Genomic DNA, 57,671 nt, shown 5'->3' with positions numbered 1-57,671 from the left:
TGGCTGAGATTGTGAATATCTTCCCGATCATGGCCAGGAGGATTGGCCTGGTCAAAGGCATGAGTCTGGTGATTATTTTTATGGCAGCCGGAAAAATATTAGGAAGCCTGCTGCATTTTTATATGCGGTGGTAATGGAGGTACTTATGGCAGATATTTTAAAAGAAAAGAAGAACCAACAGTATAATGAATACGTAAAGCAGGTGACACCCACGCACAGCCTGCCAATGAACATGCTCAAGGCATTTGTCACAGGCGGGATCATATGTGTGATCGGACAGTTCCTGCTGAATTACTGCGGCAGCCTGGGGCTGGACAAAGACACATCAGGAGGATGGACATCTATGATCCTTGTACTTCTGAGCGTTATCCTGACAGGATTTGGCATCTATCCCAAGCTGGCTAAGTTCGGCGGTGCAGGGACACTTGTGCCTATCACAGGGTTTGCCAATTCAGTGGCAGCGCCTGCAATTGAGTTCCAGAAAGAGGGACAGGTATTCGGGATAGGATGCAAGATATTCACTATCGCCGGTCCTGTGATCCTCTACGGAGTGTTCACAAGCTGGCTGGTGGGCCTTATCTACTGGCTGCTTAAAGCGGTCCATGTTTTATGATAACTAATTGAGAGGTGATAATAAATGAGCCAGATTTGTGGAATGTCGAGTATTCAGTTCGACAAGGCGCCGCATATTATAAGCGCGGCATCAGTTGTAGGAAAAAAGGAGGGGGAAGGCCCTCTTGGAAAGCTTTTTGATCTGGTGGGGGATGATCCCATGTTTGGAGAGGACAACTGGGAGAAGGCAGAGAGCACGCTGCAGAAAGAAGCAGCCCAGATGGCTCTGGGGAAGGCAGGACTGCTGCCCACACAGATCAGATACCTGTTTGCAGGCGATCTTCTGGGACAGCTTATAGCTACCTCCTTCGGGGTGGTGGATATGAACATTCCCATGTTCGGGCTCTATGGAGCCTGTTCAACCTGCGGGGAATCCCTGTCTCTGGGAGCTATGGCAGTGGCGGCAGGATACGGTGACTATGTGCTGGCCCTTACATCCAGCCACTTCGCCAGTGCGGAGAAACAGTTTCGGTTTCCCCTGGAATACGGAAACCAGCGTCCCCTTGCAGCTACCTGGACCGTCACGGGAAGCGGGGCCTTTGTACTTGCCCCCAAGGGAGGAAAAGCCAGGATTACTGGCGTGACCACCGGAAAGGTCGTGGATTTTGGCGTCAAAGATTCTATGAATATGGGTGCGTGTATGGCTCCGGCTGCCTGTGACACTATTTATCAGAACTTCATGGACTTTAACAGGCAGCCGGAGGATTATGATAAGATCATTACCGGGGACCTGGGATATGTGGGGCAGAAGATATTGATTGACCTGCTGAAGGAAAAGGGATTTGATATCAGTAAGGTGCATACAGACTGCGGCATAGAGATATATGACCAGCAGACCCAGGATACACATTCAGGCGGCAGCGGATGCGGATGTTCAGCAGTAACACTTGCTGCCATGATACTTCCTAAGATAGAGAAAGGGAGCTGGAAGCGGGTGCTTTTTGTTCCCACAGGCGCGCTGCTCTCTACTGTCAGCTTTAATGAAGGCCAGAGTGTGCCCGGGATAGCCCACGGTGTTGTCATAGAGCACTGCTGAAATGGAGGAAAAGGAATATGATGGACTATATTAATGCATTCTGGGTAGGGGGACTTATATGCGCCCTTGTACAGATATTGATGGAAAAGACAAAACTGATGCCAGGCAGGATCATGGTCATTCTTGTATGCTCAGGTGCAGTACTGGGCGCTGTGGGCATCTACCAGCCCTTTATGGACTTCGCCGGGGCGGGCGCCTCAGTGCCTCTTCTGGGATTTGGGAACCTGCTTTGGAAGGGAGTCAAAGAAGCAATAGAAACAGATGGATTTATAGGTATTTTTATGGGAGGATTTACATCAAGTGCGGTGGGAATATCCGCAGCACTTGTATTCTCCTATCTGGCCAGCCTTGTCTTTAAACCAAAGATGAAGGAATAGCGGAAGACCAACACGAAATCCCCTCTCAGGCTGCAATGGCGTACAGCCCGAGGGGGGATTTCTATATACATTTTAGGAATTAAGATATTGACAATTTTATAAATGGTAACGGAAAAATATTCCGTTATCTCTGCACACGGCCTGATCCGTCTCCGCCGGCCAGTTTCATGACTTCATCAACAGATACCTGGTTGAAGTCTCCTTCGATGCTGTGCTTCAGGCAGCTGGCAGCTACTGCAAATTCAATAGTCTGCTGAGGCTCAAATCCTGTCAGGCAGGAGTAGATAAGTCCGCCGCCGAAGGAATCGCCGCCGCCTACACGGTCTACGATGTGCATAGGATATTTCTTGCTGAAGTAGTAATCATTACCGTCATAGAGCATAGCAGCCCACATATTATCATTTGCTGAAATTGACTCACGGAGTGTGATTGCTACCTTCTGGAATCCAAAACGGTCAGCCAGCTGTTTTGCCACATCCTTGTAACCGTCATGGTTTAATTTACCGCTTGTGACATCTGTTCCGGCAGCTTTGATGCCGAATACATCACTTGCATCTTCTTCATTTGCGATGCATACATCTACATACTCGCAGAGCTGGCCCATGACCTGTCCTGCTTTTTCTTTGCTCCAGAGCTTGTTGCGGTAGTTCAGGTCACAGCTGACAGTGATGTTTTTAGCCTTGGCAGCCTTGCATGCTTCCAGGCAGACAGCTGCTACATTGTCACCAAGTGCCGGTGTGATGCCTGTGAAATGGAACCAGTCGGCTCCCTCGAAAATCTCGTCCCAGTTAAAATCAGCAGTAGTTGCTTCAGCCATAGAAGATCCTGCACGGTCATAGATGACCTTGGAAGGACGCTGGCTGGCGCCTTTTTCCAGGAAGTAGATGCCGAGACGGTTTCCGCCGCGCACCATATAAGAGGTGTCCACACCATAACGTCTTAAAGAATTTACAGCACACTGTCCAATCTCATGCTTCGGCACTTTTGTTACGAAAGCGGCATCCATGCCGTAGTTAGCTAATGATACAGCTACATTTGCTTCTCCGCCGCCGTAAGTTGCGCCTAAAGATTCAGCCTGAACGAAACGGTAATATCCTTCAGGAGCCAGTCTCAGCATGATTTCACCAAATGTAATAACTTTCTTTGCCATTTAAAAATCCTCCAATATTTATTAAATTATATTATAATTTATTTCTGTACAAGATGAAGTGCAAAGCCGCCGTATTCACCTTCCAGGTAAATAGCTTTGATATTGCCCTTTTCATCGCGTTTAGCTGATTCCATATCGAATTTGCATCCGCGCATCTCAAGATGGAAGATCGCTCTTTCCATATAGTTTGTAGATATTGCGATATGGCCCTTTGAGCCTTTTCCGGGAGTTTTCATGATCTCCATGCCTGTTCCGGCAAATACGGAAGAATTGCCTGTTTTCTTTGCAAAGCCGAACATCTTCTCCATAGCTGTAGCCAGGCTGTCTGCCTCAGATGCCTCGGCAGCGTTGATGCCCACATGAGCAACCTCTAAACCAAGCATAGTGGATACCGCCTCTTTAGTCAGGGCTGTGATCCCTTCGAAATCACCTGCAGCAACCATTTCCTTCTTTACCATCCAGCTGCCGCCGCATGCAATGATCTTGCCGAAATCCAGATAGGAATTCAGGTTCTTTGCGCTGATGCCGCCTGTCGGCATGAATTTCATGTTAGTGTAAGGAGCAGCCATGGACTTGATCATATTAAGACCGCCTGCAGCTTCTGCCGGGAAGAACTTTACAACCTCAAGGCCGCATTCAATAGCCTGCTCAATATCACTCGGGTTTGTACAGCCAGGTGTGATAGGGATCCCTTTTTCTACACAATAACGGACGATCTTAGGATTCAGTCCCGGGCTTACGATAAATTTAGCTCCGGCAGCTACTGCGCGGTCAACCTGCTCTGTTGTGAGTACTGTGCCTGCGCCAACAAGCATTTCCGGGTATTCTGTAGACATGATGCGGATAGATTCTTCAGCAGCAGCAGTACGGAATGTAACTTCTGCACATGGAAGCCCGCCTTCACAGAGAGCCTTTGCCAGAGGGGCAGCGTCCTTTGCATCATCCAGGGCTATTACAGGAACAATTCCCATTTTTGAGATTTTTTCTAAAACTTCAACCATCTTACATTTCTCCTTTAATAGATAGGTTCATAAAACTACAAGTTTCATCATATAAAACTACGTTTCAAAATATGGTATACTTAGAGTATAGAAGAATGAATCTGAATTGTCAATAGTATTTTTCCATTGTTTTTTATTTTTATCAGTGTTACAATAAATTCGCTTCATAGTTTCATAATATGGAATAACCGATGACCTTTTTATAGGAGAGTTTAAATATATGGCAGAAACAGAACAGACAGAAAAAATTAAAAATCCGGTCCAGTCAGCAGAAAGGATATTCAGTGTGATGGAGACACTGGCCCAGACAGGTCCCGTCGGCCTGGTAGAGCTGAGCGGCATGCTGGGGCTCCACAAGAGTACAGTGCACAGGCTTCTGCTTTCTCTTACATGTATGGGATACGTGCAGCAGGATGAGGAGACGAGCAAATATATGCTCACTTTTAAGCTGGTAGAGCTCTCAGAGAAGATACTTGCAAAGGTGGATATCCTGACAGTTGTCCATCCTTATATTACAAGGCTGGCAAATGACTGCAATGAGACAGTGCATTTTGTGCAGAGAAGAGGGACGGAAGTCTTTTATCTGGATAAGGTGGCTCCCTTAAAGCCGCAGGAGAGCGCGATCCGTATGGCTTCACAGGTGGGGCTGGCGAGGCCTCTCTACTGCTCAGGGGTGGGCAAGTCCATCCTGGCGGAGATGTCTGAGGAGGAGGTCAGATATATCTGGGACCACAGCGAAATTGAAAAAAAGACAGAGCATACGATCGTCACACTTGATGAGCTGTTAAAGGAGCTGCAGATAGTAAAAGAAAAGGGTTATGCCCTGGACAATGAGGAAAATGAACTGGGTGTCAGGTGCATAGCAGTATGTGTGCCTGACCACAGGGGACGGCCGATGAATGCATTCAGCATCTCCGCCCCTGTGGGAAGGATGACTGACGAGAGGATAAATGAGCTTGCTGTACAGATACTGAGGACAAAGGAAGAAATACAGTTAAGGCTGGGACAGGCATAAGGGCGGATATTGCAGGAGGCATACATGGAAGGAACATTAAAAGAAGCTTTGGAATGCTGCCCGGTGGTGGCGGCTGTGAAGGATACAGAGGGGCTGGAGAAAAGCCTGGGGTCAGAGTGTACGATCATCTTTGTGCTTTTTGGGGATGTATGCGGCATACCTTCTATTGTGGATAAGATAAAAGAGGGCGGCAAGCTGGCTCTTGTCCATATAGACCTTATAGTGGGGCTCTCCGGTAAAGAAGCAGCAGTGGATTATATCAGGCAGTTCACAAGGGCGGACGGGATCATAACTACGAAGCCGGCGCTTGTAAAACGGGCGAGAGAGCTGGGACTGTGCAGCATCCTTCGTTTTTTTGTCATAGACTCAATGGCCCTGGAAAATATTGAACGTCAGGTCCGCCAGGCCAGGCCTGACGTTGTAGAGATGCTGCCAGGCATCATAGCGCCTAAGATCATTTCCAGGATCTGCAGAAGCCTCAGAGTCCCTGTCATTGCGGGAGGGCTGATCAGCGAGAAAGAAGATATCATGGCTGCTCTTGAGGCCGGGGCGGTATCCATCTCCACGACGAATGAAAAGGTATGGTTTATGTAGCAGAAAATGTAAAAAAGGGGCTGTTCTATTTACCGGAAGTATGGTAAAATAAATATAACTGTGAAGGTACCAGGCAGTTACATTTAAATATTGAATTGCTGGAGAAAAGAGTCAGGCAAAGAACATGTGCATACGCATGTGTTATTTGTCTGGCTTTTTGTTTTGTTCCGGTGTTTTGTACGGCAGTCCGGGGAGAATGCGGTTCCGGCATATTACAGCAGGCAGCTGTATGGCGCCTGAAATTTGGGAGGTAAGGTTTATGTATGATGTAGTCGTAATAGGAGCAGGCGTGACAGGTTGCGCTGTTGCCAGAGAATTATCCAGGTATGATCTGAAGATCTGTGTTCTGGAGAGGGAGGAGGATGTCTGCTGCGGCACTTCAAAGGCAAACAGCGGCATCGTCCATGCAGGGCATGATGCCAGGCCGGGGAGCCTGAAGGCAAAATTTAATCTCATGGGAAATGAGATGATGGAGGATTTGTCAAAGGAGCTTGATTTTCCTTTCAGAAGGAACGGGTCAATGGTACTCTGTTTTAAGGAAGAGGAGAAGGGAAAGCTGGAAGAATTAAAGCGGCAGGGGGAGGAAAACGGCGTTAAAGGTCTCAGAATACTGGAGAGAGAAGAGATACGCAGGATGGAGCCCAACCTGACTGAGAATGCCGTGGCTGCTCTCTATGCGCCTTCAGGGGGGATCGTATGTCCCTTCGGCCTGACAATTGCCTTGGCGGAGAATGCATATGTCAACGGAGCTGAGTTCAGATTTAATACAGAGGTGGCTTCTATTGAAAGGGTAAGTGATACAGGCAGGGAAGGCTATCTTTTAAGGACGGATAAAGGGGAGATCAGAAGCAGGGCTGTAGTGAATGCTGCCGGAGTATATGCAGATACATTTAACAACATGGTTAGTGGGAGAAAGCTGTCTATTATTCCCAGAAAAGGTGAATACCGCCTGCTTGACAAGAGTACAGGAAAATTTGTGGATAAGACCATCTTTCAGATGCCCACTGAGCTGGGAAAGGGTGTGCTGATAACGCCGACTGTCCATGGAAATCTGATGGTGGGACCCACAGCGGCCGACATTGAAGATAAAGAGGGAGTGAATACCACAGCTGAAGGTCTGGAAGAAGTAGCGTTAAAAGCAGCCCTGAGCGCCGAACATGTACCAGGCGGCCAGGTCATCACATCATTTGCAGGCCTGCGTGCCCATGAAGCGGGAGATGATTTTGTGATCGGCGAGGCGGAGGATGCAGCCTTTTTCTTTAATGCGGCGGGGATCGAATCGCCGGGTCTGACAAGCGCGCCCGCCATAGGGGCGGTTTTGGCAGAAGAGATTGCAGGAAGGCTTGGCGCAGTCAGAAAAGAAAAATTTCAGGTGGAAAGAAAAGGCATCTTCTGCGTATCAACAGCCACGAAAGAGGAGCTGGCAGACAGGATCAAGGAAAATCCTGCTTACGGAAATGTTATCTGCCGCTGTGAGACAGTCACAGAAGGAGAGATCAGGGATGCCGTCAGAAGGCCGCTGGGTGCAAAGTCTCTGGACGGCGTGAAGCGCAGGACGAGGGCAGGAATGGGAAGGTGCCAGTCAGGCTTCTGTTCGCCAAAGGTCATGGAGATACTTGCAGAGGAGCTGGGATGTTCTAAACTGGAGCTGACAAAATCAGGACATGGCTCATACCTGCTGGCCGGACTTGACAAGGAAAATCTGTAGAGGGGGATAATTATGAGAAAGGATTATGATATTGTAGTGATCGGAGGAGGCCCGGCCGGCATGGCGGCGGCAGCTTCTGCCAGAGAGAGCGGGATCACAAACATACTGATACTTGAGCGTGACAGGGAACTGGGGGGGATACTGAACCAGTGCATCCACAATGGTTTTGGCCTGCATACCTTTAAGGAGGAGCTGACAGGTCCGGAATATGCGGCCAGATTCATCAGCAAGGTGAAAGAAGCCGGTATAGACTACATGCTGAATACTATGGTGCTGGATATCAGCCCGGACAAGGAAGTAACAGCCATGAACAGGGAAGAGGGGCTGTTTACTGTGCGTGCCGGGGCTGTCATCCTGGCTATGGGGTGCCGGGAGCGTCCGAGAGGAGCTCTGAATATTCCTGGGTACAGGCCGGCGGGCATCTATTCAGCAGGTACAGCCCAGAGGCTTGTAAATATAGAAGGTTTCCTGCCGGGCAGGGAGGTGGTTATCCTTGGATCAGGCGATATAGGGCTTATCATGGCCAGAAGGATGACACTGGAAGGGGCGAAGGTGAAGGTGGTTGCTGAACTGATGCCTTACTCCGGGGGGCTTAAAAGGAATATCGTACAGTGCCTGGATGACTTTGGGATACCGCTGAAGCTGAGCCATACAGTGATTGATATCGATGGCAAAGAGAGGGTTAAGGGAGTGACTCTGGCGAGGGTGGATGAGAACAGGAAACCCATCCCTGGAACAGAAGAGTATATACCCTGTGATACCCTGCTGCTCTCCGTGGGACTGGTGCCGGAGAATGAACTGACTAAAGGGATGGGGATAGATTTGATGAGAGCCACCTCAGGTCCGAAGGTGAACGAATCTATGGAAACAAGCAGGGAAGGAGTCTTTGCCTGCGGCAACGTGCTCCATGTGCATGATCTTGTTGATTATGTGACTCAGGAGTCTGAAGAGGCAGGAAAGGCAGCGGCGCGCTATATAAAAAGCGGCCTTAAACGGGGAGCGGCAGTGGAGGTGGAGGCAGCAGGCGGAGTGAGATATACAGTGCCCTCATCCATCCAGCCTGAAAATGCAGAAGATAAGATTGTTGTGAGATTCCGGGTGGGAGATGTTTACAAAGACAGCTGGATTAGTGTATATTATGATAAAGAGAGAATATTGCACCGGAAGAAGCGCATCATGGCGCCTGGCGAGATGGAGCAGGTTATCCTGAAAAAAGAGGAGCTTCAGAAGAGGATGGGACTTAAAAAGATAACTATAACGATTGAGGAGGCGTAGGGCGATGAGAAAAGAGCTTACATGTATCGGATGCCCCATGGGCTGCCAGCTGACAGCGGTGGTCGAGGGGAATGAAGTTGTTTCTGTAGAGGGGAATACCTGCGCAAAAGGGGCTTCTTATGCGAAAAAAGAATGTATAGCGCCCCAGAGGACAGTGACATCCTCAGTCAGGGTAGAGGGCGGTGTGCTGAAAATGGTTTCTGTAAAGACAGCAGAGGAGATTCCCAAGGAGAAAACAGGCAGCTGTATGAAAGCACTGAAGGATATCTGCGTGAAGGCGCCTGTCCATATTGGAGATATTATTCTTGCTGATGTGGCCGGAACAGGTGTGAATATTATCGCTACAAAGAATATAGACCCGGCAGAACGGGCTCTTGCGTGAATCAAAGACCCCGCTGCAAGCAGACGGGGTATCAAACTTGTAACGCTGCAGAGCAGCGGGGTATTTGACCCTCGCGGCATTCGCCAAATGCACATGCAAGCATGTTCACTTGGCTCATTGCTCGCGGGAATAAATCCAAGGAGGAAGATATAATGGGGAAATATGTAATGGCTCTGGATCAGGGGACAACAAGCTCCAGATGTATTTTATTTAATAAAGGCGGAGAGATCTGCAGCGTAGTGCAGAGAGAATTTGAACAGATATTTCCAAAGCCCGGCTGGGTAGAGCACGATCCGATGGAGATCTGGTCTTCCCAGATCAGTGTGGCGGCCGAGGCCATGAGCAGGATCGGGGCAGGGCCTGAGGATATTGCGGGGATAGGCATCACGAATCAGAGGGAGACTACTGTCGTATGGGACAGGAATACAGGAAAACCTGTCTATAATGCTATTGTGTGGCAGTGCAGAAGGACTTCAGACATAGTGGACCAGCTTGGCAGGGAAGGCTTTGACAAGATATTGCGGGAGAGGACAGGACTTGTTCCTGACGCTTATTTCTCAGCAACTAAGCTGAAATGGATACTGGATCATGTGGACGGCGCCAGGGAGAGGGCAAAGAAGGGCGAGCTGCTCTTCGGGACAGTAGACACATGGCTGATCTGGAACCTTACAAAGGGTGAGGTCCATGTTACAGATTACACAAATGCGTCCAGAACAATGCTTTTTGATATCCATAAGCTCGAATGGGATGACGAGATCCTTGCCAAGCTGGATATTCCCCGGGAAATGCTTCCGGAGGTGAAGCCCTCCAGTTATATATACGGATATACGAAGGATTGTGTGATAGGAGACAATATCCCTATAGCGGGCGCGGCAGGTGACCAGCAGGCGGCTCTGTTCGGCCAGTGCTGTTTCGAGCCGGGAGAGGTAAAAAATACATACGGCACAGGCTGTTTTCTGCTCATGAATACCGGGGAGAAGGCTGTGGAATCAAAGAACGGCCTGCTAACCACCATAGCAGTGGGAGTCGGCGGTAAAGTGGAGTATGCCCTGGAGGGCAGCGTCTTTGTGGCCGGGGCCGCCATACAGTGGCTGAGGGATGAGCTGCGCATGATAAAGAGCGCGGCCCAGTCTGAGCAGTACTGTGAAGCGGTGCCTGACACAAACGGCACTTATGTGGTGCCGGCCTTCACGGGACTGGGCGCGCCGTACTGGGACCAGTATGCCAGAGGGGCGATAGTAGGGCTCACGAGAGGAACCAGCAAGGAACATCTGATCCGCGCTACTGTAGAATCCCTGGCATACCAGGTGTATGATCTGATCGAGGCTATGGAGCAGGATTCAGGCATCCATCTGAAGACCCTGAAGGTAGACGGAGGAGCATGTGCGAACAACTTCCTGATGCAGTTCCAGTCTGACATTTTAAACACTCAGGTGGCAAGGCCAAAATGCATTGAGACTACAGCTCTCGGCGCCGCCTATCTGGCAGGCATCGCTACGGGCTATTGGAATGACAGGGAAGATGTGCGGAAAAACTGGGCTCTGGAATGGACCTTTGTTCCTAAAATGGAAGAGGAATCCCGCAGGAAATTGGTCAGGGGATGGAAAAAAGCAGTAAAATATTCTTTTGACTGGGCTAAAGATGAATAATAAACCTTGTATTGTGTGGGATTTTGTTGTATTATATTAATATCTGAATTAGTATATTACTGCGTGAAGCATTTTCTCATATAATGTAAAGGAGAGACTTTATGAAACTAGATGAGCTTGATTTTTCCGGAGATAAAAGGATGCGAATCGTCCAGGAACTGGTGCCGGGCAAGCAGGTTACGCTGGCACATGTGATCGCCAGCCCCGATCCTATTGTATATAAGAAGCTGGGCCTGGATCCTGAACTGGATTATAAGAGGGCCGCTATTGGCATACTCAGCATGAGCCCTGCGGAGATCTCAGTTATTGCGGGAGATATTGCAGTAAAGGCGGCTAATATTGATCTTGGATTTATTGACCGTTTCAGCGGGACTTTGATTTTCACCGGAAGGGTGGCGGAGGTGGAAGCGGCTATCCAGGCTATTACGGCATATCTGGAGGAGAAGCTGCATTTTACCATCTGTGAAGTCACAAGGACTTAAGGCGGCGTCATGAAAAAGATTATTCTGATGGGGCGCAGCGAGTGCGGGAAAACAACGCTGCAGCAGGCCCTGAAAGGTGATACCATCCATTATCACAAGACACAGTACATAAACCACTACGATGTAGTGATAGATACCCCGGGTGAATATGCGGAAACAAACAGGCTGGGCAGGGCGCTTGCCCTTTATTCCTATGAGGCTGACGTGGTAGGTCTGCTGATCAGTTCAGAAGAGCAGTATTCCCTCTTCCCCCCCTGTGTGACTGCATGCTCCACTCGGCCGGTAATAGGCATTATCACACAGATAGATTCCCCGAATGGAGACCCCGACAGGGCGGAGAGATGGCTCAGGCTGTCAGGCTGTGAGACGATTTTCCGGGTAAGCTCATATACAGGCGAGGGCATATGGCAGATTCTTGAGTATTTACGGGAGCCGGGAGATGTGCTCCCCTGGGACAATGAAAAAGAAGCCGGCAGGCCTAGAAAGGTACTGTCTACAAAGTCAAATACCCGCAGCCTGCCGCAAAAATCAAAGACACTGCTGCAATAAAATGCTGTAATAAGATACTGTAATATAACAGGTGCTGCCATCATACTTATTTGTGATGGGCAGCAGCTGTTTTATTATTGTTCACGGGAGGGTTTTTTATTACATATATTGGCTAAATTCGATTTTTTCTTTATTTGGACCTTCGATGGTAAAGAACCGCACTCCATTTTCCCAAAATGGGAGGAAGTGAATTGTGTCCTGCGTTGTATTCATATTGTGGCAGTTTATATACTGGTATACTTCTTCAATATCTGTCACATTGACAGCCACATGGTCGACTGCTCCGGATTCCATTTTAGCGGACTTATTTTCATAGGTTTCTATAACAAGTGTCCCCAGCTTTAAAAATACAACCTTTTCATTTGCTTCTTCATTTACAGTCTGAAATGCTGTCTCAAATCCTAACTTATGGTAAAAGTCCAGTGTTGCATCTATATCATTAGTTGGTATTCCTATATGCTGAATACCAGTCATATACTGATTTAAATTCATTTTATCTCTCCAGTCTTTTTTGTACCTTTTTTCTATTTTTCAGGTGAAATTATATATTTTCCGTTAGCACGGAGTTCTGGTTTACTTAATATATCTTTCAGATTGTCAAGACCGCATACATCATAGACCATACTGCTTACATCAAGACGTCCGGAGTCAATTAAGTCCAAAGCCCTTTTCTGGGTATAAGGATTGATATATGATGCTTTTAACTCCAGCTCTTTCTGGAATATCTGGAATGGCTTCACTGAAATGGTTTCATCCGGTTTTGTAAGTCCGAACATCATTACAACAGCCTTGTTTCCAGCAATGTCAATGGCCTGTTCAATAGTAGAAGGACGGCCTACACACTCGATTACTGTATTGACCCACGTCATGCCGTTCTCTTTTAAACGGGCCTTTACATCCTCATGGATCGGATCGATACACACATCCGCGCCTAATTTTTTTCCTACTTCCCGTTTGCTCTCAACCGGTTCAAGAAGAGCCACTTTTGCAGCTCCCGCCAGCTTTGCAAGCTGTAACATGAGAAGTCCTATCATACCTCCGCCAATCACGACAACCTGATGCCCTGGACGGACCCCGCACATATCCATGCCGTGCAGGCAGCAGGCAACGGGTTCAGTCATAGCGCCCTGTTCAAAAGATGTATTATCTCCCAGCTTATAAACTTGTCTTGCATTAACGGCACAGTATTCTGCAAATCCGCCATTTACTGTAGTTCCATAACCTATCATATTTTCGCAGTAATGGGCAACACCGTTTCTGCATGGTTCACAGGCCCCGCAGTAACAGTTTGGGTCAATGCACACCCTGTCACCTACTTTATAGTCTTTTACTTCCGAACCTGTTTCTGCAACTATACCAGAGAATTCATGCCCGAGAATTGTCGGAGGTGTGACTTCAGCAGCACCTTTGTCACCCTCGTAAATATGTACATCTGTTCCGCATACACCACAGGCCTTTACCTGGATCAAAATATCCTGTGGCCCCACTACAGGCATTTCGTGTTCCTCAACTCGTAAATCATGTTTTCCATAGAATACTGCACTTTTCATTTTGATTACCTCCGTTTTTAATGTTGCATCTTACGCTTATGACTAAACTGTAAGTTAAGTATATAATTGGAATGAGATATTGTCTATTGACGAAAAACACAATTTACAAATATGTTTTTTAGAGGTTCAGGCTTCCTTATCCCTGTCATCTTGAACATGATTCAAAAGCCGCGGCTTATCTGGAGTTATGGAATCATCCCCAGTTAAACAGCGCAATTGTATTTTTATTAAACAGGAATTTAGACGGTGCTGTTATCACAAACCACAGCGTCCATCAGGGCACTTATATGCACAGCAGACTTTTTGAACATATATGTATTCATCCTGAAGGACCTATGTGTTACTGTGGAAACCTATCGGGCCTAATATTAGGCCCGATATCGTGAATACTTCTTACTATGAAATTTTCTGGAGCTTTTCGCTATGCTCCGATAACCCCTTTTTCATTAACTTAATATCCTCTTGAATGTCTTCAATCGACATCCTTGCGGCTGTAAAGTCATCAGCCGCCGGCAGATAATGTTCCGCTAGTGTTTTTATCTGCGGTTTGATGTCATTTTCAATATCAAGCCGGATCTTTTGGATTTCCAGCTGGAGCTGATGGTACTCGTGTTACGGTTCACTCTGTGACCAGTAACATGCTCCGCAATGCACAGAAACGGCAAAAACGCCGTTTCACGCTGCAAAACCAGGAATTTTTTGGCTTAATTAATACTTCTTAAACAAAACTCTTACAATACGTAAATATTTGTAGTGCATATTAAGTACATCAAAACAAACAAGTTTACAGTAAAGGTAAAGAAAAGGAGTCAGAAATGAAAAACAGAATTTATTTAATAACAGGAGCTGCAGGATTTTTAGGAAGCCACGTATGTGAAGAACTTTTAGAAAGAGGAGAAAGGGTGCGTGCCTTAGTCCTCAACGGGGATAAATCTGTAAAATATGTTCCAAAGGCTGTAGAAATTGTGACAGGTGACCTTTGTGACGTGGAATCACTGGATAATTTTTTTACAGTAGATGGGGAGACGGAGACAATAGTCATCCATTGTGCAAGCATGGTGACAGTAGACCCTGCATACAATCAAAAATTAATGGATGTAAATGTGGGCGGGACAAAGAATATCATCGATCAGTGCCTGAAGCATAAAGAATGCAGAAAGCTGGTATATGTCAGCAGTACAGGGGCTATCCCGGAACTGCCGAAAGGACAGAAGATCAAGGAGGTGTACCAGTTTACGCCCATTGATAAGAAAAAACAGGTGGGCTGCTACAGCCAGTCAAAAGCTATAGCCACTCAGGCGGTACTGGATGCAGTGAATGAGAGAGGGCTGAATGCCTGCATCGTACATCCAAGCGGTATATTAGGCCCAAAGGATTACGCAGTGGGACAGACTACAGGAGTGATCATCCAGATCATGAACGGGGAGATGCCGATAGGCATGGCAGGTTCCTTTAATTTATGCGATGTCAGGGATCTGGCGCACGGATGCGTAGCCGCCGCCGATAAGGGAAGAAAGGGGCAGTGCTATATATTGGGAAATAAAGAAGTGACATTAAAGGAAGTATGCAGAATGCTGAAGGAGAACAGCCAGTGCAGCACACCTCTGTTTTATCTGCCTATAAAGCTTGCAATGAAGATTGCGGGAAGCATGGAGAAGAAGGCACAAAAAACCGGGAAAATGCCTATTATGACCACCTTCGCAGTATATAATCTGGACCGTAATAATACATTTGATTATTCTAAGGCAGAGCAGGAGCTGGGCTATACGACGCGCCCATATGAAGAGACTTTGCAGGATGAAGTGAACTGGCTTATAAAGGAAGGACTCATAAAGGAAAGAACGGTCAGCAGAAGGGTGGCAGCAGAATGAAAAATGTATGTGTGATCACAGGAGGAGGCAGCGGCATGGGGCTTGCCGCCGCACATATCATGGGGAAGGACCATTTTATTATTTTGGCTGGGCGAACAGCTTCCAGATTAGAGAGTGCAGTAAAGGAGTTAAGAGATGAGGGGATTGAGACAGAGGCATTTGCAGCGGATGTGAGCAGCAGACAGTCAGTTGAAAAGCTGGCGGAGTATGCAGCAGGCTGCGGAAGGGTAAGGGCGCTGATCCATTGCGCGGGGCTCTCACCCCACATGGGAGATGCCAGACTGATTATGCAGGGGAATGCGCTGGGAACGGTGAATATAGACGAGGTTTTTTATGAGATCATGGGGGAAGGATCCTGCATATTAAATGTTTCATCCATGTCAGCTTATCTGACGCCTCAGTTTATTATGCCGAAAAGATTATATAAACATGCTTTGACTGACATTGAAAAGTTTTTGAAAAAAATAATGGGATTTATCAGGCTTATGCCCAGATCCCAGCAGGCAAATGTAGCCTACGGCATATCTAAAAATTTCGTGATCTGGTACACAAAGAAGATGGCGGAGAAAATGGGCGGAAAGGGTATACGCATCCTGTCAGTTACGCCGGGAAATTTTGAGACCCCCATGGGCAGACTGGAGTCAAAAGAAGCGTCCGAATATATCAAATACTGTGCTATTAAACGGTTTGGCAGACCAGAAGAGATCGCGGAACTTATGGCATTTTGCGCCAGTGAAAAACCAGGGTTTCTTACTGGCGCTGATATTATTTGTGACGGGGGCTGTGTGGCAAGCGGAGTCAATCCCTTAAAAAATATATTATAATAAGTATTTCGTAAGAAGCTGGAAAAGCTTATCAATATCAATAGGCTTAGTCATGTATTCATTCATTCCAACAGACAAAGCAAGAGCCTTATCCTCTGTAAAGGCGTTTGCGGACATGGCAATGACCGGTATAGTATGGGCGTCCTCTCTGTCCATAGCGCGTATTTCTTTTGTAGCTGTCAGTCCGTCTTTTACAGGCATGCGGATGTCCATAAGGACTGCCATATAATAGCCGGACGGCTTTGAGGCAAAAGCCTGGATGGCAAGCTCACCATTGATGGCAGTATCCACTTCCAGACCCTGGAATTCCAGAAGAGATTTAGCGATTTCCATATTAAGGTCATTATCCTCCACAAGAAGAACTTTCTGACCGCCAAGATGGTAGGAGGGCAGTTTTTTCCTCTCTTTGGGTGAGATATCCAGATTCAGGAGCGTGTCATAGATGGTGGACTGCAGCAGCGGCTTGGAAATAAAGAAGTCTGCGCCGGCGTTCCTTGCCTCAGCTTCGATACTCTTCCAGTCATAGGCTGAAATAATGATGATCATTGTATCAGGACCAGTCAGCTGCCGGATCCGTTTTGTAGTCTCAAGGCCATCCATATCCGGCATTTTCCAGTCGATCATGGCCAGATCATATAATTCCCCTTTTTCTGAGGCGGCCCGGACTTCATCTATAGCCTTGAAGCCTGAATCCACCCATGTGGAACGGGCTCCTATATTTACCAGAATGGCACAGGCCTGTTCTCCCACGACCGCATCGTCGTCCACAATAAGTACATTCAGGTCATGCAGAAGTTCACGGGACTTGCGGTGCTGTTCATCCATATATCTGTCCTGGGTCAGTTCTAACGGAATGGAGACTTTAAAGGATGTCCCTTCATCCGGTATACTGTTTACTTGAATAGTTCCATTCATCAGCTGTACCAGGCTGTATACGATTGAAAGTCCAAGGCCGCTTCCAGCTTTGTTCCGGGCCAGGTCATTCGCTTCCTGTTCAAATGGCTGGTAGAGCTTACCCATAAATTCGCTGCTCATGCCGATGCCTGTATCTTTGACAGTGATATCAAGATAAGCATAGCCGTTTGTCCGGCGGGATTCTCTGAGATCCAGGATGATCCTGCCGCCTGCCGGTGTGAATTTGACAGCATTTGAGAGAAGATTCATGAGGATCTGATTGATCCTTAGGGAATCTCCGATATAGTAATGCTCCAGCGGCTCTGTATGGTAGATTTCAAAATCAACATTTTGGGAACTGGCCTGGGGATAGATGATGGATGTGACGGAATTGACCAGTTCTGTAAAGTCAAACCTGCTGTTGGTAATAGTCATTTTCCCCTGCTCAATCTTTGACATGTCCAGTATGTCATTGATCAGTGTGAGCAGATATCTGGAGGAGGCATCGATCTTATTGAAACAGTCCAGTACCCTGCTCCTGTCATCTATTTTCAGCTGTCCTATAGTGCTCATTCCGATGATGGCATTTAAAGGAGTCCTGATATCATGGCTCATGCGGGAGAGAAAATCAGACTTTGCATTATTTGCCGCCTTGGCCAGAGCCAGGGCATCCCTCAGAAGCTGCTCCTGACGGGCCTGCTGGGAACGCTGGTCGTCCAGAACCCGCAGCAGTATGACAGCCAGAGGAGCGTCACCATAAGGGTTCTCTACCTGGACAATGTGGGCGGAGACCCAGTGATATTCATTGTCACGTCCTTTTTCCTGTAGTTCGGTATAAATCTCAGGATTCTGGTTATTAAATTGTTCCAGAATATTATCCTTCGAGAAGGTCTTAAGGAATACTTCTTTGTATGAAGGATGGATGTTGGAAAGTGTCTCCTGTATCATATCTTCATAATTTCCGGAAGGCTCATGAGTAACAATATAATTTCCGGAAGAAATACACTTATAGGAATTATCTGACAGATTTACATTCATTATGAGAGGGTAGGCAGTAAATATGGCAGCGCGCAGCAGCTGATTCTCAAGCAGCTGTTCCTGTTCATGCTCCAGCTGTAGAAGCTTTGTCTGAGTAATATCATTAAATACTGCCTGTATGACTTCTTCCCCGTTGGCATTGATGACGCGCTCCATGTAGACATTGATAAAACAGTGTGAGCCGTCTTTCCGGGTCCCTTCACGTTCATATGATACATGTCCGCCGTTTTTGGAGAGATCTGTTACCAGGTCTGTATATTTAGAGCGCTCATCCTCCAAAACACAGAGGAAGGGGTCAGTTACTTCCGCCCAGTACTCATCCTGAGTATATCCATAGATCTCCCAGGCCATCCTGTTGGCATGGATGATTTTATGTGAGCTGTCAGTGGTAAACTGGATGATTCCGCACGGAACTGTATTATAAAGCTGTGTCAGAAATTTTGCCTGGCGGGATATCTCTTCGTTGGCCTGCTGAAGAAGCAGATCCTGATTCTTCTTCTGCGTGATATCCGTGATAAAGCAGGAGAGGGCTATTCCGCCTTCCTCTGTGGTAATGTATTTGCCCACGTCCATCATCCAGGCCACAGTGCCGTCTTTTCGCTTCACCCGGTATTCAACAGTATAAGCCCCCTTGGCAGACAAGGACTCCTCTGTGGACTTCTGCATGGGACAAAAGTCTTCAGGGAGTATAAAGTCCCGGCAGGAATAATTATTATGTATCCTGAAATCAGAGGCATTTTCATAGCCCAGTATCCGGCAGAGGCCTTCGCTGATCCAGTTGATCGTAAAGTCCTGATCGAAATTACAGATCAGCATACCGCCCGGAAGCTGCGGCTGCATGAGCTCAATCTGTGCGTTCTGCTCTGACAGCAGAGCCTGCATCTTTTTATAAGATTCCCTGGCGGCACGCACAGGGAACAGCTCATCATTTTCTATAGCGCTGAAAGGAACGGAGTTGTGTATATGTACAGTCTGAAACCTGTCCTGTATGCGCCTGAAGATAAAGGTGACCCTCTGGCGGGTATTTAAACTGGCATTACTTGTCTCTATAGCTTCCAGATAGCTGTCGCCCTCACAGAGGTAATAGTTCTCTCCAAGGCCCCGGACAACATAATGCTCATCTGTCATACGAAAAGGGATGCTTTCAGCGCCTTCGGCCAGGAAACATTCACTGACGGCTTTACGTCCCTCTGCTTTTTGAGCCTCGCCTGCACCCAGCCATACGATATCTTCCGCAAAGGTGGAGACAAGAAAATCCACATCATTGTCACAAAAATACCGCGTCAGAATCTCGCGGGAAAAATCAATTATTTCTTTTTCTTCTTCAAATGTCATATAGATAAAACTCCTTTGCAGCTGTAAAATACAGGTTATCTACTTATTTTATCATATTGAGGGGCATTTGCAAGTTGAAAGTAACAGTTCAGCCTTTCACTGTTCCGCGAGGTGTTTTCATGCATTATGCACGAAAATCCCGAGAATTGCAGCGCCAAAATGCTGTAAACAGCATTTTGTGTGCATCGCGGAGCGTTGTTATAGGTCAGACGGCTGCCGAATGGCAGACGGCTGAACTGTAACAGTTTAAACACCTGTCTTTTCTCAAATCCCAGTTACATTATTTCCTATATATTGACATAATACGATGAAAATTATATAATCAGGTTAAATGTTTTTGAGTCATATATTAATATAAATAGTAGAGATAAGTTCCGCTTATGCGTAATAAAAGGGAAGCCAGGTGAAAATCCTGCACAAGTCCGTTACTGTGAAAGTCAGATACCTGCTTATTTCTTAAAACTGTTTTTTGCCGCGGCAACCGGCTAAGACAGAGATGTTCCGCCCTCAAGGCTGCGTTGCTCGCAATGGCAGGTTTGGGGGCGGTCGTGTTTTGGGAGGAAAAGCATTGGAATATAAAAACGGCCTTGAAGGAATGTATGTGATAAAGGACAATAAAAAGCTCCGCTATGGCTACACCACAGGCTCCTGTGCTGCCGCGGCGGCTAAGGCGGCGGCAATGATGCTGTTCCTGGACAGGGAGGTCAGAACAGTTGACCTGCCCACCCCCAGGGGAATCATGCTGCACCTGGCAGTGGAGAAGATATGCAGAGAAGAGGGCAGTGTCTCATGCGCAGTCAGGAAGGACGGCGGAGATGACCCGGATGCCACACACGGGCTGTATATCCATGCGAAGGTGAGTCTCCGGGACGGAGATAAGATCGTCCTGGACGGAGGGCTGGGCGTGGGCAGGGTGACTAAGCCGGGACTGGAACAGCCCGTGGGAGCCGCTGCCATTAACAGAGTGCCCAGGCAGATGATAGAAAAAGAGGTGGCTGATGTCTGCGAAGAGCAGGAATACAGAGGCGGCCTGAGGGTAGAGATATTTGTCCCGGGCGGCGAAGAGACAGCCAGGAAGACATTTAACCCCAGGCTCGGCATTGAGGGAGGGATATCCATACTGGGGACAAGCGGCATTGTAGTTCCCATGAGCGAGGCAGCCCTGATCGCCAGCATCCGGCTGGAGATGGAGATGAAGAAAGCCAATGGGGCAGAATATCTTCTGATCACCCCGGGAAATTACGGGGCGGATTTTATACGTCAGAATATGGTCCTGGATGTGGAGAATTCCATGAAATGCAGCAATTACGTGGGGGAGACCCTGGATATGGCGGTTGAGCTGGGAATAAAGGGAATCCTGATCGTGGCCCATATAGGTAAGTTTATTAAAGTGGCGGGAGGAATCATGAATACTCATTCCAGATGCGCTGATTCCAGGGCTGAGCTGATGGCGGCAGCGGCAGCCAGGGCAGGGGCCGGGATTGAGACGGTCAGGGAGATACTTGGTACCATCACCACAGAGGAGGCGGTGGGTATTCTGAAGAGGGAAGGCCTTATAGAATCCGCCATGGCGGAGATAACGAAGAGGGTGAGATATTACCTTCAGCACCGCTGCCAGGGTGCGCTGCAGACAGAAGCCATTTTGTTTTCCAACCAGCATGGATATCTGGGAGAGACAGAAGGGGCGGAAGAACTGATCAGGCATTTTGAGAAGCGCAGTATATAAAATTAAGGATAAAGGAGAAATTACATGAAAGGGATATTATATGGATTAGGAATCGGGCCGGGGGATCCTGAACTGCTCACGTTAAAAGCAGTGCGCCTGATCAGTGAGAATGAAGTAATTGCAGTGCCGGGAGAAGAGGCGGAAGAGACAGTGGCCTACAAGATTGCCGTACAGGCAGTGCCCCAGCTTAGGGAAAAAGAGCTGCTGGCCGTTCCGATGCCAATGACGAAAGACCCCGGGGTGCTGGAAGAGAATCATGAGAAGGCGGCAAAAAAGGTGAGAGAGTATCTGGATATGGGAAAGAATGTAGTATTTCTGACACTGGGTGACCCGACTGTATACTCTACATATCTATATGTACATAAACGTGTGGCAGATGCAGGATATGAGACAGAGATCGTCAGCGGCATTACCTCATTCTGCGCTGCCGCAGCCAGAATGAATATGGGGCTTGTGGAAAAAGCTGAACCTCTCCATGTAATCCCTGCCTCCTACCAGGTGGAAGAAGCCCTGAAGCTGCCGGGAACAAAAGTACTCATGAAGGCGGGACGCCAGATGGGAAAAGTAAAGGAGCAGTTAAAGGAGCTGGACGCCAGCGTTGTCATGGTGGAGAACTGCGGCATGGAAAATGAAAAGGTGTACAGAAGCGCAGAAGAGATACCTGAGAGTGCGGGCTATTATTCACTCATTATAGTAAAAGAGAATTCAGATAAAGGAGAAAAATAAAATGGTACATTTTGTAGGGGCCGGATCAGGAGCGCCCGATTTAATTACAGTGAGAGGGATGAATCTGCTTAAAGAGGCGGATGTGATCATATATGCCGGTTCTTTAGTGAATCCCCAGCTTCTGGATTATAAAAAAGAAGGCTGCCAGGTTTACAACAGTGCAAAGATGACGCTGGAAGAGGTGCTGGAAGAGATTTTCAGGGCAGAAGAGGAAAATAAAATGACTGTCCGCCTGCATACAGGGGATCCATGCCTGTATGGGGCTATTCGTGAACAGATGGATGTTCTGGATGAGAGAGGAATAGAATACGACTACTGCCCGGGGGTAAGCTCCTTCTGCGGCGCAGCTTCGGCATTGAATCTGGAATATACGCTCCCGGATGTGTCCCAGAGTGTGATCATCACCAGGATGGCAGGGAGGACTCCTGTGCCTGAGAAGGAAGAGATAGCATCTTTTGCAGCACATCACGCCACAATGGTTATTTTCCTGAGCACAGGCATGCTGGAAAAGCTTTCTGAAAGGCTGATTGAAGGAGGATACACGGCAGATACTCCGGCGGCTGTTGTATATAAGGCTACCTGGGAAGACGAGAAGGCATTTGTGTGCACTGTGGGAACTCTTGCAGAGACCGCCAGAAAGAATAATATAACAAAAACAGCGCTTATGATCGTGGGGGATGTGGTGAGCCACAGCCATTATAACCGTTCAGAACTGTACAATCCTGCATTTACTACGGAGTTCAGGGAAGCCAGCGTGAATAGTGCCGGTTTTGAGAGGACTGAGGCGAGATGAAAAATCTGGCTGTTATCAGCTTTACAGAGAAGGGAGGCCGTCTGGCTGGCCAGATCGCCCGGGCATTGTCTTTAGCAGGCTTTGTCTGTGAGGCATGGGGAATGAAAAAATATGCTGCAGCCTGCGGCGTCACACCGCTGGAGGAAGGCTTAAGAGAGTGGGCAGGGCGTATGTTCAGGGAGGCCGACGGCATCCTTTTTATCGGCGCCGCAGGGATCGCTGTCCGCGCCATCGCCCCTTATGTGAAGGACAAGAGAGAAGATCCGGCAGTAGTAGTTATGGATGAAAAAGGAATGTTTGTAATCCCGCTGCTGTCAGGTCATCTTGGAGGAGCCAACGAGCTTGCAGGGATATTGTCGAACCTCACAGGAGCTGTCCCTGTCATCACCACAGCTACTGATGTGAACGGCAGATTTGCAGTAGATATCTTTGCTAAAAAGAACAGGCTTTACATAGGCAGTATGAGACTTGCAAAAGAGATATCAGCGGACGTGCTGGATGAGAAGAAAATCGGGTTTTACAGTGATTTTCCTGCAGCCTCAGATATTCCCCGGGAACTGTGCCCTGTGGGAGAAAATGAAGTATTTGAGGGTACCAACGGGATCTGTGTCACCCTTGATGAGAAAAAATGTCCCTTTAAGCAGACGCTTCATCTGATCCCCGGGATAGTCACGGCGGGGGTAGGATGCAGAAGAGGGACAGGCGCTGATGTGATTGAAAAAAAGGTTCTGGAAGTTCTTGAAGAGAATGGGCTTTCCATTCATTGTCTCGAGAGTCTGGCGAGCATAGATCTGAAAACGGATGAAAAAGGAATGATCATGTTCAGTGAAAAGTATGGGATTCCTTTTAAGACGTATACAAAGGAAGAGCTGGAGGCTGTTCCTGGAGAATTTGAAGAATCTGAATTTGTGCGCTCTGTGACGGGCGTGGGGAATGTATGTGAGAGAAGCGCCCTCCTTGGAAGCGGGATGGGAAAGCTGGTAAATAAGAAAAAATCCGGGGACGGCGTTACTGTAGCGCTGGCCGTAAAAGAATGGAGTGTTGACTTTGAATAAAATATATGTAGTCGGAATAGGACCGGGAGAATATGAGCAGATGACAATGAGGGCGGCAAATGCCCTGAATTCCTGCGATACCATTATAGGATACACAGTATACGTGGATCTTGTGAAAGAGCATTTTGCGGGAAAAGAATTTCTCACAACTCCCATGACAAAAGAGGTGGACAGATGCGTCCTGGCTTTTGAGGAAGCTGTGAAGGGAAAAACAGTGGCTATGATATGCAGCGGTGATGCAGGTGTGTACGGCATGTCAGGCCTGATGCTGGAGATCGGGGCAGATTATCCCGATTGTGAGGTGGAGATCATACCTGGTGTGACGGCCGCCACAGGAGGGGCTGCAGTGCTTGGGGCGCCGCTGATCCATGATTTTGCCCTGATCAGCCTGAGCGACCTGCTGACTCCCTGGGAGAAGATTGAGAAAAGGCTTCTCTGCGCGTCAGAAGCAGATTTTGCCATCTGTCTGTACAATCCTTCCAGCAGAAAACGGCATGATTATCTGCAGAAGGCATGTGATCTTATGATGCAGTACAAGTCCCCGGAAACGGTATGCGGGATAGCCTGGAATATAGGGCGTGACGGTGAAGGCATGAAGGTCATGAGCCTGAAGGAGCTGCGCGATACGCAGGTAGATATGTTTACTACTGTCTTTATCGGAAATTCCCAGACAAAAGAGATAGACGGCAGAATGGTGACACCGAGGGGATACAGGCATGGCAGAGAATAAAGGCATTCTGGTCTTTGCCGGGACTACAGAAGGGCGGGAGCTGGCGGAATATCTCAGGCGCCAGCAGATAGACGCCCATGTCCTTACAGCGACAGAGTACGGGGAACAGCTGCTGATAGCCCCAGGGAATGGGGCAGATGTGCCGGGGAGTAAAGCTGATGGCAGCCCTGCCGAAAGAAGTGCCTGCCGCGGCAGAGCTGATAGTGATTTTATGGTATCTGCGGGCAGGCTTGATGCGGCACAGATGTATGCGCTGATAGAAGAAGAGAAGCCGGAAATAGTAGTTGATGCCACACATCCCTATGCTGTCCTGGTATCGGAAAACATTAGTAAGGCGTGCGCCAAGACAGGGACTGAATATGTGAGGCTGCTCAGAAAGTCCTTAGCTTTGGAGGCCGCCGGCCCTGAAACGGATAAAGCCTGCCTGCGCGAAGATGGCGCAGGGGATATGGCAGAGGGGGATACTGCGGCAGGAGAGGAACTTGATGGATGTACCTGGGTGGAATCAGCAGAGGAAGCTGTCAGATATCTGGAAGGGACGACAGGCAATGTGTTTGTCACTACGGGAAGTAAGGAGCTTTCAAAGTATACTGCGCTTACGGGATATGAGAGCCGGGTATATGCCAGGATACTGTCAGTGCAGGCAAGTATGGATGAGGCTGTGCGCCTGGGATTTTCAGGAAGCCATCTCATCTGCATGCAGGGCCCTTTCTCAGAAGAGATAAACGCCGCCATGCTGCGCCAGACAGATGCCAGATATATGGTCACAAAGGAGTCAGGCGCTAACGGGGGATTTTTAGAGAAGATACAGGCAGCCCGAAGGACGGGAGTCCACCCGGTCGTGATAGGAAGGCCGGGCAGGGAGAGGGGCAAGAGTCTGGAAGAGGTAAAGGCTATGCTGTGTGCCAGACTGCATATAAGCGTGAAGCGAAGAATTGATATGGTCGGGATCGGCATGGGAAATCCGGAAAATATGACTGTGGAAGCAAGAAGGGCATGCGAAAAGGCACAGCTTCTCATAGGGGCGGAGAGAATGCTTGAGGCAGCACAAAAAGCAGGATTTAATAAACCCTCCTTTAAAAGCTACAAGGCAGAAGAAATATATGAATTTGTAACGTCACACCCTGAATATGACCATCTGGCGGTCCTGCTCTCAGGGGACGTGGGCTTTTACAGCGGTGCAAAGAAATTATATGAGCTTTTTGACGGGGATGAAATAAATGTATATTGCGGCATTTCTTCAGCAGTATACCTGTGCGGAAAGCTGCATACCTCCTGGGAGGATGCCAGGCTGGTGAGCCTCCACGGAAGATCTTCCAATATTATCTCAGCAGTGGCCAGAAATCCCAAGGTGTTTGCTCTTGTGGGAGAGAGGGGAAGGGCGGCGCAGATCTGCAGGGATCTCTGTGAGTATCATATGGGAGATGTGACAGTGACAGTCGGGGAAGAGCTCTCTTATGAGAATGAGCGGATAGTCACAGGCACAGCGGCAGAAATGTCCGCGGCCGGGTTTGCTCCCCTGTGCGTTATGCTCATTCAGAATCAGGATGCAGATTCTACCAGGACCCATGGTATCCCCGATGAAGAATTTATAAGGGCCAGGGTTCCCATGACGAAGGAAGAGATCAGGAGCGTTTCCCTGTCTAAGCTTAAGCTGACTTCTGACTCTGTGATCTATGATGTGGGGGCCGGCACGGGATCTGTCTCTGTGGAAATGGCATTGCAGGCGGAGGAAGGCCATGTGTACGCCATTGAGAAGAAAGAAGAGGCAGCTGACCTGATTGAAGAAAATAAGCATAAATTCAAGGTGCAGCATATTACTGTTGTGCGGGGGCTGGCGCCGGATGCAATGGAGGAACTTCCGGCTCCCACACATGCTTTTATAGGAGGCTCCTCAGGGAATCTGAAAGAGATACTGGCCTGTATTTTTAAGAAGAATCCTAAGGCCAGGATCGTTATAAATGCTATTGTACTGGAAACGGTGGCTGAAGCCCTCTCCTGCATAAAGGAAATGAAGGCGGCTGATGTGGATATCGTGAGCGTGTCATCGGCAAGGTCAAAGGAAGCGGGGCCTTATCATATGATGATGGGACAGAATCCAGTATATGTGATTTCCTTTACAGGAGGTGGGGATGATGAATAACCCCAGGATACTCATAGCGGCACCGGCCAGCGGCAGCGGGAAGACGATGGTCACCTGCGGGCTTTTAAGGGCTCTGCAGAGGAGGGGGCTTGTTCCGGCCTCATTTAAATGCGGGCCTGATTACATAGATCCCATGTTCCACACAAAGGTGCTGGGAACACATTCCAGGAATCTGGACACTTTTTTTACAGATGAAGAAATGACAAAGTATCTTTTTCTAAAGAACTCCGAAGGAGCTGATATCTCTGTTATGGAAGGGGTTATGGGGTATTATGACGGGCTGGGCGGCGTGTCAGTTACTGCAAGCGCCTATGACCTGTCAAGGGCTACCAGGACACCCTCTGTCCTTCTGGTGGATGCAAGAGGTTCCAGCGTCTCAATTCTGGCTGTGGTAAAAGGGTTTCTCACTTACAGGGAGGACAGTCTGATAAAGGGAGTCATCCTCAACAGGATGTCAGGCATGCTGTATCCCAGGATCAGGAAACTCATAGAAGAGGAACTTGGCATCAAGGTTTACGGGTATGTGGAAAAGCTGACGGATTTTACGCTGGAGAGCCGGCACTTAGGCCTTGTGATGCCGGATGAGGTGGCAGACCTGGGCAGAAAACTGGATGGGCTTGCAGTGCAGCTGGAGAAGACACTGGATATAGACGGCCTGATAGAGCTGGCAGGGAGTACAGTCCCGATTTCATCTCATATAGAAAAAACCTGGATGGGAAAAAGGGACGGAACGCGCATAGGCGTGGCGAGAGATGAGGCATTCTGCTTCATGTACGAGGATAATCTGGAGCTTTTAAAAGAGCTGGGAGCTGAACTGGCGGAATTCTCTCCTCTTTATGATGAGAGACTGCCTGAGGGCATCAGCGGCCTTATTCTGTATGGGGGCTACCCTGAACTGTTTGCAGGAAAACTAAGCGCTAATACAGCTATGCGTGAGAGAATCAGGGACGCTGCAGCAGCAGGAATGCCGTGTATGGCAGAATGCGGGGGATTTATGTATCTTCATGATATAATGGAGGATATGGACGGAAATGAATATCCCATGGCAGGCGTTGTCAGGGGGAAGGCGTACAGGACTGATAAGCTTGGAAGATTCGGTTATATAGAGCTTTCTCCAATGAACTCCCAGATGCTGGGGATGGATGTGGGAACTATAAAAGCCCATGAGTTCCATTATTTTGACAGTACTGCCTGCGGTGACGCATTCCTGGCTAAAAAACCCCTGCAGGACCGCAGCTGGAGGTGCATCCAGGGAGGAAGCAGCCTGATAGCTGGTTTTCCTCATTTGTACTATTACTCAAACCCGGAAGCGGCCGGACGTTTTGTGGAAGCGTGCAGGCGTTATAAAAAAGATAAAGAAGCTGGAGGTAGAAATGGATGATGCTGTCTTTATGGGCGTTAGTCCTTGGTTTTCTGCTGGATCTGCTTATAGGGGATCCGCATTTTATATATCATCCGGTCAGGCTTGTGGGAAATCTGATCACAGTAACAGAGAAGGGCCTGCGCAGGTTTTTTCCAAAGACAAAGGGAGGCGAAACGGCTGCTGGCGTTTTTCTGGCAGTTATCGTGATCAGTGTGACAACGGCAGTGCCGGCCCTGCTTTTGTATCTGGCGGGGCGGATCAGTCCTGAAGTGCGTTTTGTGCTTGAGACAATTATGTGCTATCAGCTGCTGGCCACAAAATCCCTGAAGGATGAGAGCATGAAGGTATACGACAAATTAAAAGCAGGAGATCTTCCAGAGGCCAGGAAAGCAGTTGCCATGATCGTTGGAAGGGATACGGAGAGCCTGGATGAGGCGGGAGTGACAAAAGCCGCTGTGGAGACTGTGGCGGAGAATACTTCAGACGGAATCATAGCGCCTATGCTGTTTATGGCAGTGGGCGGCGCGGCCTTTGGATATTTTTACAAAGCCATCAACACTATGGATTCCATGGTGGGGTATAAAAATGAAAAATATCTGTATTTCGGGAGATTCGCAGCCAGACTGGATGATGTTGTAAATTATATTCCGGCACGTCTGGCAGCCTGCTTTATGACGGCTGCAGCAGCTTTTGTTTCACTTGATACAAAGGAGGCGTGGCGGATCTACAGGCGTGACAGGCGTAACCATGCCAGCCCCAATTCAGCCCAGACAGAGGCGGTTATGGCCGGGGCGCTGAATGTGCAGCTGGCCGGGGATGCCTGGTATTTTGGAAAGCTTCATAAAAAGAAGACGATCGGTGATGACACAAGGCCAGTAGAATACGAAGATATCAGGAGGGCAGACAGGCTGCTGTATGCCACAGCCATCCTGTCCCTGGTCATGTTTTCAGCCGTCAAGGCAGCGGCCTGGATGTATCTGGTATGAACTGATCCTGGATCAGCGTGTTGAAATAGAAAGACATAAGAGGACATAAGAATGGAGACACATATACATGGCGGGGATATCTACTCCCGCAGCTTTGAACTGGATTATTCTGTGAACATCAACCCTCTGGGCATCCCCAGGACGGTGAAAGAAGCGGCAGAAAAGGGTGTGGCCTTATCAGAGCACTATCCGGACGTGCAGTGCAGGACATTAAAAAGGGCTATTGAAAGAAAAGAGGGGGTGTCCCGGGAGGCAGTTATCTGCGGAAACGGGGCGGCTGAACTGATATTTGCCATAGCTCTTGGCATCAGGCCGGGTAAAGCTCTTTTGGCAGCTCCGGGATTTGCTGAATATGAGCAGGCCCTCAGGGCGGCAGGGTGCAGTATCTCGTATTATACGTTAAAGGAAGAGAACGGGTTTGAGGCAGGCAGGGATTTTGTGGATATGGTGACAGAAGATCTGGATATAGTGTTTCTGTGCAATCCCAACAATCCCACAGGAATTGCATATTCGAGGGATTTTTTAAGAGATGTGCTGGTAAAATGCAGGGAATGCAAGGTGGTCCTGGTTGTGGATGAATGTTTTATAGAGTTCATGGACAGTCCCATGGAATATACCATGAGGCCTTTTCTGGAGGAATATGACAATCTTTTTCTGCTGAAAGCTTTTACAAAGACATACGCTATGGCAGGGCTGCGTCTGGGATATGGGCTTAGCAGCAGCCGTGCCCTCCTGGAGGCTATGGCAGCTGTGATGCAGCCCTGGAATGTCTCTATTCCGGCCCAGATGGCAGGAACGGCAGCTCTGGCTGAGACAGGATATGTGGAGTCGGCAAGAAACCTGATCAGAAGTGAGAGGAAGTATCTGACAGATAACCTGCGTCAGCTTGGACTGACGGTTTATGACGGAGCGGCGAATTTTATCTTTTTCAAAGGTCCCGTGAATCTGGGAGAGGCCTGTAAAGATGCGGGGATCCTTCTGCGGGACTGCAGCAATTACCACTCTTTGGGAGCGGGATATTTCAGGATCGCGGTGCGCACCAGAAAAGAAAATGAGCTTCTTGTTAAGACTATGCAGAGGATTATGGGGGTAAGCTAAATGGCAAAAGTAATTATGGTACAGGGCACAATGTCAAATGCAGGGAAGAGCCTGCTGGCAGCAGGTTTGTGCAGGATATTTAAACAGGACGGCTACAGTGTGGCTCCTTTTAAATCTCAGAATATGGCGCTTAATTCGTTTATTACAGAAGAGGGGCTGGAGATGGGGAGAGCCCAGGTGATGCAGGCAGAAGCCGCCGGCATTAAACCAAGCGTATATATGAATCCTATTCTTTTAAAGCCCACAAACGACACTGGCTCCCAGGTCATTGTAAACGGCGAAGTACTGGGAAATATGAGCGCCAGAGAATATTTTGCATATAAGAGAAGACTTTTTCCTGATGTAATGAGGGCTTTTGAGTCTTTGGCAGAACAATACGATATTATTGTGATAGAGGGGGCCGGCAGCCCGGCTGAGATCAATCTCAAAGCAGATGATATCGTAAATATGGGAATGGCTAAAAGAGCCCATGCCCCTGTGCTTCTTGTTGGGGATATTGACAGGGGCGGAGTATTTGCACAGCTCTACGGTACAGTGGAGCTGCTGGATGAGGATGAACGGGCAATGATCAAGGGCCTGATCATCAATAAATTCCGCGGGGACAAGACGATACTGGATCCGGGAGTATCCATGCTGGAGGAAAAGACAGGCATACCTGTTGTGGGTGTGGCGCCTTATTTGAACATAGAAGTGGAGGATGAGGACAGCCTGACAGACAGGTTTTCCAGAAACAGTGAGGTTGGCCTGATAGATATTGCCGTTATCAGGATCCCCAGGATATCTAATTTTACTGATTTCAATCCTTTCGAGAGTATAAGCGGAGTTTCACTGAGGTATGTCCATTCCGTGAATGAACTGGGGAATCCTGACATGATCATCCTGCCGGGGACTAAGAATACCATGGAGGATCTGCTCTGGATGAGACAGAATGGCCTGGAAGCGGCAGTCCTGAAGGCAGCGGCGGCAGGGAAGGTGATCTTTGGCGTCTGCGGAGGCTATCAGATGCTGGGTGAGACATTGAGTGATCCGCATGGTGTGGAGGCCGGAGGCCAGATAAAAGGCATGGGGCTTCTTCCTATGGACACAGTTTTTGCAGAGGAAAAGACAAGAACAAGAGTAAAGGGGAAATTTGCCCCTCTGCAGGGAATACTGGAGGGACTCTCGGGCACTTGGCTGGAGGGGTATGAGATCCACATGGGAGAAAGCGTGCGCAGGGAAGATGCCGGCCAGATGACGGAGATCGCAAATTATGCCGCCCAGTCTGACAGTACCTTAAAAGCTGACGGGGCTTACAGGAATAATGTATACGGGACATATGTGCACGGTGTATTCGATAAAGAGGAAGTGGCTGTCAGGATCGTGGAAGGCCTGGCCCGGGCAAAGGGAATCTCCATGGAAGATATAAATGCAGTAGATTACCAGGCCTTTAAAGAGAGCCAGTATGATATCCTGGCAGCAGCATTGAGAGAGCACCTGGATATGGCCAGGATATATGCCATCATGGAAGAAGGAGTGTGATTCCTATGAAAATAGAATTAGAAAATGTGAAGCCCATGGACATTGAACGGCGCAGCTTTGAGATCATAACAGAAGAGCTGAAAGACCGCCGGTTCCCAAAGGAACAGGAGCTTATTGTGAAGCGCTGCATCCATACAAGCGCAGATTTTGATTATGCGGACAATCTCTGCTTTTCAGAAGGGGCTGTAGAGAAAGCAATCGCGGCGATCAAAAGAGGAGCATCCATTGTCACAGATACCCAGATGGCGAAGGCAGGCATAAACAAAAAGGTCCTCTCCCGCTACGGAGGTGAAGTCCTGTGTTTTATGTCGGATGAAGACGTGGCTGAGGATGCCAGGAGACAGGGAAGAACAAGGGCGGCAGTCAGTGTGGACAAAGCGGCAGCACTTGGAAAAGAACTGATCTTTGTGGCAGGGAATGCGCCTACTGCCCTTGTCCGTCTCTATGAACACATTACAGAGGGAGATTTTTACCCTGCTCTTGTGGTCGGTGTGCCTGTGGGCTTTGTAAATGTGGTCCAGTCCAAGGAACTGATCATGGAGACAGATGTACCTTATATTGTCGCCAGAGGCAGGAAGGGCGGCAGCAACATAGCAGCATGCATCTGCAATGCACTGCTTTATATGATGGATTCAGACAGAGGTTACTAGTAGTATCATATCTTGCTGGATAGAGTGCCCAGGCGCTTTGCATATGCAGAGGCCTGTTCATAGGTATAACGTTTTTGTATATTATTTGTGGGAAGAGCTGCGCTGGTCAGGCGCGGCTTTTCTTTCATTTTCATATATTCTTTAGCTGTACACTGGAAATTCTTTAAAAACATCTGGTTTAAGTAGCGGCTGCTGGAAAAGCCTGTCTCCATACAGATATCCAGAATGCTCAGATCAGTTTTGCGTATCAGTGTGAGGGCATGCATAAAACGAAGCCCGCTTACATATTCCTGAAAAGACATGCCCAGCATCTTTTTTATAAAGTGAGACGCGTGATAATCCGTGATATTTTCCAGAGAGGCGATATCCTGCAGGGAAATATGCTCCGTATAGTGTTCGCCGATGTATTCAGTTATGCGTTTCAGGCGCAGGGTATTATGGTAGGCAGAAGCAGATTCTTTTTCAGTAGCCACATGGCAGTTTGTGCTGCACGCCAGCTGGAATAAGACATCCAGCATAATGCTGGAGCATTTCAGGGCGTTATAGGGCACATCTTTGAAATAGTAACCGGTACATTCATAGAGTGACCCAAGCAGGGTATCATGCAGACTGCCGCTGCCGATAATGTTATTTTCAAAACGGAGAAAGCCCAGGGAATAATCTGCCTGCTTATAGAATTCTGTATGGATCTGAAAGGCGAGGATCAGATTATCTGTATCCGTTCTTGCAAATGAGTGGACCTGGTGGCGGTTGATCAGATAAATATCCCCTTCCTGCAGAATATAGGATTTCTGCTCCAGTACAAGAGTGACCGTGCCCTTTAGCAGGACTCCTATCTCCAGGTCATCGTGGCCATGGGGGCCACGGGCAGTCATTTCCACAAAAAAGATCTCCAGATGGTTCATGTTTGTATGCTGTACGATTTCCAACTCTTTTTTCCGGCTCATCTAAATTCCCTCCTGTTATCCGTATTTTATCACAGGTTCACAAGAATGGATATGAAAAATCGCAAGATTGTCATTTTTCAGACTGAAAATCTGATATAAATATATTATACACATCCGTGAAACACGAAAACCTGTCTTGGGCTGGCGTGCAGGGCACGGTAAGGTATCATAGATCAATCACCGGTGAAAAACAATAACCATTTTTGTAACTATCCAGCATGTAAATATGAAAGTGTTGAACAGTTACCCACTTTTTGAAAGAGAGGAATTGTAAATATGTCAGAATTCAAATTTTCCGTTGGGCCATGGAATGTTCATACCGGGGCTGATTCTTACGGTCCGGCCACAAGAGAGGATATACCTGTAGAAGAGAAATTTAAAAAGTTTGCCGAGCTGGGTTTTTCAGCTGTCCAGTTCCACGATGATGATGCAGTCCCGAACATCAACGATTACACAGAGGAAGAGATCAGGGAGAAAGCCAGGGAGCTGAAAAAAACACTTGATAAATATGGGTTAAAGGCAGAATTCGTAGCGCCCCGCCTCTGGATGGACCCTCACACACAGGACGGCGGATTCATGAGTACCTCCGCGAAGGACAGGGAATATGCAATGTGGAGAGCATACCGCTCTATCGATATAGCAAATGAACTGGGGTGTGACATGGTTGTGCTGTGGCTCGCCAGAGAAGGCACCCTCTGCGCAGAATCCAAATCTCCTGTGTGGGCCACCAGGATGCTCATAGAGGCCATCAACAAGATGCTGGAATATGATTCCAAGATCCGCATCTGCATTGAGCCAAAGCCAAACGAGCCCATCGACAGGAGCATCTGCGGCACAATGGGACATGTTATGGCAGTTTCAGCAGCAACTATTGATCCGGCACGGGTAGGCGGAAATCTGGAAAGCGCTCATGCCATCCTGGCAGGCCTGGACCCTGCACATGAGATTGGCTTTGCCATGGCCATGGGCAAGCTGATGACTGTACATCTCAATGACCAGAACGGGATCCGCTACGACCAGGATAAATCTTTTGGCGTAGAAAATCTCCGGGCAGCCTTCAATCAGGTAAAGGTGCTCAAAGAGAACGGCTACGGTGACCACGGAGAATATGTAGGGCTGGATGTGAAGGCCATGCGTACCACCAGGGATGAGGACAGCTATAAGCATCTGGAAAACAGCCTGAAGATATTTAAGGCGCTGGAGGAGAAGGCAGACAGGTTTGACTACGATTTCCAGAAGAAATGTGTAGAAAACAGAGATTTTGAAGCACTGGAAATGTATGTGATGAACCTGCTGATGGGGATTGAATAATTACAATGATAAGGGTATGAGAGCAAGCCGGGGGGAATTTGTCTTCCTGGCACTCTCACATTATAGCAGAAGTATAGATCATGATGGAGGCGCATATGAAAAAAGTGATTGCAGCCGGGCATATTTGCCTGGATATAACCCCCATGTTCCCGGAGAGAAAGGCAGATTCCCTGAGCGAGGTGCTGACTCCGGGCAGGCTGATCCAGATGGGGGAAGCAGATGTCCATACAGGCGGTTCAGTAGCCAATACGGGGCTGGCAATGAAAGTATTAGGTGCAGATGCCGCGCTTATGGGGAAAATAGGAAATGATGCATTTGGAAGCATGGTATTAAACATTCTGAAAAAATATTCCGCAGAGGAAGGCATGATCATTTCTGGAAAGGAGTCAACTTCGTATTCTGTTGTACTTGCAGTCCCAGGCATTGACCGTATTTTTCTTCACAATCCAGGGGCAAATGATACATTCTGCGCTTCAGATATTCCGGAGGGTACATTGGCGGAAGCGGCTTTATTTCATTTTGGATACCCGCCGCTTATGAAGTCTATGTATGAAAATGAAGGGGAAGAGCTGCTGAAGATCATGAAAAAGGCAAAAAAAGCAGGGACGGCCACATCACTTGACCTGGCCTCAGTGGATCCCTGCTCTGACGCCGGAAGAGCGGATTGGAGAAGCATACTGAAGCGCGTGATCCCCTATGTGGATTTCTTTGTCCCGAGTGTGGAAGAGCTGTGCTTCATGCTGGATCGGGAACGGTTTGAAAAATGGCAGGAGAGGGCAGCCGGAAGAGATATCACAGAGATCTTGGATATTGAAAAGGACGTAAAGCCTCTCGCAGAGATGTGTATGGAAATGGGAGCCAGGGTGCTGCTTATCAAATGCGGTGCACCTGGAATGTATTACCGTACAGCCGGCAGGGAGGCCCTCAGCGGTGTCAGCGGGCGTGTGGAGCTGGATCTGGATGGCTGGGCCGGGCAGGAAGGCTTTGAGAGGAGCTATGTCCCTGAAAAGGTCCTCTCCGGGACGGGGGCAGGTGACACAAGTATTGCCGCATTTCTTACGGCTATGCTGAAGGGGTATCCTCTGAGGCGGGCGCTGCAGTTGTCTGCAGCCACGGGGGCGTCCTGTGTGGTAGCCTATGATGCACTAAGCGGGCTGAAGCCCTTTGATGAGCTTGAGAGGAAAATAGATGCCGGATGGCAGAAAAATATAAGTAACTAAGGAGGAGAAGCTATGTTAGCAAATTTAAATGATGTGCTGCTTCCAGCAAAAAGAAATCATTATGCGGTGGGGCTTTTCAATGCAGTCAATCTGGAATTGGCAAGAGGGATCATCAGCGCGGCTGAGGCCGCAGGTTCCCCGGTTATAATGGGAACTGCGGAGGTACTGCTCCCATATGGGCCGCTGGAGGAGGTATCTTACTATCTTCTGCCAATGGCAAAGAAGACAGGTGTTCCAGTTGTCATCCATCTGGATCATGGCCTGAAAAAAGAAACCTGCCTTCAGGCTCTGGAGCTTGGTTTTTCTTCTATTATGTATGACTGCTCCACAGATTCCTATGATGAGAATGTAAAAAAAGTAAAAGAGATGGCAGAGATTGCTCATTCCTACGGAGCGACTATTGAAGGGGAACTGGGCCATGTAGGTGACAATCCGGGTTCGGCAGAAGGTGATTCCCATTTGGAAGATCCGGGTAAATTTTTTACAGATCCCGGGATGGCAAAGGATTATGTGGAGAAGACAGGTGTGGATGCGCTTGCAATTGCGGTGGGGAATGCCCACGGTGCATATAAGCTGCCTCCCAAGCTGGATTTTGAGCGTATCAGGACTATTGCGCGGACTGTGGATGTGCCTCTTGTACTGCATGGGGGCTCCGGCCTGACAGATAATGACTTCAGGCGCGCGATCCAGGAAGGGATCAGCAAGGTCAATATCTTTACAGATATTAATGTGGCTGCTGTAAAGGCAGAATTTGAAAGATTCAGCTCCATGGATAAGGGCCTCATAGACCTGATCCCGGCCGCCGTGGAGGCCGTAAAGCAGGAATCCCTGAAGAAGATGAAGCTCTTTAGCAGCGACGGCAAGGCATATCTGTATGGCAGCGGGTGGGCAGCCCGGGAGAATATGAATAATATAAAAAATCCCGAAAATATGGGGAAGGAAGAGCTTGTACGCATGGTGGCGGCTGAAGTATTGAGGTATCTTGGAAATTAATAATTATGGAAAGCCCTATTTACTTTTTTCTTCGTGCTTGCTAAAATATAGGTACAAAGAAAGTTTACTACTGACCGATATGTGGTATATAAATGATCGGGTTGAAAGTTTACTGCTGACCAATATGCGGTATATAAATGGTTGGGTCGAAAGTTTGGTCCTTCGCCGCAAGGCGAGGGACTTTTTTTCTTAATGAGGACAAGCATATGAAGAAAATGGATAAAAAGAGAAAGGCAGGAAAGCCTTGCGACATGAGTGAGCATACTGCTGGAAATACCTGTTTGTCTGAAAACTGTGAGTAAGGCATGGAGTAAGGATATTATGAAAATAAAAAGCCATAGAAAACAATTAAATACATAATAATTATGTTACAATTGTAGGGAATTCGAATAGAATCGAGGTGTTTCGAATGAAGAATTACAGGAAACGAACAGTTGATGATATTCTGAAACGCAAATTGGAAGGCAAAGGTGCAGTACTGATCGAAGGACCCAAGTGGTGTGGCAAAACCACGACCGCCGAACAGCTTGCTGCAAGCAGATTGTATATGGATGATCCAGAGAAAAAAGAGCAGAACATTACCATGTCTGAGATTAATCCAAAGCGGCTTCTGAAAGGTGCAGCTCCGAGACTTATCGACGAGTGGCAGCTTGCCCCCAAACTGTGGGATGCCATCCGATTTGAAGTTGATCACCGTGGCGAGCTTGGACAGTTTGTACTCACAGGCTCTGCAGTTCCTGCGGATCCCAGGGAAATCACCCACTCTGGCACAGGGCGCTTTACCCGGCTCACTATGAGACCAATGAGTTTGTATGAATCGGGAGATTCAACGGGCGAAGTCAGCTTGAACGACCTGTTCAGTGGTGTGTCGGACATAGACGGCGGCTCAAATATCGATATCGACCGTCTGGCGTTTTTGGTATGCCGTGGTGGCTGGCCGCAGGCGGTTGATATGCGAGACGAGATTGCACTTGACCAGGCGATGGATTATTATGATGCCGTTGTACATTCCGATATCAATCGGGCAGACAATGTGCAGAAAAAACCAGAAAGAGTTCGGCGGCTTATGTGTTCTTATGCAGGAAATCAAGGCGGCCAAGTATCAAATACCGTAATTACACAGGACATTGCGGCTAATGACGAAACTCCCATGAGTGAGGAGACGGTAGCTGAAAGCGCCGTCTTTCCTTATGGTATTGACGGGAACCGGGGATTACGCATATCGCCGCCATGATGGTGTATATGTTATTCCTGTCGGCTGCCTGAAAAACTAACTAAAAATATTGGAGGTGTTACTGTGATTACAATATATAAAGACAAGAAAGACATACCAAAGAATATAGAATATGTAGAGCTTAATGATGTATTTTTTAATCAAACCACAGTTAATAAATTAGACAGCAAAGCAAAGACAATTGTAAAAAAAATTCACGATTCCGAACTCGATGGAAAATACAAAATAAAATCAAAGTTTAATGGTGTGACATTGGATGTAGATTGCTTATCAACAGGATGTAAAACCGTATTGAATGTGAAGTATTTTCCAGATAAAGTTTTTTGCCTGAAAGAATGTGGTGATAATGCGTTAGAGGTATTGTACGGATTAGATGATGGAGCGGTATATAGTGATTATGCAGTAATACCATTTGATATGAATAGCGTTAAAGTTTCTGATGAAAAAGGAACCAGAGTAATCACAGACTATGAAGAATTGAAGGAGTGGTGGAATAATGAAAAGTAAACCAATTGTAATGGATCATTTTTCCACGATCCATACTTCGTATGTACTGGATTTCGAGTTTACAAATAATATAACTATTCTTACAGGTTCATCAGCTACAGGAAAGACTGTATCATTTTCCTTCATAAAGGAATGTATGGCAATAAATCCCAGTATTGTATGTTTTAATTATCTGGATTATCAGAAAGATATAAAAAAATTAATAAGTGAAGAAACAGGGAAGTTGATTGTCATTGATAATGCAGATATATTGCTTGATGATGATACAAGGAAATATATTTCACTGGATGATAAGAACCAGTATTTGATAATAGGAAGAACCCCAAAAAAATCTGTTTGCTACCAGTGATAACTTATTTGAACTGGTGAGCAAGAAAAATGGGGAACAGACTGAATCTAGGATTGAACGGTATTTGTAAAAAGGAAGCCGCAATTACGTGATGTCTGAATGTAAAAGTAACCTGGGGATGGGGCATTATGAATGCCGCACCCCCACTCTTTTTATTTCATATGTAACTCCGGTCCTTCTATGTAAGTGAAGCGCACTTTTGTGCTGACATATACCCGCTATGCCTCCTTAATATGCCGCAGAAACATCCTGCGTATCCCTTCATATTCTCCCAGGCCAATTAAATGGCATTCTACGGGGTAACCGGCATCCATGAACTGTCTGCTCCAGGATTCGGGGTCTTCGCCCGCCATATCGTTCCTGGCATGGTCGCCTGCAACGATCATGAAGGGAGCCAGATGTATTTTCTTAGGTTTGTATTCTTTGACCTGCCGCAGGAGTGACATCATGGTAGGATAAGCCTCTACAGTGCCCAGAAATACATTTTCATAACCCATATCCTTAAAAGTATAGTCAAGGGCGGCATAAATTGCATTCGCATAATGGGTGGTGCCGTGTCCCATAAGGACAAGAACTTCATCTTTGGGAAGGTCTTTCCACGTTTCCATGAGTGAAGAGATAGCTTCTTCATTGTCACGTGTAGTAGTTAAAAGGGCATCGCCAAACCGGATGCTGCTGAAATGTTCGGAAAAGGCAAGAACATCTTCTTTCATGAGATCGTTCTCAATACCGTTGATGACATGGGTGGGCTGTACCACAAGATCTGTAATGCCGTCAGCAGTTATTTGTTCCATGGCTTCTTTTACATTTGGAATGACGATGCCGTCCCTTGTCTTAAGCTTCTTTATTATCATCTTACTGGTCCAGGCGCGGTAAAGATTACAGTCAGGATAAGCCTTCTGGATATCTGCCTCAATTCTGTCGATTGTCTTCTTTCTTGTCTCCTCGTAGCTGGTGCCGAAGCTGACTACGAGAATTGCTTTTTTACACTCTTTGCACACTTCGTGTTTTCCTCCGTACTGTTTTTTAGTATTGATCTCTTCTATATATTTTTCCAGCGTAGCCAGATTCCGCGGAAGCGGCAGGCTGGGCTTAAGAATGTCCTTTTTGCACAGGCTTTCAAAAAGTTCGAGTATGGCAGGCTGTTCCAGATTCGTCTTTGCCAGCGCTGTCTTATTCGTAAATACCTCCAGAGGGGAGCCGAACATCAGCATACGTCCTTCATGGAGGAGAGCGATATCATCCGCCCATTCCAGGGCATAGTTAACATCATGGGTGGACATCATGACGGTAATTCCTTCACAGGTGAGCTGGTCCACTATATGATTTACCATTGTAGTGTGCTTTGGATCAAGGGCAGCTGACGGTTCATCCAGTATGATGATGTCAGGATGCATGACAAGAATATCTGCTATAGATACCTGTTTCTTTTGACCGCCGCTTAATGCATGAGTTGGCTTGTGGCGGAAGGGGGTGATCTCCAGATAGTCGATCACATTTTCCACCTCTTTTTTTGCTTCGTCCTCTGAAATGCCAAGATTCAGGATCCCGAAAGAGATCTCCTGATATACACTGGCTGAAAACAGCTGGCTGTCAGGGTCCTGAAAGATGATCCCTACCTTGCTGCGCAGCTTTAGAAGCCCTTTTCTGGAGTAATCCACAGGTTCCCCATTGAAATACAGAGTGCCCGCATCCGGGCGGTGGATACCGTTGCAGCATAGGAAAAAAGTAGATTTTCCGGAACCGTTGGCACCCATAAAGGCGACTTTGGAGCCGCGGCGTATCTCAACTGAAAAGCCGTTTAAAGAATGCGTTTTCTCATTATCATAAGAAAAGTAAAGATCATCTGCTTTTAAAATAATGTCATCGTTTTTCATAGAAATCTTCTCCATATAGCAGCCGCCAGAAGCAGCAGTTCGAATAGTATGATATATATGATCTCCTTTTTCTTAGGAGGATAGTTCTCAGTCAGGACCCGGATAGTTCCGTCATAGCACCTGGCCTCCATGGCATCATAGAGGGCATTTGATTTTTTCATTGCCCTGATGAAAAGGACTGAGATCATTGAACCAAAAGATTTTAGGGATGTCTTATAGTCCTTGTTGCCCAGACGTGAATTCTGGGAGGTGGTGATCGCTGACGCAATATCCAGAAGTACAAAGATGAAACGGTAGATCAGGAGCATCAGTTCCTGCAGCAAAAGCGGACAGTGAAGCCTGTGCAGGACAAGGATGATGTCTGTCATAGGAGTATTCAGGGATAAGAAATAGAGGCAGGATACACTGGCCAGCGCGGTCAGGATCAGCTGGATCCCATACAGGATAGATGAATGGCTGCCTGTAATGTAATAGCTCCCAACAGGAATGGCAAAGGCATCCAGGGGAGTTTTTGAAATATTTATAATAATTGCGATGGTGCTTAAGAATAAGAATGCCAGAGGGACGGCCATTAATGTTTTATAACGGGAAAGTGGGATCCCCCCTGTTTTTACATTGAGGATCCCATTTACTGCGAGGACGAGAAGAGCTATGGCAATCGAACGTGAGACCAGACAGAAAATCAGTGTGGCCATTGCATAGGCAAACTTCTCACCGGCATTGACATATCTTAATTTGGAATAATAGCAAAGCTTATCTATAACAATCAAGACAGTACTCCTTTTTGACTATTCAAGTTCTTTCCCAAGTTTTTTCGACCATTTTTTGCGCTCAACAAGGCGTCCCATACAAAAAGCCATGATGCCAACGCCAATGCCGGTCTGGATACAGAAGATAAGGCTCTCTACTTCCCCGGGAAGCTCCCCGCCCAGCATAGTTTCCAGAACAGGAGTGAACCAGGGCTCATAGCCGCTGTTTACTTCTTCAACTACCTGGCTGCCCGCATCATCTGAACCGCCGAATTCGGCGCCCTTAAGGGCAAATAATGGTACTATGGCAATTAAAATGGCGGCTGCGATCAATATTAAGACGGTTTTTGTATTCTTACTCATATTATTTAGCCTCCTTTTTAACAAATCCGATGGCTTTCAGCTCAGGCATAGCGAAGGATTCCAGCCCGATTATGATGATCAGGGTCAGGATACCTTCCAGCACAGCAAGAGGAAGCTGTGTAGGTGCGAATACTGCAAGGAATTTCACAGCGGAAGCGCCAACGCCGCCCTGGTCTGAAGGATGTGCCAGAGCCAGCTGAAGGCTTGTCACACAGTATGTAAAAAGGTCACCGAGCATGGCAGCGAGGAATACACTCACTCTTTTGTTGATTTTAAACTTCATGCAGAGCTTATAGATTCCAAAGGAAAGGAATGGGCCTGCAATTGCCATAGAGAATGTGTTGGCGCCCAGGGTAGTAAGTCCGCCGTGGGCCAGCAGGATCGCCTGGAAAAGAAGCACAATAATACCGAGGATGGCTACAGATGACGGTCCGAAGAGGATTGCGCCGAGGCCAGTCCCTGTCATGTGTGAACAGCTGCCTGTTACAGACGGAATTTTCAGGGATGAAATTACAAAGATAAAGGCTCCCGACATAGCCAGAAGTGTAAGTGCCTTTCTGTTTGCCTGCAGAGATTTTTTGATAGAAAAGAAACCTGCCAGCAGGAACGGAATACAGATAACGCCCCATGCGATACAGAATGCTGCAGGAAGGTACCCTTCCATAATGTGCATTGCATTAGCCACAGGTGTGATCCCAAGGGCGAGTGCGAATGCGCCGGCCAGAATGACCAGCTTTTTTTGCTTTTTACTCATAACTTTCTTCCTCCTGATTGAAATTGAGTGCTGACATAAAAAAACCCGTCTGGATGCAGACGGGTATACGACAAAAATCCCCTTATTCTAAGGGAATGTATCATACACCGGCCATCGTTCGTAACCAGGTGTAAATCGTTTATCGCAGGCAGGTCTTCTGACTCAGGCTTCTTCACAGCTACCCGCCTTCCCATTTTCACAGTGGCGTATCTGGATAGCTGCTGTTCCTTTACAGCGGCGTGACCGTGCGGGCTTTTAACCCGGCTTTCCTATTCTTCCGTTTAACGGACACCTGTCGATACTCAATTATGATAAGATTTTATCATTTGTCCCATAAATTGTCAATGTGTGAAATGAGTGTTGCCGGGCTAAAAAATTTGTTTGATTTTGGCACATGTTGTGCTATGATGATACAAGATTGTTACGGTTCTGTGAACAGTAACACAAGATTAAGTTTGAAAGGCAGAGCGGTATTTACATGAGTATTCAAATGATAGGGATCGATCACAGCAGGGCCGGGATCGATATAAGGACAATCTTTTCATTCACTAAAAAAAGATGTGCCGAAGCATTGGATTTCTTTAAGGGCATCGAAGGCATTGAGGGATGTATCCTGCTCTCTACATGTAACAGGATGGAGCTTTATGTGAGCTGTGAAGAAGAATTTCAGGGGTCCCTGTTTGACCTTTTGTGTGAGGTTAGGGAAATACCCGACGGAGGCTTCTACAGGTCTTATTTTGTATACAGAGAAGGGGAAGAGGCCGTGGCCCATCTTTTCCGTCTGGCGGCAGGACTTGAGTCACGGATACTGGGGGAGGATCAGATCATTACCCAGGTGAAGGATGCCCTGGCTCTGGCGAGAGAGCAGTATGCGGCGGATAATGTCCTTGAAGTATTATTCAGGATGGCGGTGACGGCAGGCAAGAAAGTCAAGACGGAAGTATCTCTTTCTACGGCCAACAGATCGGTTATACACCAGGCTCTTGATACGCTGAGGCAGGAAGGGCATACATTTGAAGGAAAGATCTGCATGGTCATAGGAAACGGGGAGATGGGGCGGCTGACGGCCACTGTCATGCATGAAGCGGGCGCGGATGTAACTGTCACGGTGCGCCAGTACCGCAGCGGTATCGTAGATATTCCAAGGGATTGCAAAAGGATCGATTATGGAGACAGGATGCAGCTGTTTCCAAAATGTGACTATGTGATAAGTGCCACTGCAAGCCCTAATTATACACTGAAGGAACACTGTGTCAGAGAGGCACAGGTGTCTCATCCTGTAGTCCTTGTGGATCTGGCAGTGCCAAGAGATATAGATCCTGAAGCAGGAAAGCTTGAAAATATCACGTTATATGATATTGATTACTTTAAGGTCGATATAAAAAGTGAAAAAGTCAGGGCAAATATTGCCAGGGCAGATCATATCTTAGAGGAGCAGATGGAAGAATTCTACACATGGTATGAGTGCAGGGATGTGATCCCCAAAATACAGGAGATCAAAGAAGAAGCAGCCAGAGACGTAGAGCTGCGTCTGACGAAGGTTATCCGTGATCTTCCTCTGGAAAAGGAAATGCAGGAAAAGCTCAGGGGATGCATAGGAGCGGCTGCAGGGAAGGTAGTTAATAAGATGCTTTTTGGCCTCAGAGACACTGTCAGCCAGGCGGCATTTCGGGAATGTGTGGAAGGATTGGAGAAGTTATATGAAGAGTGAAGTGATAATCGGAAGCAGGGAAAGCAGGCTGGCTGTGATACAGTCAGAGATGGTAAAGGCCTATATTGAAGAAAATAATCCGGGGCTTACTGTGAGTCTGCTGACTATGAAGACTACAGGAGATATTATTCTGGACAGGACTCTGGATAAGGTGGGGGGGAAAGGCCTTTTCGTGAAAGAACTGGATAAGGCTCTGACGGACGGGCGCAGCGACTTATCTGTCCACAGCCTCAAGGATATGCCAATGGAAGTTCCTGAGAGCCTGCCTGTTGTGGCCTACTCAAAGAGGGAGGATCCAAGGGATGTGCTTGTTCTGCCTGAGGGCGCGGCTTCCCTGGAGGAGAGCATGGCAGGAGGGCTTCCAATCGGCTGTTCAAGCCTCAGAAGAGTCATCCAGCTTAAGGAGATGTACCCGGGAGCCAGCTTTAAGCCTGTCAGGGGGAATGTACTGACAAGACTGGCAAAGCTGGATGGGGGAGAATATTCTGCCCTTGTTCTGGCAGCCGCAGGCCTGAAAAGGCTGGGGTTAGAAGAGAGGATCAGCCGCTTTTTTGAACCTGAAGAGATCATCCCTTCTGCGGGACAGGGGATCCTGGCTGTGCAGGGAAAAAAAGGAACAGACTATTCTTTCCTGAAGGGTTTTGAAGATGAGGAAGCAGCGTGCGCAGCAGTCTGCGAGAGAGCCTTTGTGAGAGAACTGAACGGAGGATGCAGTTCTCCGGTAGCAGCACACGCCAGGATCATAGAAGGTGAACTGGTACTGCTGGGCTTATATTATGATGAAGAGACAGATGGATGGAAAAAAGGCAGGACCAGCATGGCAGTCACTGACAAGAGACGGCTGCTGGAGCAGGCGGATGAGCTGGGCAGTTCATTTGCCAGGGAACTCTGCCTGGAATACAGAAAAGGAGTACAGAAATGACAGGAAAAGTATGGCTGGTGGGAGCAGGGCCGGGAGATCCGGGCCTGTTCACCCTGAAAGGAAAGCAGGTGTTAAGTGAAGCACAGGTCGTGGTGTATGATGCGCTTGTGGGACAGGGTGTGCTGAATATGATGCCTAAGGAAGCCGAGCTGATCAATGTGGGAAAACGGGCCAGTAATCACACAATGCCTCAGGAGGAGATCAACCGGGTACTGGCGGACAAGGCGTTGGAAGGAAAACGGGTAGTGCGCCTGAAAGGGGGAGATCCTTTCCTTTTTGGCAGAGGAGGGGAAGAGCTGGAGCTGCTCACAAGCTGCGGCATTCCTTATGAGATAGTACCGGGTGTAACATCTGCCCTGTCGGTTCCTGCATATAACGGGATTCCTGTGACTCACAGGGATTTCTGTTCGTCGCTGCATATTGTCACGGGACATAAGAGAAAAGGCCAGGCATATGATATTGATTTTGATGCGCTGGTGAGGACAAAGGGAACCCTAGTATTTCTCATGGGAGTATCGGCGCTGGAAGATATATGCCGGGGACTGCTTCAGGCAGGAATGGCGGAGGATATGCCGGCTGCAGTTCTTGTGAAGGGAACGACTTCAGGACAGAAGAGGATCGTGGCAACTGTATCCTCTCTTAAGGAAGAGGTGGACAGACAGGGAGTTGAAACTCCGGCAATCATTGTTGTGGGAAAGGTCTGTGCCCTTGCCGGGGAATTTGCCTGGTATGAGAAGCTGCCGCTCGCCGGGATGAAAGTGCTTGTGACCAGGCCGAAGGAGCTGATCTCTCAAATGTCAGAGAAGCTGCGCAGAAAAGGAGCTGAGGTGCTGGAACTGCCGGCTGTTGCCACGGTTCCCATATGGCCGAATCCGGCGCTTTCCGGATGCATCAGCAGCCTTTCTGAGTATCAGTGGATCGTGTTTACCAGCCCGGCAGGTGTCAGGATATTTTTCGATGCGCTGGCGGCAGAACACAGAGATGTCCGGGCCCTTGGCGGCGTCAGGGTGGCGGCTATTGGGGGAGGAACGGCAAAAGCGCTGGCAGAGCGCGGCATTTATGCAGACCTTGTGCCTGAAGTATATGACGGGGAGTCTCTTGGGGTGGCACTTGCCGGGAGATGTACCGGAAATGAGAGAATATTGATCCCAAGGGCTGCGGCAGGAAACCAGGAACTTGTGAATGCGCTGGAAAAAGTCAGAGGTGTCAGGGTGGAGGACATTCCCACTTACGATACAGTATACGAAAAACAGGACTTTATCGATGAGCGGGCAGAATTTGAAAACGGCAGTATAGATTATGCAGTATTTACAAGTGCATCCACGGTCAGAGGCTTTGCAAAGGCAGTGGAAGGACTGGATTACAGTACAGTCAGTGCAGTCTGCATTGGAAAGCAGACCCAGGCTGCAGCCGCGGCACTGGGGATGAAGACATATGTGGCCAAACAGGCATCCATGGACAGTATTGTGGAGGCGCTTGAGAAGCTGGCAGCCCGGGACAGGACTGAATAAGTGAGATAGAAGGGTGAGGAGGAAATAGGATGGAAATGATAAAAAGACCAAGAAGGCTTCGGGGAGGGGAGACGATCAGGAGAATGGTCAGGGAGACAAGAGTCGATAAGGCTTCCCTGATGTATCCTGTTTTCGTAAAAGAAGGCAGCAATATCATAGAAGAGATTCCTTCTATGCCGGGACAGTACCGCTACAGCATAGACAGATTATGCCGGAAACTGGATACTCTGTCTGATGCAGGGGTGAGCAGTGTTATGCTCTTTGGCATCCCGGATCACAAGGATGAGGTGGGAAGCGGAGCGTATGCGTCCGATGGAATTGTTCAGAGAGCTCTCAGGGAGGCTAAAAAGGAATTCCCTGACATGTACTATGTGACGGATGTCTGTATGTGTGAGTATACTTCCCACGGCCACTGCGGGGTGCTCTGCGGGCATGACGTGGATAATGATAAGACCTTAAAGCTGCTGGCTGATACGGCCCTCTCCCACGTGGAGGCAGGTGCAGATATGGTGGCGCCTTCCGATATGATGGACGGACGCATAGCAGCAATCAGAACGAGACTGGACGGGGCAGGATTTACAAATATTCCTGTCATGTCATATGCGGTAAAATATGCATCTGCATTTTATGGGCCGTTCCGTGATGCAGCAGGCAGTGCGCCTTCTTTTGGGGACAGGAAGACCTACCAGATGGATTTCCACAACAGCAGGGAAGGAATCAAAGAGGCGCTTCTGGATGTAGAAGAAGGGGCTGATATTATTATGGTCAAGCCTGCCATGTCATATCTGGATATGGTGGCAAAGGTAAAGGAAGCGGTGAACGTGCCTGTTGCCAGCTACAGTGTCAGCGGCGAGTACGCCATGGTAAAGGCTGCCGCAAAGATGGACTGGGTAGATGAGGAAAGGATCATGTGCGAGATGGCAGCCAGCGCCTACCGCGCAGGAAGCGATATCTATATCACATATTTTGCAGAAGAGCTGGCAAAGTGTATGGATGAAGGAAGGATAGGCTAATGACAAGATCAGAATCACTTTTTAAAGAAGCAGTTAACTATATCCCGGGGGGCGTTAACAGCCCAGTCAGGGCGTTTGGCTCTGTGGGGATGTCTCCCAGGTTTATAGAGAAGGCGGACGGTGCCTATATTTATGATGCAGACGGAAACAGATATGTGGATTTTATCTGCTCCTGGGGACCTATGATATTAGGGCATAATGATGAGCGCATCAGAGAAAGTGTGATAAAGGCATGTGAAAACGGACTGAGCTTTGGCGCTGCCACTGAGAAAGAAGTGGAGATGGCAAAGCTGATCTGCAGTATAGTGCCGTCTGTCGAGATGGTGCGTATGGTGAATTCCGGAACAGAAGCCGTAATGAGCGCTGTGCGTGCCGCAAGAGGTTATACAGGAAGGAATAAAATAATTAAGTTTATGGGCTGTTACCATGGACATTCAGACGCTATGCTTGTAAAGGCCGGTTCAGGAGTAATGACAAGCGGCCTGCCCGACAGTGCAGGAGTGCCTGCAGGGTGCACAGCAGATACGCTTTCAGCAGTCTACAATGACCTGGAAAGCGTGCAGGAACTTTTTAACCAGTTTGGGGAAGAGATAGCCGCGGTCATAGTAGAGCCTGTAGGCGCCAATATGGGTGTGGTTCCTCCGGCGCCCGGTTTTCTGGAGGGCCTGCGCAGGCTGTGTACGGAGAATAAGAGTGTTCTTATTTTTGATGAGGTTATTACCGGCTTCAGGCTTGGGATAGACGGCGCCCAGGGCTACTATCAGGTACAGGCGGATCTGACCACATTCGGAAAAATCATAGGTGCAGGCATGCCTGTGGGCGCGTATGGCGGGAAGAAAGAGATTATGGAAATGGTGGCCCCGGCAGGGCCGGTCTATCAGGCGGGGACACTGAGCGGTAATCCTGTGGCTATGGCGGCAGGATATACCCAGCTTACCATACTGAAAGAAAATCCCGGGTTTTATACAGAACTGAATGCAAAAGGTGATGCGTTCTACGGTGAAATAGCAAAGATACTCAAAGAGAAAGGACTGCCGTACCAGATGAACCATGCAGGTTCCCTGGGATGTATCTTCTTTACAGAGGAGCCGGTGGTGAACTATGCATCAGCCAAGACTTCTGATACAGCCAAATACGCAGAATATTTCAGATATATGCTTGACGGCGGAGTAAATCTGGCACCGTCACAGTTTGAAGCTATGTTCCTCTCAGCGGCGCATGGCCAAAGGGAGATGGAAGTATATCTGGAGCTTTTGAGAAAGGCCTGACAGAAAGAGAGATAAGCAAAAAAATAATATATTTTGTAAAAGCACAGACGAATGGATTGAACGTCTGTGCTTTTTGGCATTTTATGCTATATGCTTTTTGTATATTCTTTGCCGGAAATTAAATATAAGTTAGAGATATTTCCCTTACATTTACCATTGACTCTAACGCATATATGGAGTAAAATGAAAAAGAACATTCGTTCTTTGGACGCTATCATTACGAATCGCAGAGCAGTGGTATGGCTGACCCAAAAGTCGATTGCTCAACTTTTTGATGTAGAACATAGTAAAGTTTAATTTGTGCATATTTTGCACAAGTTGCAGATAATGGAAAAATATATCAATATAAATTTTATTCTTTATCAGTAATTATTGTTGTGCGTTACCGGGCAAATTTTTGATGAGGATTATTTTGACTATCGTAGCTTTGCTGGTATTAGTGGTAACATTTATAACAGTGTGAATAGTGAAAATGAATTCGCTACACGTGTGTAGCGAATTCATGTGGAGGTCTTATGAATGAAAAAAAGAATTGATAAAAAATCTTATAGGATGCTATTTTCTATTGTTAAGTCGTAAGTGATATTGTTTTATCAGCAGCTAAATTCTGAAATTCGAAAGTATACCTGTTAGGCAGCTGTTCGAATACCTGATTTCAAAGATTTCACGAATTTCTGCCTGATAGACATAGTTTTTATTGGTTCATCAAGGAGGTAAAAACACATTATGGAGTTCAAATTACACAGCGAATATAAACCTACCGGCGACCAGCCGCAGGCTATCAAAGCTCTTGTAAAAGGTTTCAAGGAAGGCAACCAATGCGAGACTTTACTAGGCGTCACAGGCTCCGGCAAGACCTTCACCATGGCTAACGTGATCCAGCAGTTACAGAAGCCGACCCTCATCATCGCCCACAACAAAACGTTGGCGGCCCAGCTATACGGAGAATTTAAAGAATTTTTCCCCAACAACGCTGTGGAATACTTTGTCTCGTATTATGATTACTATCAGCCGGAGGCCTACGTGCCTTCGTCTGACACATATATAGCCAAGGATTCTGCCATAAATGATGAGATTGATAAATTACGTCTGTCTGCCACCACGGCACTGGCAGAACGTGAGGATGTCATCATCGTGGCCAGTGTTTCCTGTATCTATGGCCTGGGCAGCCCTGTGGATTATAAAAACATGGTTATTTCCCTCCGGCCTGGTATGGAAAGGGACAGGGACGAGGTGGCCCGCAGGCTTATAGATATCCAGTATGACAGAAATGATATGGATTTCCACAGGGGAACCTTCAGGGTCAGAGGGGATGTACTTGAGGTGTTTCCGGCAGAGGCTACAGATACTGCCGTGAGGATAGAATTCTTTGGGGATGAGATCGACAGGATCACCCAGATCGATCCGCTGACAGGAGAAATAAAATGTGCCCTTGAGCATATCGCGATTTTTCCGGCTTCCCACTATGTGGTGCCCATGGAGAAGATCCTGGAGGCTACAAAGAATATCGAGGCAGAGCTGAAAGAACGTATCGCTTATTTTAAAAGCGAAGATAAGCTTATTGAGGCCCAGAGGATATCAGAGAGGACGAATTTTGATATTGAGATGATGAGGGAGACAGGTTTTTGTTCCGGCATCGAGAATTATTCAAGACATCTCTCAGGACTGGAGCCGGGGGCATCACCCCACACACTGATTGATTATTTTCCTGATGATTTTCTGATCATTGTGGATGAATCCCATAAGACCATACCTCAAATCAGAGGTATGTACGCCGGTGACCAGTCCAGAAAATCCACATTGGTGGATTATGGATTCCGGCTTCCGTCTGCAAAGGATAACAGACCGCTCAACTTCCAGGAATTTGAGAGCAAGATCGATCAGATCATGTTTGTATCTGCCACGCCCGGAGTATACGAGGAAGAGCATGAGATGCTGCGTGCAGAACAGATCATCAGGCCGACGGGCCTGCTGGACCCCAAGGTGGAAGTTCGTCCGGTAGAAGGCCAGATTGATGACCTTGTAGGTGAAGTGTATAAGGAAATCGCCAAAAAGAACAAGATCCTCATTACCACCCTCACCAAGAGAATGGCAGAAGACCTCACCGACTATATGAGAGAGATAGGAATCAGGGTGAAGTACCTGCACTCAGATATTGATACACTTGAGAGGACGGAGATCATCCGTGATATGCGGCTCGATGTCTTTGATGTGCTGGTAGGCATCAACCTTCTGAGGGAGGGGCTGGATATACCTGAGATCACTCTTGTTGCCATATTGGATGCGGATAAAGAGGGATTCTTAAGATCTGAGATATCACTTATCCAGACAATAGGCCGTGCCGCCAGGAATTCGGACGGTCATGTTATCATGTATGCCGATGTGATGACTGATTCTATGAGGATGGCCATTGAGGAGACGGAGAGAAGAAGGGCTATCCAGGAAAAATATAATGAAGAGCATGGCATTACGCCCCAGACGATAAAGAAAGCCGTCAGGGACCTGATCAGCATTTCCAGGGAAGTTGCAAAGGAAGAGATGGAATTTGAAAAGGATCCTGAATCTATGAGCAGGGAAGAACTGGAAAAACTGATCGGTGAGGTTCAGAAGAAGATGAAGAAGGCAGCGGCAGAGCTTGATTTTGAATCAGCGGCAGAGCTGCGTGACAAGATGATAACGCTGAAGAAGCAGTTGCAGGAGATTGATGAAGGATGACAACGAAAACGAACGAGAAGCAATATATAAAGATAAGAGGTGCCAATGAGCACAATCTGAAAAACATTGACCTGAATATCCCAAGAAATGAGTTTGTAGTTCTGACAGGACTCTCAGGATCAGGAAAATCCTCACTGGCATTTGATACTATTTATGCGGAAGGACAGAGACGCTATATGGAGTCCCTGTCCTCATATGCGAGGCAGTTTCTAGGACAGATGGAAAAACCGGATGTGGAGAGCATAGAGGGGCTGCCGCCCGCCATTTCCATAGACCAGAAATCTACAAACAGGAATCCCAGGTCTACAGTCGGGACTGTGACGGAGATATATGATTATTTCAGGCTGCTATATGCGAGAATCGGTATCCCCCACTGTCCAAAGTGCGGCAAAGAGATAAAAAAACAGACTGTAGACCAGATGGTAGACCATGTCATGACACTTCCGGAGAAGACAAGGATCCAGCTACTTGCGCCTGTAGTCAGAGGGCGTAAGGGAGAGCATGTAAAGCTCTTTGATCAGGCTAAGAGAAGCGGTTATGTGAGAGTTCAGGTGGACGGAAGTACGTATGACCTGTCTGAAGAGATAAAGCTGGATAAAAATAAAAAGCATAATATTGAAATTGTTGTGGACCGTCTTGTAGTCAGGCCCGGGATTGAAAAGCGTCTTACAGATTCCCTGGAAAATGTCCTGAACCTGGCGGAAGGCCTGGCGATCGTGGATGTACAGGGCGGGGAACCTCTCAGGTTCAGCCAGAGCTTCTCTTGTCCGGACTGTGGGATCAGCGTGGATGAGATAGAGCCAAGAAGCTTTTCCTTTAATAATCCTTTTGGAGCGTGTCCTGACTGCTTTGGACTGGGCTACAAGATGGAATTTGATGAAGAACTGATGATACCTGATAAGACTCTCAGCATCAATGACGGGGCAATAGCAGTCATGGGATGGCAGTCATGTACGGACAAGGGAAGCTTCACAAGAGCTATCCTGGATGCTCTGGCCAAGGAATATAAATTTGATCTGAGCACTCCTTATGACCAGCTGCCTGAGAAAATAAGGGACATGCTCATCCACGGAACAGGAGGCCGGGAGGTTAAGGTCCACTACAGAGGCCAGAGAGGTGAAGGTGTCTATGATGTAGCCTTTGAAGGCCTGATAAAGAATGTGGAGAGGCGGTACAGGGAGACAGGCTCCGAGTCCATGAAGCAGGAGTATGAGGCATTCATGCGGATCACACCCTGTAAGACATGCCATGGGCAGAGACTGAAAAAGGAAGCCCTGGCAGTCACAATCGCTGATAAAAATATTTATGAGATAACATCTATGTCCATAGCTAAGCTCCAGAAATTCCTGAATGAGCTTGTTCTGACGGACCACCAGGAGATGATAGGTCATCAGATCCTGAAGGAAATACGGGCCAGGATAGGATTTTTGATGGATGTGGGGCTTGAGTACCTGACATTGTCAAGGGCGACGGGAAGCCTTTCAGGCGGTGAAGCCCAGAGAATACGTCTTGCCACACAGATTGGATCGGGCCTGGTTGGTGTTGCCTATATCCTGGATGAGCCGAGTATCGGACTTCATCAGAGAGATAATGACAAGCTTCTCAGAACTCTGGACAATCTCCGTGACCTGGGAAACACGCTGATCGTTGTGGAGCACGATGAGGATACTATGTTTGCAGCTGACTATATCGTAGATATTGGTCCCGGAGCAGGGGAACACGGCGGTGAAGTGATAGCAGCAGGAACGGCTGAGCAGATTATGGCTAATGAGAAGTCTGTCACAGGAGCATATCTGAGCGGCAGGATAAAAATACCTGTACCGGAGGTAAGAAAGAAGCCGACAGGATTCCTGCATGTAAAAGGCGCAGCAGAAAACAACCTGAAAAATATTGATGTGGATTTCCCTCTGGGAGTAATGACATGTGTGACAGGTGTCTCCGGCTCAGGAAAGAGTTCGCTTGTAAACGAGATCCTGTATAAGTATCTTGCAAAGAAACTGAACAGAGCCAGGGTGATACCGGGAAAACATAAGGCCATAGAAGGAATCGAACAGCTGGACAAGGTAATAGATATTGACCAGTCTCCCATTGGGCGCACACCCAGATCCAATCCCGCCACTTATACCGGCGTGTTTGACCAGATACGTGATCTTTTCGCATCTACTGCAGATGCAAAGGCGAAAGGATATAAGAAAGGGCGTTTCAGTTTTAATGTAAAGGGCGGAAGATGTGAAGCCTGCAGCGGTGACGGGATCCTTAAGATAGAGATGCATTTCCTGCCGGACGTGTATGTTCCCTGTGAAGTATGCGGCGGCAAACGGTATAACAGAGAGACTCTGGAGGTTAAATATAAAGGTAAGAGCATATATGATGTATTGGATATGACTGTGGAGGAAGCAGTTACCTTTTTTGAAAATGTACCTTCTATTCGCAGGAAAATAGAGACACTGTATGATGTGGGGCTGTCATACATCAAGCTGGGTCAGCCGTCCACCACACTTTCAGGGGGAGAGGCACAGAGGATCAAGCTGGCTACAGAACTGAGCAGGCGCAGTACAGGAAAGACTATCTACATCCTGGATGAACCGACCACAGGCCTTCATTTTGCCGATGTCCATAAGCTGATAGAGATCCTTCAGAGACTGGCGGAGGGCGGCAATACAGTAGTGGTGATCGAGCATAATCTGGATGTTATAAAAACAGCAGATTATATAATAGACATCGGTCCGGAGGGCGGTGACAGAGGCGGCACGATAGTAGCTACAGGAACCCCTGAGGAGGTGGCGGAGAATCCTGCGTCCTATACAGGAAAATATGTAAAAAAATATTTAAAAAAGTAATATGGGACAGAGGTTCCAATTCAGGAGTAAAGGGAACTTAAAGGAATAAAAGAATAGGAAAGTATACAAGAAGCGTAAGAATCAGCATTGCCGGACTTACGCTTCTTATATATTATAATGTATAGATATGATACAAAGTAAGAAGGGCCTCGGCTGCGCCGGGCCCTTCTCAAAGGAAAGAGAAAAAATTAAATATTTGAGGGAGTACTTCGCAGCGTGTGGGGGCTGCGAAGTGTGAGTTATGAAATATATTAGCTGTTTGCTAATATGACTATAGTATAAGATATAAATGTGATTAAAATATGTACTGATTATTAAGAAAGTATGAAAATACGAAAAAAAATATTATTTAAGGGAGAAAATGGACAAAACTACTTTTCATTTATGACGGTGTTGTATATAATAAAAGCCATATGGAACACTACCTTATAGAGAGGGGAATGAAAAATGCCGTCAACAGATATAGGAATTGATTTAGGGACAGCCAGTATATTAGTCTATGTCAGAGGGAAAGGTGTAGTGTTAAAAGAGCCTTCTGTTGTAGCTTTTGATAGAGATAATAATAAAATTAAGGCGATCGGGGAAGAGGCTAGGCTTATGCTTGGCAGGACACCCGGAAATGTGGTGGCGATCAGGCCGCTGAGAAAAGGTGTCATATCCGATTATACCGTCACTGAGAAAATGCTGAAGTACTTTATTCAGAAAGCTATAGGAAGAATGTCCTTCAGAAAACCACGCATCAGCGTATGTGTGCCGAGCAGTGTGACCGAAGTGGAAAAAAAGGCTGTAGAGGATGCTACCTACCAGGCAGGAGCCAGGGAGGTCTTTTTAATTGATGAGCCCCTTGCGGCAGCCATAGGTGCGGGGATCGATATCTCAAGGCCCTGCGGAAATATGATCGTGGATATAGGAGGGGGAACATGTGATGTAGCTGTGATCTCTCTGGACGGCATAGTGGTGAGTTCTTCCGTCAAGGTGGCTGGTGATGATTTCGACGATGCCATAATTAAATATGTAAGGAAAAAGCATAACCTTCTTATTGGAGAGAGGACTGCGGAGGATATTAAAATCAATATAGGCACTGCAGTCGAGAGGCCTGAGCAGAAAGTGATGGAGGTAAAAGGACGTGATCTGATCACTGGTCTGCCTAAGACAGTGAGGGTGACATCAGAGGAGACAAGGGAAGCCCTGAAGGAAGCCACATCTCAGATAGTGGATGTGGTACACAGTGTGCTTGAGAGAACTCCGCCGGAGCTGGCTGCAGACGTAGTGGACAGGGGGATCGTACTCACAGGCGGCGGCGCTCTTCTGGGAGGCCTGGAAGAACTGATCGAGGCAAAGACGGGAATCAATACAGTGACTGCCGAAGACCCAATGGCAGCAGTTGCTATTGGCACAGGTAAGTTTGTGGAGCTGACTGCTTCCAATGGAAAGCTGGAAAACTAATGATGGGAAGACAGACAGCTGGGAACAGCCAATCGAATGGGGAAGCTACAGTCGAAGGGTATGTGGACCATATTATATTCAGAAATAATGACAATGGTTATACTGTGATGGTACTTGTATGTGATGGAGAAGAGCTGACATGTGTTGGCTCCCTGCAGTATATCGGAGAAGGGGAGCTGATAGAGGCCAGAGGTGTATACAAAAACCACAGTACCTATGGGAAGCAGTTTCAGATTGAGACATATGAAATCAAACAGCCGGAAGATATACTGTCTATTGAACGTTATCTGGGCAGCGGAGCCATAAAGGGAATCGGCGTCGCTATGGCTGCGAGAATAGTAAGGAGATTTAAAGAAGATACCTTCCGTATTATAGAGGAGGAGCCGGAGAGGCTGACTGAGGTAAAAGGGATCAGTGAACGCATAGCCAGGGAAATCGCGCAGCAGGTAGAAGAAAAGCGTGATATGCGTAAGGCTATGATTTTTTTGCAGCAGTATGGCATTTCTACAAGCCTGGGTGTTAAGATATATGCCCAGTACGGTCAGAATATCTATCAAATCATTAAAGAAAATCCCTATAAAATGGCAGATGATATAAATGGTGTGGGATTTAAGATCGCGGACGAGATAGCAAGCCGTGTAGGCATACACACGGATTCTGATTTCCGTATACGCAGCGGCATACTGTATACTCTGCAGCAGAGCAGTATGGATGGAAATGTTTATGAGCCAAAAGCAGGCCTGATGCTGAAGGCAGGAGAACTGCTGGGGGTGAGTCCGGAGGCTATTGAAAAACATATCATGGATCTGGCTATTGAGAGAAAACTGATCCTTAAGGAAGAGGGAGAAGACGTCTGCGTCTACAGCTCTTCCGCTTATTACATAGAGCTGAACACGGCAAGGATGCTGCTTGATCTGAATGTATCCTGTTCTGTTTCAGACAGCAAGGTAGAGGCCAGGATAGCCCGGATAGAGGAAGAGAATGAAACTATGCTGGACCAGCTTCAGGAAAAAGCCGTGAAAGAGGCGGCCAGGAATGGACTGCTCATCATCACGGGAGGTCCTGGTACAGGAAAGACAACTACAATAAATGTGCTGATAGATTACTTTGAACATGAGGGGCTGAAGGTCAGACTTGCAGCGCCTACAGGCCGTGCCGCCAAGCGTATGACGGAAGCCACAGGGTGTGATGCGTCTACGATACACAGGCTTTTGGAACTTTCCGGAGTTCCGGAGGAGAACTCAGGGCGTGTCCAGTTTGAGAGGAACGCGCAGAATCCTCTCGAGGATGATGTAATTATTATTGACGAAATGTCTATGGTGGATATCCATCTGATGCATGCTCTTTTGAATGCAGTATCGGTGGGAACAAGACTGATCATGGTTGGAGACGTAAATCAGCTGCCAAGTGTAGGGCCGGGCAGCGTACTGAAAGATATGATCAGTTCAGGCTGTTTTCCTGTAGTGTGCCTGACCAAGATCTTCCGCCAGGCAACGGAGAGCGACATTGTGGTAAATGCCCATAAGATCAATGCGGGAGAGAAAGTAATACTGGATAATAAGAGCCGTGATTTTTTCTTCCTGAAGCGGGATGACGCAAATGTGATCATAAGTGTCATGCTGACCCTGATCCAGAAAAAAATGCCCAAATATGTGGATGCCACTCCCTATGATATTCAGGTCCTCACGCCAATGCGAAAAGGACTTCTGGGGGTTGAACGCTTAAATGGGATCCTGCAGCAGTATATGAACCCTCCAGCATCTGATAAAAGAGAGAAGGAGTCAGGGGGAGGAATATTCAGGGAAGGCGAC

At 47.6% G+C, this 57,671-nt stretch carries 50 protein-coding genes, 2 pseudogenes and 2 riboswitches (2 of these 54 cut by a window edge); of the genes and pseudogenes, 41 read left to right on the top strand and 11 right to left on the bottom strand.

Features of this window, described 5'->3' with window-relative positions:
• The 4 genes in view from NSB28_RS20010 to spoVAE are tightly spaced (at most 24 nt apart) and all read left to right on the top strand, a layout consistent with a single transcriptional unit that may run on beyond the window.
• Positions 1-134, top strand: the 3' end of a protein-coding gene (locus NSB28_RS20010; protein WP_109748296.1) for a stage V sporulation protein AB. Its footprint begins 280 nt before the window's first position; only the last 134 of its 414 coding nucleotides appear in the window; the start codon falls outside the window, past its left edge; its stop codon occupies positions 132-134.
• Between the two features lie 11 nt (positions 135-145).
• Complete coding sequence (gene spoVAC, locus NSB28_RS20005; protein ID WP_257497904.1) at positions 146-613, top strand: stage V sporulation protein AC; 468 nt, start codon at positions 146-148, stop codon at positions 611-613.
• A 24-nt stretch (positions 614-637) separates the two neighbouring features.
• Complete coding sequence (spoVAD, locus tag NSB28_RS20000) at positions 638-1,648, top strand: stage V sporulation protein AD (protein WP_109748298.1); 1,011 nt, start codon at positions 638-640, stop codon at positions 1,646-1,648.
• A gap of 20 nt (positions 1,649-1,668) precedes the next feature.
• A complete protein-coding gene (gene spoVAE / locus NSB28_RS19995) occupies positions 1,669-2,025 on the top strand; it encodes a stage V sporulation protein AE (protein WP_109748392.1) in 357 nt (118 codons plus the stop codon).
• A gap of 124 nt (positions 2,026-2,149) precedes the next feature.
• Here spoVAE and NSB28_RS19990 read toward each other — a convergent pair whose 3' ends face one another.
• Together NSB28_RS19990 and NSB28_RS19985 are read right to left on the bottom strand one after the other, a co-directional pair.
• Positions 2,150-3,175 (bottom strand): sugar kinase, encoded by a 1,026-nt coding sequence (locus NSB28_RS19990; protein ID WP_109748299.1) that lies wholly within the window; start codon positions 3,173-3,175, stop codon positions 2,150-2,152.
• Between the two features lie 38 nt (positions 3,176-3,213).
• Entirely contained in the window at positions 3,214-4,176 is a 963-nt protein-coding gene (locus tag NSB28_RS19985; protein ID WP_109748300.1) for a bifunctional 4-hydroxy-2-oxoglutarate aldolase/2-dehydro-3-deoxy-phosphogluconate aldolase, read from the bottom strand.
• Between the two features lie 220 nt (positions 4,177-4,396).
• On the opposite strand from NSB28_RS19985, the gene NSB28_RS19980 reads away from it, so the two are divergent.
• From NSB28_RS19980 to NSB28_RS19945, 8 genes are all read left to right on the top strand, one after another.
• Complete coding sequence (locus NSB28_RS19980; protein WP_109748301.1) at positions 4,397-5,191, top strand: IclR family transcriptional regulator; 795 nt, start codon at positions 4,397-4,399, stop codon at positions 5,189-5,191.
• Positions 5,192-5,215: 24 nt separating this feature from the next.
• Complete coding sequence (locus NSB28_RS19975) at positions 5,216-5,785, top strand: glycerol-3-phosphate responsive antiterminator (RefSeq protein WP_109748302.1); 570 nt, start codon at positions 5,216-5,218, stop codon at positions 5,783-5,785.
• A gap of 259 nt (positions 5,786-6,044) precedes the next feature.
• Entirely contained in the window at positions 6,045-7,493 is a 1,449-nt protein-coding gene (locus NSB28_RS19970) for an NAD(P)/FAD-dependent oxidoreductase (protein ID WP_109748303.1), read from the top strand.
• A 12-nt stretch (positions 7,494-7,505) separates the two neighbouring features.
• On the top strand, positions 7,506-8,768 hold the full coding sequence (locus NSB28_RS19965; RefSeq protein ID WP_109748304.1) for an NAD(P)/FAD-dependent oxidoreductase: 1,263 nt from the start codon (positions 7,506-7,508) through the stop codon (positions 8,766-8,768).
• A gap of 4 nt (positions 8,769-8,772) precedes the next feature.
• Complete coding sequence (locus tag NSB28_RS19960) at positions 8,773-9,150, top strand: DUF1667 domain-containing protein (RefSeq protein WP_109748305.1); 378 nt, start codon at positions 8,773-8,775, stop codon at positions 9,148-9,150.
• A 152-nt stretch (positions 9,151-9,302) separates the two neighbouring features.
• Positions 9,303-10,799 carry a glycerol kinase GlpK gene (gene glpK / locus NSB28_RS19955; RefSeq protein ID WP_109748306.1) on the top strand — a complete coding sequence of 499 codons (1,497 nt, stop codon included), beginning with the start codon at positions 9,303-9,305 and terminating at the stop codon, positions 10,797-10,799.
• A gap of 101 nt (positions 10,800-10,900) precedes the next feature.
• Positions 10,901-11,281 (top strand): BMC domain-containing protein, encoded by a 381-nt coding sequence (locus NSB28_RS19950; protein ID WP_109748307.1) that lies wholly within the window; start codon positions 10,901-10,903, stop codon positions 11,279-11,281.
• Positions 11,282-11,290: 9 nt separating this feature from the next.
• On the top strand, positions 11,291-11,830 hold the full coding sequence (locus NSB28_RS19945; protein WP_109748308.1) for a EutP/PduV family microcompartment system protein: 540 nt from the start codon (positions 11,291-11,293) through the stop codon (positions 11,828-11,830).
• Between the two features lie 99 nt (positions 11,831-11,929).
• Here the strand turns inward: NSB28_RS19945 and NSB28_RS19940 are convergent, their stop codons facing one another.
• A complete protein-coding gene (locus NSB28_RS19940; RefSeq protein WP_109748309.1) occupies positions 11,930-12,322 on the bottom strand; it encodes a VOC family protein in 393 nt (130 codons plus the stop codon).
• A gap of 32 nt (positions 12,323-12,354) precedes the next feature.
• Positions 12,355-13,380 (bottom strand): zinc-dependent alcohol dehydrogenase family protein, encoded by a 1,026-nt coding sequence (locus NSB28_RS19935; protein ID WP_109748310.1) that lies wholly within the window; start codon positions 13,378-13,380, stop codon positions 12,355-12,357.
• A gap of 143 nt (positions 13,381-13,523) precedes the next feature.
• On the opposite strand from NSB28_RS19935, the pseudogene NSB28_RS25030 reads away from it, so the two are divergent.
• The 3 genes and pseudogenes from NSB28_RS25030 to NSB28_RS19920 all read left to right on the top strand — a co-directional run.
• A pseudogene (locus NSB28_RS25030) lies at positions 13,524-13,766 on the top strand (ROK family protein); the annotation flags it as partial.
• A 429-nt stretch (positions 13,767-14,195) separates the two neighbouring features.
• Complete coding sequence (locus tag NSB28_RS19925) at positions 14,196-15,251, top strand: NAD-dependent epimerase/dehydratase family protein (RefSeq protein ID WP_109748312.1); 1,056 nt, start codon at positions 14,196-14,198, stop codon at positions 15,249-15,251.
• Positions 15,248-16,075 carry an SDR family oxidoreductase gene (locus tag NSB28_RS19920; protein WP_109748313.1) on the top strand — a complete coding sequence of 276 codons (828 nt, stop codon included), beginning with the start codon at positions 15,248-15,250 and terminating at the stop codon, positions 16,073-16,075. Before NSB28_RS19925 ends, NSB28_RS19920 begins: the two co-directional genes overlap by 4 nt.
• Here the strand turns inward: NSB28_RS19920 and NSB28_RS19915 are convergent.
• A complete protein-coding gene (locus NSB28_RS19915) occupies positions 16,070-19,342 on the bottom strand; it encodes a response regulator (RefSeq protein WP_109748314.1) in 3,273 nt (1,090 codons plus the stop codon). The genes NSB28_RS19920 and NSB28_RS19915 overlap by 6 nt on opposite strands.
• Positions 19,343-19,694: 352 nt before the next feature.
• Positions 19,695-19,809, top strand: a riboswitch (cobalamin riboswitch).
• Between the two features lie 101 nt (positions 19,810-19,910).
• Between NSB28_RS19915 and cbiD the strand changes: the two genes are divergently transcribed.
• From cbiD to NSB28_RS19860, 11 genes are read left to right on the top strand one after another with little or no spacing between them, the layout of a single operon-like run.
• Positions 19,911-21,068 (top strand): cobalt-precorrin-5B (C(1))-methyltransferase CbiD, encoded by a 1,158-nt coding sequence (cbiD, locus tag NSB28_RS19910; protein WP_109748315.1) that lies wholly within the window; start codon positions 19,911-19,913, stop codon positions 21,066-21,068.
• A gap of 24 nt (positions 21,069-21,092) precedes the next feature.
• Positions 21,093-21,794 (top strand): precorrin-2 C(20)-methyltransferase, encoded by a 702-nt coding sequence (gene cobI / locus NSB28_RS19905; protein WP_109748316.1) that lies wholly within the window; start codon positions 21,093-21,095, stop codon positions 21,792-21,794.
• Position 21,795: 1 nt separating this feature from the next.
• Positions 21,796-22,587 (top strand): precorrin-4 C(11)-methyltransferase, encoded by a 792-nt coding sequence (cobM, locus tag NSB28_RS19900; protein ID WP_109748317.1) that lies wholly within the window; start codon positions 21,796-21,798, stop codon positions 22,585-22,587.
• Entirely contained in the window at positions 22,584-23,642 is a 1,059-nt protein-coding gene (locus NSB28_RS19895; RefSeq protein ID WP_109748318.1) for a cobalt-precorrin 5A hydrolase, read from the top strand. Before cobM ends, NSB28_RS19895 begins: the two co-directional genes overlap by 4 nt.
• On the top strand, positions 23,635-24,372 hold the full coding sequence (gene cobJ, locus NSB28_RS19890) for a precorrin-3B C(17)-methyltransferase (protein WP_109748319.1): 738 nt from the start codon (positions 23,635-23,637) through the stop codon (positions 24,370-24,372). Before NSB28_RS19895 ends, cobJ begins: the two co-directional genes overlap by 8 nt.
• Positions 24,359-26,515, top strand: a complete 2,157-nt coding sequence (cbiT, locus tag NSB28_RS19885; RefSeq protein WP_109748320.1) for a precorrin-6Y C5,15-methyltransferase (decarboxylating) subunit CbiT — start codon at positions 24,359-24,361, stop codon at positions 26,513-26,515. Before cobJ ends, cbiT begins: the two co-directional genes overlap by 14 nt.
• Entirely contained in the window at positions 26,508-27,896 is a 1,389-nt protein-coding gene (locus tag NSB28_RS19880; RefSeq protein WP_109748321.1) for a cobyrinate a,c-diamide synthase, read from the top strand. The genes cbiT and NSB28_RS19880 overlap by 8 nt, the downstream gene beginning before the upstream one ends.
• A complete protein-coding gene (gene cbiB / locus NSB28_RS19875; protein WP_109748393.1) occupies positions 27,896-28,864 on the top strand; it encodes an adenosylcobinamide-phosphate synthase CbiB in 969 nt (322 codons plus the stop codon). The genes NSB28_RS19880 and cbiB overlap by 1 nt, the downstream gene beginning before the upstream one ends.
• A gap of 51 nt (positions 28,865-28,915) precedes the next feature.
• Positions 28,916-29,962 carry a pyridoxal phosphate-dependent aminotransferase gene (locus NSB28_RS19870; RefSeq protein WP_109748322.1) on the top strand — a complete coding sequence of 349 codons (1,047 nt, stop codon included), beginning with the start codon at positions 28,916-28,918 and terminating at the stop codon, positions 29,960-29,962.
• The gene (locus NSB28_RS19865; protein ID WP_109748323.1) at positions 29,963-31,480 is read left to right on the top strand and encodes a cobyric acid synthase; all 1,518 of its coding nucleotides are present in this window, start codon (positions 29,963-29,965) and stop codon (positions 31,478-31,480) included.
• 5 nt (positions 31,481-31,485) lie between these two features.
• Positions 31,486-32,130, top strand: a complete 645-nt coding sequence (locus NSB28_RS19860) for a precorrin-8X methylmutase (RefSeq protein WP_109748324.1) — start codon at positions 31,486-31,488, stop codon at positions 32,128-32,130.
• Between the two features lie 5 nt (positions 32,131-32,135).
• On the opposite strand, the gene NSB28_RS19855 is transcribed toward NSB28_RS19860, so the two are convergent.
• The gene (locus NSB28_RS19855; protein WP_109748325.1) at positions 32,136-33,077 is read right to left on the bottom strand and encodes an AraC family transcriptional regulator; all 942 of its coding nucleotides are present in this window, start codon (positions 33,075-33,077) and stop codon (positions 32,136-32,138) included.
• Positions 33,078-33,353: 276 nt separating this feature from the next.
• Between NSB28_RS19855 and NSB28_RS19850 the strand changes: the two genes are divergently transcribed.
• The 6 genes from NSB28_RS19850 to NSB28_RS19825 all read left to right on the top strand — a co-directional run bounded on the left by NSB28_RS19850 (position 33,354) and on the right by NSB28_RS19825 (position 38,691).
• Entirely contained in the window at positions 33,354-34,388 is a 1,035-nt protein-coding gene (locus NSB28_RS19850) for a TIM barrel protein (protein WP_109748326.1), read from the top strand.
• Between the two features lie 83 nt (positions 34,389-34,471).
• Positions 34,472-35,608 carry a carbohydrate kinase family protein gene (locus NSB28_RS19845; RefSeq protein WP_109748394.1) on the top strand — a complete coding sequence of 379 codons (1,137 nt, stop codon included), beginning with the start codon at positions 34,472-34,474 and terminating at the stop codon, positions 35,606-35,608.
• 12 nt (positions 35,609-35,620) lie between these two features.
• Entirely contained in the window at positions 35,621-36,601 is a 981-nt protein-coding gene (locus NSB28_RS19840) for a class II fructose-bisphosphate aldolase (RefSeq protein WP_109748327.1), read from the top strand.
• Positions 36,602-37,010: 409 nt separating this feature from the next.
• The gene (locus NSB28_RS19835) at positions 37,011-37,835 is read left to right on the top strand and encodes an ATP-binding protein (protein ID WP_257497903.1); all 825 of its coding nucleotides are present in this window, start codon (positions 37,011-37,013) and stop codon (positions 37,833-37,835) included.
• A gap of 63 nt (positions 37,836-37,898) precedes the next feature.
• A complete protein-coding gene (locus NSB28_RS19830) occupies positions 37,899-38,342 on the top strand; it encodes a DUF4869 domain-containing protein (protein ID WP_109748328.1) in 444 nt (147 codons plus the stop codon).
• Positions 38,332-38,691 carry an ABC transporter ATP-binding protein gene (locus NSB28_RS19825; protein ID WP_257497902.1) on the top strand — a complete coding sequence of 120 codons (360 nt, stop codon included), beginning with the start codon at positions 38,332-38,334 and terminating at the stop codon, positions 38,689-38,691. Before NSB28_RS19830 ends, NSB28_RS19825 begins: the two co-directional genes overlap by 11 nt.
• A 218-nt stretch (positions 38,692-38,909) precedes the next feature.
• Here NSB28_RS19825 and NSB28_RS25025 read toward each other — a convergent pair whose 3' ends face one another.
• The 5 genes and pseudogenes from NSB28_RS25025 to NSB28_RS19800 form a co-directional block, all read right to left on the bottom strand.
• A complete protein-coding gene (locus tag NSB28_RS25025; protein WP_257497905.1) occupies positions 38,910-39,692 on the bottom strand; it encodes a sirohydrochlorin cobaltochelatase in 783 nt (260 codons plus the stop codon).
• 270 nt (positions 39,693-39,962) lie between these two features.
• Positions 39,963-40,568, bottom strand: a pseudogene (locus NSB28_RS25020) (energy-coupling factor ABC transporter ATP-binding protein); the annotation flags it as partial.
• On the bottom strand, positions 40,565-41,338 hold the full coding sequence (gene cbiQ / locus NSB28_RS19810) for a cobalt ECF transporter T component CbiQ (protein ID WP_109748330.1): 774 nt from the start codon (positions 41,336-41,338) through the stop codon (positions 40,565-40,567). The pseudogene NSB28_RS25020 and the gene cbiQ, both read right to left, overlap by 4 nt.
• 18 nt (positions 41,339-41,356) lie before the next feature.
• Positions 41,357-41,680: an energy-coupling factor ABC transporter substrate-binding protein gene (locus NSB28_RS19805; protein ID WP_109748331.1), complete on the bottom strand. Its 324-nt coding sequence runs from the start codon at positions 41,678-41,680 to the stop codon at positions 41,357-41,359.
• 1 nt (position 41,681) lies between these two features.
• Positions 41,682-42,434, bottom strand: a complete 753-nt coding sequence (locus NSB28_RS19800) for an energy-coupling factor ABC transporter permease (RefSeq protein ID WP_109748332.1) — start codon at positions 42,432-42,434, stop codon at positions 41,682-41,684.
• Positions 42,435-42,564: 130 nt separating this feature from the next.
• Positions 42,565-42,746: riboswitch (cobalamin riboswitch) on the bottom strand.
• Positions 42,747-42,912: 166 nt separating this feature from the next.
• Here NSB28_RS19800 and hemA point away from each other — a divergent pair.
• From hemA to recD2, 9 genes are all read left to right on the top strand, one after another.
• Positions 42,913-44,145: a glutamyl-tRNA reductase gene (hemA, locus tag NSB28_RS19795; RefSeq protein WP_109748333.1), complete on the top strand. Its 1,233-nt coding sequence runs from the start codon at positions 42,913-42,915 to the stop codon at positions 44,143-44,145.
• The gene (hemC, locus tag NSB28_RS19790) at positions 44,135-45,067 is read left to right on the top strand and encodes a hydroxymethylbilane synthase (protein ID WP_109748334.1); all 933 of its coding nucleotides are present in this window, start codon (positions 44,135-44,137) and stop codon (positions 45,065-45,067) included. The genes hemA and hemC overlap by 11 nt, the downstream gene beginning before the upstream one ends.
• The gene (cobA, locus tag NSB28_RS19785) at positions 45,064-46,578 is read left to right on the top strand and encodes a uroporphyrinogen-III C-methyltransferase (protein WP_109748335.1); all 1,515 of its coding nucleotides are present in this window, start codon (positions 45,064-45,066) and stop codon (positions 46,576-46,578) included. The genes hemC and cobA overlap by 4 nt, the downstream gene beginning before the upstream one ends.
• Before the next feature lie 29 nt (positions 46,579-46,607).
• A complete protein-coding gene (hemB, locus tag NSB28_RS19780; RefSeq protein WP_109748336.1) occupies positions 46,608-47,591 on the top strand; it encodes a porphobilinogen synthase in 984 nt (327 codons plus the stop codon).
• Positions 47,591-48,859, top strand: coding sequence for a glutamate-1-semialdehyde 2,1-aminomutase (gene hemL, locus NSB28_RS19775; RefSeq protein WP_109748337.1), 1,269 nt, complete (start codon positions 47,591-47,593; stop codon positions 48,857-48,859). The genes hemB and hemL overlap by 1 nt, the downstream gene beginning before the upstream one ends.
• Before the next feature lie 726 nt (positions 48,860-49,585).
• Positions 49,586-51,574 (top strand): excinuclease ABC subunit UvrB, encoded by a 1,989-nt coding sequence (gene uvrB, locus NSB28_RS19770; RefSeq protein WP_109748338.1) that lies wholly within the window; start codon positions 49,586-49,588, stop codon positions 51,572-51,574.
• Positions 51,571-54,414, top strand: coding sequence for an excinuclease ABC subunit UvrA (gene uvrA, locus NSB28_RS19765; RefSeq protein ID WP_109748339.1), 2,844 nt, complete (start codon positions 51,571-51,573; stop codon positions 54,412-54,414). Before uvrB ends, uvrA begins: the two co-directional genes overlap by 4 nt.
• Before the next feature lie 447 nt (positions 54,415-54,861).
• The gene (gene mreB, locus NSB28_RS19760) at positions 54,862-55,860 is read left to right on the top strand and encodes a rod shape-determining protein (RefSeq protein WP_109748340.1); all 999 of its coding nucleotides are present in this window, start codon (positions 54,862-54,864) and stop codon (positions 55,858-55,860) included.
• On the top strand, positions 55,860-57,671 hold the 5' portion of the coding sequence (gene recD2, locus NSB28_RS19755; protein ID WP_257497901.1) for an SF1B family DNA helicase RecD2. It continues 591 nt past the right edge of the window; the window shows 1,812 of its 2,403 coding nt (coding positions 1-1,812); the start codon lies at positions 55,860-55,862; the stop codon falls past the right edge of the window. Before mreB ends, recD2 begins: the two co-directional genes overlap by 1 nt.

Origin of the sequence: Murimonas intestini (assembly GCF_024622195.1) — a bacterium.
GTDB classification, from domain to species: Bacteria; Bacillota; Clostridia; order Lachnospirales; family Lachnospiraceae; genus Murimonas; species Murimonas intestini.
Note: the sequence above shows the minus strand (reverse complement) of the source record. Positions and strands in the feature narration are given on the sequence as shown.

Coding starts and splice junctions, on each gene's coding strand:
- spoVAC (WP_257497904.1), top strand. CDS start 146: ATGGCAGATATTTTAAAAGAAAAGAAGAACCAACAGTATAATGAATAC.
- spoVAD (WP_109748298.1), top strand. CDS start 638: ATGAGCCAGATTTGTGGAATGTCGAGTATTCAGTTCGACAAGGCGCCG.
- spoVAE (WP_109748392.1), top strand. CDS start 1,669: ATGGACTATATTAATGCATTCTGGGTAGGGGGACTTATATGCGCCCTT.
- NSB28_RS19990 (WP_109748299.1), bottom strand. CDS start 3,175: ATGGCAAAGAAAGTTATTACATTTGGTGAAATCATGCTGAGACTGGCT.
- NSB28_RS19985 (WP_109748300.1), bottom strand. CDS start 4,176: ATGGTTGAAGTTTTAGAAAAAATCTCAAAAATGGGAATTGTTCCTGTA.
- NSB28_RS19980 (WP_109748301.1), top strand. CDS start 4,397: ATGGCAGAAACAGAACAGACAGAAAAAATTAAAAATCCGGTCCAGTCA.
- NSB28_RS19975 (WP_109748302.1), top strand. CDS start 5,216: ATGGAAGGAACATTAAAAGAAGCTTTGGAATGCTGCCCGGTGGTGGCG.
- NSB28_RS19970 (WP_109748303.1), top strand. CDS start 6,045: ATGTATGATGTAGTCGTAATAGGAGCAGGCGTGACAGGTTGCGCTGTT.
- NSB28_RS19965 (WP_109748304.1), top strand. CDS start 7,506: ATGAGAAAGGATTATGATATTGTAGTGATCGGAGGAGGCCCGGCCGGC.
- NSB28_RS19960 (WP_109748305.1), top strand. CDS start 8,773: ATGAGAAAAGAGCTTACATGTATCGGATGCCCCATGGGCTGCCAGCTG.
- glpK (WP_109748306.1), top strand. CDS start 9,303: ATGGGGAAATATGTAATGGCTCTGGATCAGGGGACAACAAGCTCCAGA.
- NSB28_RS19950 (WP_109748307.1), top strand. CDS start 10,901: ATGAAACTAGATGAGCTTGATTTTTCCGGAGATAAAAGGATGCGAATC.
- NSB28_RS19945 (WP_109748308.1), top strand. CDS start 11,291: ATGAAAAAGATTATTCTGATGGGGCGCAGCGAGTGCGGGAAAACAACG.
- NSB28_RS19940 (WP_109748309.1), bottom strand. CDS start 12,322: ATGAATTTAAATCAGTATATGACTGGTATTCAGCATATAGGAATACCA.
- NSB28_RS19935 (WP_109748310.1), bottom strand. CDS start 13,380: ATGAAAAGTGCAGTATTCTATGGAAAACATGATTTACGAGTTGAGGAA.
- NSB28_RS19925 (WP_109748312.1), top strand. CDS start 14,196: ATGAAAAACAGAATTTATTTAATAACAGGAGCTGCAGGATTTTTAGGA.
- NSB28_RS19920 (WP_109748313.1), top strand. CDS start 15,248: ATGAAAAATGTATGTGTGATCACAGGAGGAGGCAGCGGCATGGGGCTT.
- NSB28_RS19915 (WP_109748314.1), bottom strand. CDS start 19,342: ATGACATTTGAAGAAGAAAAAGAAATAATTGATTTTTCCCGCGAGATT.
- cobI (WP_109748316.1), top strand. CDS start 21,093: ATGAAAGGGATATTATATGGATTAGGAATCGGGCCGGGGGATCCTGAA.
- cobM (WP_109748317.1), top strand. CDS start 21,796: ATGGTACATTTTGTAGGGGCCGGATCAGGAGCGCCCGATTTAATTACA.
- NSB28_RS19895 (WP_109748318.1), top strand. CDS start 22,584: ATGAAAAATCTGGCTGTTATCAGCTTTACAGAGAAGGGAGGCCGTCTG.
- cbiT (WP_109748320.1), top strand. CDS start 24,359: ATGGCAGAGAATAAAGGCATTCTGGTCTTTGCCGGGACTACAGAAGGG.
- NSB28_RS19880 (WP_109748321.1), top strand. CDS start 26,508: ATGAATAACCCCAGGATACTCATAGCGGCACCGGCCAGCGGCAGCGGG.
- cbiB (WP_109748393.1), top strand. CDS start 27,896: ATGCTGTCTTTATGGGCGTTAGTCCTTGGTTTTCTGCTGGATCTGCTT.
- NSB28_RS19870 (WP_109748322.1), top strand. CDS start 28,916: ATGGAGACACATATACATGGCGGGGATATCTACTCCCGCAGCTTTGAA.
- NSB28_RS19865 (WP_109748323.1), top strand. CDS start 29,963: ATGGCAAAAGTAATTATGGTACAGGGCACAATGTCAAATGCAGGGAAG.
- NSB28_RS19860 (WP_109748324.1), top strand. CDS start 31,486: ATGAAAATAGAATTAGAAAATGTGAAGCCCATGGACATTGAACGGCGC.
- NSB28_RS19855 (WP_109748325.1), bottom strand. CDS start 33,077: ATGAGCCGGAAAAAAGAGTTGGAAATCGTACAGCATACAAACATGAAC.
- NSB28_RS19850 (WP_109748326.1), top strand. CDS start 33,354: ATGTCAGAATTCAAATTTTCCGTTGGGCCATGGAATGTTCATACCGGG.
- NSB28_RS19845 (WP_109748394.1), top strand. CDS start 34,472: ATGGAGGCGCATATGAAAAAAGTGATTGCAGCCGGGCATATTTGCCTG.
- NSB28_RS19840 (WP_109748327.1), top strand. CDS start 35,621: ATGTTAGCAAATTTAAATGATGTGCTGCTTCCAGCAAAAAGAAATCAT.
- NSB28_RS19835 (WP_257497903.1), top strand. CDS start 37,011: ATGAAGAATTACAGGAAACGAACAGTTGATGATATTCTGAAACGCAAA.
- NSB28_RS19825 (WP_257497902.1), top strand. CDS start 38,332: ATGAAAAGTAAACCAATTGTAATGGATCATTTTTCCACGATCCATACT.
- NSB28_RS19805 (WP_109748331.1), bottom strand. CDS start 41,680: ATGAGTAAGAATACAAAAACCGTCTTAATATTGATCGCAGCCGCCATT.
- NSB28_RS19800 (WP_109748332.1), bottom strand. CDS start 42,434: ATGAGTAAAAAGCAAAAAAAGCTGGTCATTCTGGCCGGCGCATTCGCA.
- hemA (WP_109748333.1), top strand. CDS start 42,913: ATGAGTATTCAAATGATAGGGATCGATCACAGCAGGGCCGGGATCGAT.
- hemC (WP_109748334.1), top strand. CDS start 44,135: ATGAAGAGTGAAGTGATAATCGGAAGCAGGGAAAGCAGGCTGGCTGTG.
- cobA (WP_109748335.1), top strand. CDS start 45,064: ATGACAGGAAAAGTATGGCTGGTGGGAGCAGGGCCGGGAGATCCGGGC.
- hemB (WP_109748336.1), top strand. CDS start 46,608: ATGGAAATGATAAAAAGACCAAGAAGGCTTCGGGGAGGGGAGACGATC.
- hemL (WP_109748337.1), top strand. CDS start 47,591: ATGACAAGATCAGAATCACTTTTTAAAGAAGCAGTTAACTATATCCCG.
- uvrB (WP_109748338.1), top strand. CDS start 49,586: ATGGAGTTCAAATTACACAGCGAATATAAACCTACCGGCGACCAGCCG.
- uvrA (WP_109748339.1), top strand. CDS start 51,571: ATGACAACGAAAACGAACGAGAAGCAATATATAAAGATAAGAGGTGCC.
- mreB (WP_109748340.1), top strand. CDS start 54,862: ATGCCGTCAACAGATATAGGAATTGATTTAGGGACAGCCAGTATATTA.